The 51,197-nt window shown below is 68.1% G+C and carries 41 protein-coding genes, 2 tRNA genes and 1 rRNA gene (1 of these 44 only partly in view); 12 read left to right on the top strand and 32 right to left on the bottom strand.

The window, feature by feature from the left end; genetic code table 11:
* The 24 genes from CRP45_RS24675 to argS all read right to left on the bottom strand — a co-directional run.
* Window positions 1–139 (bottom strand): 16S ribosomal RNA (locus CRP45_RS24675); the annotation flags it as partial.
* A gap of 498 nt (window positions 140–637) precedes the next feature.
* A complete protein-coding gene (murA, locus tag CRP45_RS24670; protein WP_067787575.1) occupies window positions 638–1,918 on the bottom strand; it encodes a UDP-N-acetylglucosamine 1-carboxyvinyltransferase in 1,281 nt (426 codons plus the stop codon).
* 84 nt (window positions 1,919–2,002) lie between these two features.
* Window positions 2,003–2,584, bottom strand: coding sequence for a cob(I)yrinic acid a,c-diamide adenosyltransferase (locus CRP45_RS24665; protein ID WP_097247168.1), 582 nt, complete (start codon window positions 2,582–2,584; stop codon window positions 2,003–2,005).
* An 18-nt stretch (window positions 2,585–2,602) separates the two neighbouring features.
* On the bottom strand, window positions 2,603–3,025 hold the full coding sequence (locus tag CRP45_RS24660) for a DUF2550 domain-containing protein (protein WP_067787578.1): 423 nt from the start codon (window positions 3,023–3,025) through the stop codon (window positions 2,603–2,605).
* A gap of 186 nt (window positions 3,026–3,211) precedes the next feature.
* On the bottom strand, window positions 3,212–3,589 hold the full coding sequence (locus tag CRP45_RS24655) for a F0F1 ATP synthase subunit epsilon (RefSeq protein ID WP_067787579.1): 378 nt from the start codon (window positions 3,587–3,589) through the stop codon (window positions 3,212–3,214).
* Window positions 3,590–3,595: 6 nt separating this feature from the next.
* Window positions 3,596–5,044 carry a F0F1 ATP synthase subunit beta gene (atpD, locus tag CRP45_RS24650; RefSeq protein WP_067787581.1) on the bottom strand — a complete coding sequence of 483 codons (1,449 nt, stop codon included), beginning with the start codon at window positions 5,042–5,044 and terminating at the stop codon, window positions 3,596–3,598.
* Window positions 5,045–5,069: 25 nt separating this feature from the next.
* Complete coding sequence (locus CRP45_RS24645; RefSeq protein ID WP_067787583.1) at window positions 5,070–6,041, bottom strand: F0F1 ATP synthase subunit gamma; 972 nt, start codon at window positions 6,039–6,041, stop codon at window positions 5,070–5,072.
* A 54-nt stretch (window positions 6,042–6,095) separates the two neighbouring features.
* On the bottom strand, window positions 6,096–7,733 hold the full coding sequence (atpA, locus tag CRP45_RS24640) for a F0F1 ATP synthase subunit alpha (protein ID WP_097247167.1): 1,638 nt from the start codon (window positions 7,731–7,733) through the stop codon (window positions 6,096–6,098).
* A gap of 72 nt (window positions 7,734–7,805) precedes the next feature.
* Window positions 7,806–8,615, bottom strand: a complete 810-nt coding sequence (locus CRP45_RS24635; RefSeq protein WP_097247166.1) for a F0F1 ATP synthase subunit delta — start codon at window positions 8,613–8,615, stop codon at window positions 7,806–7,808.
* Window positions 8,616–8,634: 19 nt separating this feature from the next.
* Window positions 8,635–9,195: a F0F1 ATP synthase subunit B gene (locus tag CRP45_RS24630; protein WP_067787588.1), complete on the bottom strand. Its 561-nt coding sequence runs from the start codon at window positions 9,193–9,195 to the stop codon at window positions 8,635–8,637.
* A 5-nt stretch (window positions 9,196–9,200) separates the two neighbouring features.
* The gene (locus tag CRP45_RS24625; protein WP_011207590.1) at window positions 9,201–9,446 is read right to left on the bottom strand and encodes an ATP synthase F0 subunit C; all 246 of its coding nucleotides are present in this window, start codon (window positions 9,444–9,446) and stop codon (window positions 9,201–9,203) included.
* A 75-nt stretch (window positions 9,447–9,521) separates the two neighbouring features.
* The gene (gene atpB / locus CRP45_RS24620) at window positions 9,522–10,352 is read right to left on the bottom strand and encodes a F0F1 ATP synthase subunit A (RefSeq protein ID WP_097247165.1); all 831 of its coding nucleotides are present in this window, start codon (window positions 10,350–10,352) and stop codon (window positions 9,522–9,524) included.
* Between the two features lie 265 nt (window positions 10,353–10,617).
* On the bottom strand, window positions 10,618–11,076 hold the full coding sequence (locus tag CRP45_RS24615; protein ID WP_097247164.1) for a Cg1360 family ATP-synthase-associated protein: 459 nt from the start codon (window positions 11,074–11,076) through the stop codon (window positions 10,618–10,620).
* 10 nt (window positions 11,077–11,086) lie between these two features.
* Entirely contained in the window at window positions 11,087–12,244 is a 1,158-nt protein-coding gene (locus CRP45_RS24610) for a glycosyltransferase family 4 protein (protein WP_067787593.1), read from the bottom strand.
* A 16-nt stretch (window positions 12,245–12,260) separates the two neighbouring features.
* On the bottom strand, window positions 12,261–12,926 hold the full coding sequence (locus CRP45_RS24605) for an L-threonylcarbamoyladenylate synthase (protein ID WP_097247221.1): 666 nt from the start codon (window positions 12,924–12,926) through the stop codon (window positions 12,261–12,263).
* Window positions 12,927–12,960: 34 nt separating this feature from the next.
* Window positions 12,961–13,818 (bottom strand): peptide chain release factor N(5)-glutamine methyltransferase, encoded by an 858-nt coding sequence (prmC, locus tag CRP45_RS24600; RefSeq protein ID WP_425436965.1) that lies wholly within the window; start codon window positions 13,816–13,818, stop codon window positions 12,961–12,963.
* A 100-nt stretch (window positions 13,819–13,918) separates the two neighbouring features.
* A complete protein-coding gene (gene prfA / locus CRP45_RS24595) occupies window positions 13,919–14,989 on the bottom strand; it encodes a peptide chain release factor 1 (protein WP_097247162.1) in 1,071 nt (356 codons plus the stop codon).
* A gap of 138 nt (window positions 14,990–15,127) precedes the next feature.
* Window positions 15,128–15,364: a 50S ribosomal protein L31 gene (gene rpmE / locus CRP45_RS24590; RefSeq protein ID WP_067787595.1), complete on the bottom strand. Its 237-nt coding sequence runs from the start codon at window positions 15,362–15,364 to the stop codon at window positions 15,128–15,130.
* Window positions 15,365–16,036: 672 nt separating this feature from the next.
* Window positions 16,037–18,085 (bottom strand): transcription termination factor Rho, encoded by a 2,049-nt coding sequence (gene rho / locus CRP45_RS24585; RefSeq protein WP_179830998.1) that lies wholly within the window; start codon window positions 18,083–18,085, stop codon window positions 16,037–16,039.
* A gap of 308 nt (window positions 18,086–18,393) precedes the next feature.
* Entirely contained in the window at window positions 18,394–19,350 is a 957-nt protein-coding gene (gene thrB, locus CRP45_RS24580) for a homoserine kinase (RefSeq protein WP_097247160.1), read from the bottom strand.
* Window positions 19,351–19,375: 25 nt separating this feature from the next.
* The gene (thrC, locus tag CRP45_RS24575) at window positions 19,376–20,497 is read right to left on the bottom strand and encodes a threonine synthase (protein ID WP_097247220.1); all 1,122 of its coding nucleotides are present in this window, start codon (window positions 20,495–20,497) and stop codon (window positions 19,376–19,378) included.
* Between the two features lie 23 nt (window positions 20,498–20,520).
* Complete coding sequence (locus tag CRP45_RS24570; protein ID WP_097247159.1) at window positions 20,521–21,876, bottom strand: homoserine dehydrogenase; 1,356 nt, start codon at window positions 21,874–21,876, stop codon at window positions 20,521–20,523.
* On the bottom strand, window positions 21,873–23,294 hold the full coding sequence (lysA, locus tag CRP45_RS24565; protein WP_097247158.1) for a diaminopimelate decarboxylase: 1,422 nt from the start codon (window positions 23,292–23,294) through the stop codon (window positions 21,873–21,875). Before lysA ends, CRP45_RS24570 begins: the two co-directional genes overlap by 4 nt.
* 67 nt (window positions 23,295–23,361) lie before the next feature.
* Entirely contained in the window at window positions 23,362–25,020 is a 1,659-nt protein-coding gene (gene argS / locus CRP45_RS24560) for an arginine--tRNA ligase (RefSeq protein WP_097247157.1), read from the bottom strand.
* A 110-nt stretch (window positions 25,021–25,130) separates the two neighbouring features.
* Here argS and CRP45_RS24555 point away from each other — a divergent pair, with 110 nt between their 5' ends.
* The 6 genes from CRP45_RS24555 to CRP45_RS24530 all read left to right on the top strand — a co-directional run bounded on the left by CRP45_RS24555 (window position 25,131) and on the right by CRP45_RS24530 (window position 34,787).
* The gene (locus CRP45_RS24555; protein ID WP_097247156.1) at window positions 25,131–26,072 is read left to right on the top strand and encodes a DUF3105 domain-containing protein; all 942 of its coding nucleotides are present in this window, start codon (window positions 25,131–25,133) and stop codon (window positions 26,070–26,072) included.
* Window positions 26,073–26,789, top strand: a complete 717-nt coding sequence (locus tag CRP45_RS24550) for a DUF305 domain-containing protein (protein WP_097247155.1) — start codon at window positions 26,073–26,075, stop codon at window positions 26,787–26,789.
* A 121-nt stretch (window positions 26,790–26,910) separates the two neighbouring features.
* Window positions 26,911–26,983, top strand: a tRNA-Arg gene (locus CRP45_RS24545).
* A gap of 760 nt (window positions 26,984–27,743) precedes the next feature.
* On the top strand, window positions 27,744–28,853 hold the full coding sequence (locus CRP45_RS24540; protein WP_425436964.1) for a DUF7373 family lipoprotein: 1,110 nt from the start codon (window positions 27,744–27,746) through the stop codon (window positions 28,851–28,853).
* Window positions 28,854–29,162: 309 nt separating this feature from the next.
* Window positions 29,163–33,290, top strand: coding sequence for an SMI1/KNR4 family protein (locus CRP45_RS24535; RefSeq protein WP_179830997.1), 4,128 nt, complete (start codon window positions 29,163–29,165; stop codon window positions 33,288–33,290).
* Window positions 33,291–33,395: 105 nt separating this feature from the next.
* Window positions 33,396–34,787 carry a metallophosphoesterase gene (locus CRP45_RS24530; protein ID WP_097247219.1) on the top strand — a complete coding sequence of 464 codons (1,392 nt, stop codon included), beginning with the start codon at window positions 33,396–33,398 and terminating at the stop codon, window positions 34,785–34,787.
* Between the two features lie 84 nt (window positions 34,788–34,871).
* Here CRP45_RS24530 and CRP45_RS24525 read toward each other — a convergent pair.
* A tRNA-Cys gene (locus CRP45_RS24525) sits at window positions 34,872–34,946 on the bottom strand.
* A 145-nt stretch (window positions 34,947–35,091) separates the two neighbouring features.
* Here CRP45_RS24525 and CRP45_RS24520 point away from each other — a divergent pair.
* From CRP45_RS24520 to CRP45_RS24510, 3 genes are all read left to right on the top strand, one after another.
* Window positions 35,092–35,640 carry a MarR family winged helix-turn-helix transcriptional regulator gene (locus CRP45_RS24520; protein WP_067787877.1) on the top strand — a complete coding sequence of 183 codons (549 nt, stop codon included), beginning with the start codon at window positions 35,092–35,094 and terminating at the stop codon, window positions 35,638–35,640.
* A gap of 129 nt (window positions 35,641–35,769) precedes the next feature.
* Entirely contained in the window at window positions 35,770–36,828 is a 1,059-nt protein-coding gene (locus CRP45_RS24515; protein ID WP_097247152.1) for an Hsp70 family protein, read from the top strand.
* Window positions 36,829–36,901: 73 nt separating this feature from the next.
* Entirely contained in the window at window positions 36,902–37,726 is an 825-nt protein-coding gene (locus CRP45_RS24510) for a DUF6159 family protein (RefSeq protein ID WP_143861535.1), read from the top strand.
* 57 nt (window positions 37,727–37,783) lie between these two features.
* Here the strand turns inward: CRP45_RS24510 and CRP45_RS24505 are convergent, their stop codons facing one another.
* The 6 genes from CRP45_RS24505 to CRP45_RS24480 form a co-directional block, all read right to left on the bottom strand.
* A complete protein-coding gene (locus CRP45_RS24505; protein WP_097247150.1) occupies window positions 37,784–38,560 on the bottom strand; it encodes an enoyl-CoA hydratase in 777 nt (258 codons plus the stop codon).
* Window positions 38,557–39,477, bottom strand: coding sequence for a 3-hydroxyisobutyrate dehydrogenase (mmsB, locus tag CRP45_RS24500; RefSeq protein WP_067787617.1), 921 nt, complete (start codon window positions 39,475–39,477; stop codon window positions 38,557–38,559). Before mmsB ends, CRP45_RS24505 begins: the two co-directional genes overlap by 4 nt.
* Window positions 39,478–39,500: 23 nt before the next feature.
* The gene (locus tag CRP45_RS24495) at window positions 39,501–40,562 is read right to left on the bottom strand and encodes an enoyl-CoA hydratase/isomerase family protein (RefSeq protein WP_097247149.1); all 1,062 of its coding nucleotides are present in this window, start codon (window positions 40,560–40,562) and stop codon (window positions 39,501–39,503) included.
* A gap of 73 nt (window positions 40,563–40,635) precedes the next feature.
* On the bottom strand, window positions 40,636–41,775 hold the full coding sequence (locus tag CRP45_RS24490) for an acyl-CoA dehydrogenase family protein (RefSeq protein WP_097247148.1): 1,140 nt from the start codon (window positions 41,773–41,775) through the stop codon (window positions 40,636–40,638).
* Between the two features lie 5 nt (window positions 41,776–41,780).
* On the bottom strand, window positions 41,781–43,280 hold the full coding sequence (locus tag CRP45_RS24485; protein ID WP_097247147.1) for a CoA-acylating methylmalonate-semialdehyde dehydrogenase: 1,500 nt from the start codon (window positions 43,278–43,280) through the stop codon (window positions 41,781–41,783).
* A 220-nt stretch (window positions 43,281–43,500) separates the two neighbouring features.
* Window positions 43,501–44,457, bottom strand: coding sequence for a DUF2157 domain-containing protein (locus CRP45_RS24480; protein ID WP_097247146.1), 957 nt, complete (start codon window positions 44,455–44,457; stop codon window positions 43,501–43,503).
* A gap of 208 nt (window positions 44,458–44,665) precedes the next feature.
* On the opposite strand from CRP45_RS24480, the gene icmF reads away from it, so the two are divergent.
* The 3 genes from icmF (at window position 44,666) to CRP45_RS24465 (ending at window position 50,817) form a co-directional block, all read left to right on the top strand.
* Complete coding sequence (icmF, locus tag CRP45_RS24475) at window positions 44,666–47,884, top strand: fused isobutyryl-CoA mutase/GTPase IcmF (protein ID WP_097247145.1); 3,219 nt, start codon at window positions 44,666–44,668, stop codon at window positions 47,882–47,884.
* Between the two features lie 229 nt (window positions 47,885–48,113).
* Window positions 48,114–49,193, top strand: a complete 1,080-nt coding sequence (locus CRP45_RS24470; protein ID WP_097247144.1) for an amidohydrolase family protein — start codon at window positions 48,114–48,116, stop codon at window positions 49,191–49,193.
* 133 nt (window positions 49,194–49,326) lie between these two features.
* A complete protein-coding gene (locus CRP45_RS24465; protein WP_097247143.1) occupies window positions 49,327–50,817 on the top strand; it encodes a flavin-containing monooxygenase in 1,491 nt (496 codons plus the stop codon).
* A 48-nt stretch (window positions 50,818–50,865) separates the two neighbouring features.
* Here the strand turns inward: CRP45_RS24465 and CRP45_RS24460 are convergent, their stop codons facing one another.
* Window positions 50,866–51,197, bottom strand: the end of a protein-coding gene (locus CRP45_RS24460; RefSeq protein ID WP_253782488.1) for a helical backbone metal receptor. Its footprint extends 463 nt past the window's final position; 332 of the gene's 795 nt are visible here — the last part of the coding sequence; the start codon falls outside the window, past its right edge; the stop codon is at window positions 50,866–50,868.

Here is a 51,197-nt window from a genome sequence, read left to right as displayed (position 1 = left end):
CCCGAAGTGCGAGGCAGATCACCCACGTGTTACTCACCCGTTCGCCGCTCGTGTACCCCGAAGGGCCTTACCGCTCGACTTGCATGTGTTAAGCACGCCGCCAGCGTTCGTCCTGAGCCAGGATCAAACTCTCCGTTGAAGACTCACAATCACACCCAAAGGTGCAATCAGATCTAAACTAGAGTCCGAAAACCTAGCAAAACAATCGCCAGCCGGAAATTAGCTGACTTAAAATGTTCGACACCCACACGGGGGGTGAGCATCGAAACCAAAAAATATTTGGCACTGACATTCATCGACACACTATTGAGTTCTCAAAGAACACACGCACACACCATCTCCCGGGGATTCCCCCGATCAATCGGTGAGGCAACTTTTACAGCTTAGCGCGGCCAGTAACCCGAAACCAAATCGGGGTCCCAAACGAGCTAGTGTGACCGCCAGGCGCTCCTCGTACTACCTCGTTTCCCTGGCTCAGCGTCTCCGCTCGGCCCCGGGTCGGTGTCCGTGTCGCTCTGACTTGAATAAAGTTACGTGGCGGCTTGCACGATGTCAAATCGCCTGGTCAATACGGGTTTTGGACGACTCGAGATCAACATCCAGGACGGACAAGATCGATTCCGGCCCGCGGACAAGATCAATCAGGTGCCCCGACCCGCTCCACCAGACCGCCCAACGCCTGCAGCTGTTCGACGAAATTCGGGTAACCGCGGTCGATGTGGAAGACGTCGTGCACTTCGGTGGTTCCGTCGGCGACCAGACCCGCGAGCACCAGGCCCGCGCCGGCCCGGATGTCCGAGGACCACACCGGTGCACTGGACAGTCGCGGGATACCGCGCACCACCGCGTGGTGACCGTCGGTGCGGGCGTCGGCGCCCAGCCGGATCATCTCCTCCACGAAGCGGAACCTCGCCTCGAAGATGTTCTCGGTGATCATCGAGGTGCCGTCCGCGATCGCCGCGAGGCCGATGGCCATCGGCTGCAGATCGGTCGGGAAACCGGGGAACGGCAGAGTCGAGAAGTTCACCGCGCGCGGACGCTCCGGCTGCACCACACGGAAGCCGTCCAGCTCGAAGGAGATTCGCGCGCCCGCCGAACGCAGCTTGTCGAGCACCAACGAGAGGTGCTTCGGGTTCACGCCGGTGACGCGCACGTCGCCCATGGTCATGGACGCGGCGATCCCCCAGGTCGCGGCGACGATGCGGTCGCCGATCACGCGGTGATCGGTCGGACGCAGTCGCTTCACGCCCTGGATGGTGAGCACCGAGGTGCCCGCGCCACTGATCCGGGCGCCCATCTGCACCAGCATGTTGCACAGGTCGACGATGTCGGGCTCGCGCGCCGCGTTGTCGATGACCGTCTCGCCCTCGGCGAGCACCGCGGCCATCAGGATGTTCTCGGTCGCGCCGACCGACGGGAAGTCCAGCCGGATCCGAGCGCCCTGGAGTTCGTCGGCGCGCGCGACGACGCAGCCGTGCTCGATCTCGCTGGTCGCGCCGAGCAAGCGCAGGCCAGCCTGATGCATGTCGAGCGGACGGGAACCGATCGCGTCGCCGCCGGGCAGTGCGACGACAGCGCGCTTGCACCGCGCCATCAGCGGACCGAGCACGCACACCGAGGCGCGGAACTGCGTCACGGCGGGGAAGTCCGCGTGGTACTTCGGCTCGGCGGGCGTCGTGATGGTGACCACGGAACGGTCGCCGGGCGCGTCGTCGGAGATGACGACCTCACAACCCAGCCCGCGCAGTACCTCGGCCATCAGCGGCACATCGAGAATGTCGGGGCAGTTCGTGATCGTCGACGTGCCCTCGGCAAGCAGGGCAGCGGCCATCAGCTTGAGGACGCTGTTCTTAGCGCCTCCTACCGCGACCTCGCCGACGAGCCGATTGCCCCCGGTGACCAGAAACCGTTCGCTCACACTGGGTAGCTTATCCACCGTCGGCGGCGCGCACGCGCGTGTACGCGATCCCGGTGTGCTCCGACACGATCCGAACGGTCGGGATCACGATTCTTTCTTGCCGCCGCCGGGCTGCCACAGAATGTCGCCCGCGGGATTCGTGTACCGGCTCAGGATGAAGAGCAAGTCGGACAGCCGATTGAGGTACTTGGCCGGGAGAACGCTGGTGTCCTCGGGGTGGGCCTCGACCGCGGCCCATGCGGCGCGCTCGGCGCGGCGGACAACGGTGCGCGCGGTGTGCAGCAGCGCGGCCAGCGGGGTGCCTCCCGGCAGAATGAACGAATTCAGCGGCGCGAGTTCGGCATTGAACTCGTCGCACCAGCCTTCCAGCCGGTCGATGTAGTCCTGCGTGATGCGCAGCGGCGGGTACTTGGGTTCGTCGACCACGGGGGTGGACAGATCCGCGCCGGCGTCGAACAGGTCGTTCTGGACCTGGCGGAGCACCGCGAGCAGGTGCTCGTCCGGTGCGCCGAGCGCGATCGCGACCCCGATGGCCGCGTTGGCTTCGTCGCAATCCGCGTAGGCGACGAGGCGGGGATCGGTCTTGGAGACCCGGGAGAAATCGCTGAGCCCGGTGGTTCCGTCGTCACCGGTCCTGGTGTAGATCCGGGTCAGATGCACACTCATGCGAAACTCCTCCGCTCGCTACAGGCCGGGCATGCGGCGGGTGCGGTCCGACGGCCGCGATTCCACCCAGGACAGGAAGGCCGCGCGGGCGCCGCGGTCCAGTGCGAGTTCGTAATTGCCCTCGGTGTCGGCCACCTCGGTGACGATGATCTCGTCGGTCATGATGTCGTACTCGTCGCCGCGCGGACCGCGCCGGTCGCCGACCTCGATACCGCGGCGCCGAATCGTGGCGTCCGGACCGATCTTGAGACTGGTGAGCTTGAAGAAGACGAGGCGGTCCTCGTCATAGCGAATGAGACCGTGCCGCCAGCCCTGGCCGCCGTTCGCGGGCAGCACGCGCAGAATCGCGGCGGTCCCGCCGCGGCGCAGCATGATCAGTCGGTAGACGGAGATCAACGCCAATGCGACCAGCAGCAGCACCAGAATGATCAAGACAACCATCCCGGTTTGCAATGCTGTCCGTCCTTTCGCTCGGCATCCGCGTCACGAACCGCGGCGGATACCCATCCGTTGCGACATTCAAACACGAGTCTACAAACGGGTGAGCAACTGGGGCTGAATACCATTGTCGGCGGCGAAGATACCTTCGCCGCCGACAATGGGGATGTTCACGACCCGTCAGGGTCTTCAGGCGCTCGCGACCTGCTCGACCGCGCGCACCCGGGCCTGTGCCGCCCGCTGCTGTTCCTCGGTGGCGGACGTGTCGGCCAGCACCTTGCGTGCCGCCTCGACGTCCACCTCACCGGCGAACTCCGCGGACTCGGCCAGGACCCGCACCGTGTTGGCGGTGACCGAGAAGAAACCGCCGTGCACGGCGGCGACGATCCGCTCGCCATCGGTGGACACGATGTTCACCGTGCCGCCCTCGACCAGCTGGCCGAGGAGCGGCTCGTGGCCCGGCATGATGCCGATCTGGCCCTCGGTGGTCTGCGCGCTGACGAACGACGCCTGGCCGGACCAGAGCAGCCGTTCGACGGCGACCAGATCAACTGACATTTCCGCCATGGGTGACTACTTTCCGGCGATCTTCTTCGCGGCCGCCTCGACGTCGTCGAGACCACCGCAGGAGTTGAACGCCTGCTCCGGGAAGTGGTCGAACTCGCCCTTGCAGACCCGGTCGAAGTCGTCGATGGTCTGCTCCAGCGGCACGACCGAACCCACCTGGCCGGTGAACTTCTCGGCCACGATGAAGTTCTGGCCGAGGAACTTCTCCAGACGACGGGCGCGACCGACGAGGACCTTGTCCTCTTCGGAGAGCTCGTCCATGCCGAGGATGGCGATGATGTCCTGCAGCTCCTTGTACTTCTGCAGGATCCGCTTCACCTCGTTGGCAACGGCGAAGTGCCGGTCGCCGACGATCGAGGCCTCCAGGATTCGGGAGGTCGAGGTCAGCGGGTCGACGGCCGGGTAGATGCCCTTCTGCGAGATCGGGCGGGAGAGCTCGGTCGTCGCGTCGAGGTGGGCGAAGGTGGTCGCCGGGGCCGGGTCGGTGTAGTCGTCGGCGGGCACGTAGATGGCCTGCAGCGAGGTGATGGACCGACCACGGGTCGAGGTGATGCGCTCCTGCAGCTCACCCATCTCGTCGGCCAGCGTCGGCTGGTAACCGACGGCCGAGGGCATACGGCCGAGCAGGGTCGACACCTCGGAACCGGCCTGGGTGAACCGGAAGATGTTGTCGATGAACAGCAGCACGTCCTGGTGCTGCACGTCGCGGAAGTACTCGGCCATGGTGAGGGCCGAGAGGGCGACGCGCATACGGGTGCCCGGCGGCTCGTCCATCTGGCCGAAGACGAGGGCGGTGTCCTGGAGGACGCCCATCTCTTCCATCTCCAGGCGGAGGTCGGTGCCCTCACGGGTGCGCTCACCGACGCCCGCGAACACGGAGGTGCCGGAGAACTCACGCGCGATACGGGTGATCATCTCCTGGATCAGAACGGTCTTGCCGACACCGGCGCCACCGAACAGACCGATCTTGCCGCCCTTCACGTACGGGGTCAGCAGGTCGATGACCTTGATGCCGGTCTCGAGGATCTCGGTCTTGCCCTCGAGCTGGTCGAAGCTCGGCGGCTTGCGGTGGATGCCCCACTGCTCGCCGTCGCGGCCGGTGCCCGGCGCGTCGAGGCAGTCGCCCAGGGCGTTGAAGACGTGGCCCTTGACGACGTCACCGACGGGCACCGAGATCGGCTTGCCGGTGTCGGTGACGGTCGCGCCGCGGACCAGGCCGTCGGTCGGCTGCATCGAGATGGTGCGCACGATGTTGTCGCCGAGGTGCTGAGCGACCTCGAGGGTCAGGGTCTTGGCCACCGACGCCAGCTTGATGTCGGCGTTCAGAGCGTTGAAAAGCTCGGGGATCGCGCCACGCGGGAACTCGACGTCCACGACGGGGCCGATGACCCGGACGACGCGGCCTGCGGCGGCGCCGGTCCGGCTCGTGTTGTCTTGAGTGACAGCTGCGGTCATTTGGATAAGTTCTCTTCCTGCGCTTCTAGTCGCGGTCCGAGCTCGACGCCAGCGCGTTCACGCCGCCGACGATTTCGCTGATTTCCTGCGTGATCTGGGCCTGACGCACCGAGTTCGCCTCGCGCTGAAGAACACTCGCGAGTTCGTTGGCGTTGTCGGTGGCCGCCTTCATTGCGGTGCGCCGAGCCGCGGACTCGGATGCCGCTGCCTCGAGCAACGACGCGTAGATACGCGTGTTCACGTACTTCGGCAGCAGCGCCGCCAGCAGTACATCGGCGTCGGGCTCGAATTCGTACTGCGCCTGCGGTTCGGCGGTGGGCGAATCGGAGAACGAGTCCGCGCCCATGTCGAAGTTCTCGTCGACGAAGCTGACCTGGATCGGCGCAAGGCGGCGCACCTCCGGGGTCTGCGTCAACATCGACACGAACCGCGTGTACACGATGTGCAGCTCGTCGACGCCCTCGATATCGCCGGTGCCGTGCGGATGCGGCACCTGACCGTCGGAGCCCGCCATGAAGGCGTCCACCAGGTGGCCACAGGCCGCCGAGGCGTCGGTGTACTTCGGCTGCTGCGAGAAACCGGTCCACGCCGAGACCAGCGGGCGGTTACGGAAGGTGTAGTACGTGAGGCCCTTGTTGCCCATCACGTACAGCACCGGCTCCTTGCCCTCGCCGCGCAGGGTGGTCATCAGCTCTTCGGCGCGCTTGAGCACGTTGGAGTTGTAACCACCGCACATGCCGCTGTCACTGGTGATCACCAGGACGGCGGCGCGTCGCGGGTTGGCGCGTTCGGTCAGCAGCGGATGCGCCAGGTTCTTCGACGCGCTCGCGAGCTCGGCGAGGACCTTGGTGATCTCCTCCGCGTACGGCTTCGCGGCCGCGACCCTGGCCTGGGCCTTGGAGATTCGCGAGGTCGCGATCAGCTCTTGGGCCTTGGTGATCTTCTTGATCGAATTCACACCACGAATGCGGGAGCGCAATTCACGCAAGCTTGCCACGGTTGTTCACACTCCCTTCATTCGCCAGATTCCAATAGCGCATTGCTCGCCCGATTACTTCTCGACGTGCTTGCGGGTGACCGACAGCGACTCGACCTCTTCGTGGTCGAGCTCGCCCGCGTCCGCCTCGTTCACCACACGGCTGCCGTCGGAGGCGAGGAAGCCCTGCTTGAACTTGTCGGTGGCCGCCTTGATGGCGTCGCCGTTCTCGGCGTCGAGGACCTTGCCGCCCTCGATCGACTTGAACGCGTCGGCCGCGCTGCGGTGCAGGTCCTCGAGCAGCTCCGCGTTGAAGCGGCGGATGTCGGCGACCGGAACCGAGTCGTAGTAACCGGCGTCGACCAGGTAGATCGAGACGATCTGGTCCTCGACCGCGACCGGGGAGTACTGGTCCTGCTTGAGCAGCTCCACCCAGCGGGCGCCGCGCTCGAGCTGCGCCAGCGAGGCGGCGTCGAGGTCGGAGGCGAAGGCGGAGAACGCCTCCAGCTCGCGGTACTGCGCCATTTCCAGACGCAGCGAACCGGCGACCTTCTTCATGCCCTTGGTCTGGGCGGCGCCACCGACACGGGAGACCGAGGTACCGACGTTGATCGCCGGGCGGACGCCCTTGTTGAACAGGTCGGACTCGAGGAAGACCTGGCCGTCGGTGATGGAGATGACGTTGGTCGGGATGAACGCCGAGACGTCGTTGGCCTTGGTCTCGATGATCGGCAGACCGGTCATCGAGCCCGCGCCCATCTCGTCGGAGAGCTTGGCGCAGCGCTCGAGCAGACGCGAGTGCAGGTAGAAGACGTCACCCGGGTACGCCTCGCGGCCCGGCGGGCGACGCAGCAGCAGCGAGATGGCGCGGTAGGCCTCGGCCTGCTTGGTCAGGTCGTCGAACACGATCAGGACGTGCTTGCCCTGGTACATCCAGTGCTGGCCGATGGCCGAGCCGGTGTAGGGGGCCAGCCACTTGAAGCCGGCGGAGTCGGAGGCCGGGGCCGCGACGATGGTGGTGTACTCCATCGCGCCGTGCTCCTCCAGCGCGGCCTTCACGCCCGCGATGGTGGAACCCTTCTGGCCGATGGCGACGTAGATGCAGCGCATCTGCTTGGTGGGGTCGCCGGACTCCCAGTTGGCCTTCTGGTTCAGGATCGCGTCGATGCAGACGGCGGTCTTGCCGGTCTTGCGGTCGCCGATGATCAGCTGACGCTGGCCGCGGCCGATCGCGGTCAGCGCGTCGATGGCGGTGATGCCGGTGGCCATCGGCTCCTCGACCGGCTGGCGCTCCAGCACGGTCGCGGCCTGCAGCTCCAGCACGCGGCGCTCTTCGGACTCGATCTCGCCGAGGCCGTCGATCGGCTGACCGAGCGGGTTCACCACGCGGCCGAGGAACTTGTCGCCGACCGGCACCGAGAGCACGTCACCGGTGCGGCGAACCTGCTGACCCTCTTCGATCTCGGCGAACTCGCCGAGGATGACCGCACCGATCTCGCGGTCCTCGAGGTTCAGCGCCACGCCGAGCACGCCGCCCGGGAACTCGAGCAGCTCGTTGGCCATAGCCGAGGGCAGGCCGCTGACGTGCGCGATGCCGTCGCTGGTGTCGGTGACCACACCGACTTCTTCGATGGACGTCTGGGGGGTGTAGCTCTGGGTGTAGCTCTCGATCGCGCTACGGATCTCGTCGGAGGAGATCGTCAGCTCCGCCATGTTCTTCCTGCTCTCGCTGTAAGGGTCTCGAATGTCGGTGTTGGCGCCGGTGCCGGGGCCGGCAGAGCCGGACTACGCCAGCTCGCGGCGCAGCCGCTCCAGTCGGCCGGTGGCGCTGCCGTCGATCACGTCGTCGCCGACGCGCACGACCAGCCCGCTCAGCAGGCTCTGATCGACCTCGACGTGCACCGTGATCGGCTTGCCGTAGATGCGCTGCAGGGAGGCGGCGAGCCGCTCCCGCTGCTGCGGCGTCAGGGCGATCGCGGCACGCACGTGCGCGACGATCTGGTCACGCCGGGCGGCGGCCAGGTCGGACAACTCGTCGAAGGCCGGGCCGAGGCCGGTCCGCTGCCGTGCCACCGCCTGCTCCGCGAGGGTCACGGTGATGGTCTCGGCCTTGCCGGACAGCAGCCCGGCGATCAGCTCGCGCTTGGCCGAACCCGGCTTCCCGCGATCGGACAGCGCCTGCTCCAGCTCGGGGTTGTCGGCGATGATCCGGCCGAGCCGGAACAGCTCGTCCTCGACCGCGTCGAGCCTGCCGCTGTCCGCGGCCGACTCCAGCAGGGCCTCCTGGCCGAGCAGCACCAGCGTGTCGACCAGGTCGGAGGTGCGCGACCAGTCCTGGGCCACCGCGGTGGTCAGCACCGCCAGGGTGGCGGGGCTGACCTTGCCGCCGAAGACCCGCTCGCTCAGCTCGGCGCGCACCGAACCGGGCACCGACACGTCCGCGAGCGCAACACGCAGCGAACGCTGGTCGTCCAGCACGGCGACAGCGGCGAACAGTTCCGAGCCCGTCGTGGCGGCAACACTGTCGCTTCCGGTCAGAGCGGCCCGAAGCGCCTCCCGGGACCGGGAGCTGGCCTCGCGGCTCGCTGCGTACATGCTTCTCACTTTCGCGTCGTTACCTTCCGACCCCGATGCCGGCGTCGGTCTCGTCGAGTTCGCTGAGGAACTTCTCGATCGAGGCCGCCTGCTTGGCTTCGTCCGAAACCGACTGACCGATGATCTTCTCGGCCAGGTCGACGGCCGTGCGGCCGACTTCGGAGCGCAGTTCGGTGAGGATCTGCTGGCGCTGGGCTTCCAGCTGGGCGTGGCCAGAGGCCACGATGCGGTCGCTTTCGGCCTGGGCCTCCGAGCGCATCTGCGCAAGGATCTGCTGGCCCTGGGTGCGCGCGTCCTCACGGATGCGCGCGGCCTCGAGGCGGGCGTCCGCCAGCTGCTGCTGGTACTGCTGCAGCGTCTGCTGGGCTTCTTCCTGCGCGGCCTCGGCCTTGGCGATACCGCCTTCGATCTTGTCGGCACGCTCGTCCAGCACCTTGGTCAGGCGCGGGATGACGTACTTGTAGAACAGCACCGCGATGATCGCGACGCAGACCACCGACCAGACGATGTCGTACGTTTCGGGGACGAGAGGATTCACATCCTCTCCGCCCTCCGCTGCGAGTACTGCGAACTCGTACATCGGAATCAGAAGATGAAGCCGGCGACGAGGCCGATCAGGGCCAGCGCCTCGGTGAACGCGATACCGAGGAACATGTTGGTACGGATCGTGCCCTGCAGCTCGGGCTGACGGGCGATACCCTCGATCGCCTTACCGACGACGATACCGACGCCGATGCCCGGGCCGATGGCGGCCAGGCCGTAGCCGACGGCGCCGAGGCCCTTCAGCGTCGACTCGTTGGCAGCTTCCTGGGCCAGGTACGAGAGGCTCATGAGTCTTCTTTCCCTTTCTGTTGCTCACCCGCCGGGCGGCGCGGTGTAGCAGGTCTCCGGTGATGGGTAGTGCGGTCAGTGAGAATCGGCGTGCTCGGCGAGGCCGATGTACACGGCGGTCAGCAGCGCGAACACGTAGGCCTGCAGGAAGATGACCAGCATCTCGAACAGGGTGAACCCGAGTCCCGCGAGCAGCGAGAACGGCGAGAAGACCTTCATCCACGCGGCGGCGTCGAACAGGAAGAACCAGGTCGCGCTGAAGAACAGCACCAGCATGATGTGGCCGGCGAGCATGTTCGCCATGAGTCGGACTGTCAGCGTGAACGGGCGAAGGATGAAGGTCGAGACGAACTCGATCGGAATCAGCAGGACGTGTAGGGCGGGCGGCACGTTCGGCACCACGATGCTGCTGCGCATGTAGGTGAGGAAGCCGAACTTCTTGATGCCCACGTAGTTGAACGCGATGTAGGCGACCGCCGCGAGCACGATCGGCATACCGATTCGGGCGTTCGAGGAGATGTTCAAGCCCGGAACGATGCCGGAGAAGTTCAGAAAGAGGACCGTGAAGAAGATCGTCGCGATCAGCGGGAAGAACTTGCGGCCGGTTTCCTTACCGAGCACCTCTTCCGCAATCTGCTCCTTGACGAAGACCAGTCCGATTTCGGCGACATTCTGTAGGCCGCGCGGAATGATTCGGGGACTCCGGAAGGCCAGCAGCATGACGGCGACGAGCACGGCGGTCATGATCAGCCGGACCAGCATCAAACGATCGAGTTCGAACGGCGTTCCCTCGAACAGCAAAGCTGGAGGGAAGAAGTCGGTTAGCGACGGCGCGTGGAACTCACCCGCCGCCAAAGTGGTGACGCTCAGCGTTCTCTCCCGTGTTCGGGCCGCGGGTACGGTCATTCCCGCGGTTCGATCGGACATTGACGATCAATTTGGGTCGACTCAGGTCGGCTCGAAATTCGTCAGCAGCTGCGCGGCAATCCCGCTCGGGCGGCGTCTGTACGTGTGTCGGCGACATCGTCGACATGCAGAACCGGAACCCTCGGAGCCCGGCACGGCAGTAAGCATAGCGGTACTCGGAGGGATCGTGGGATCCCCCCTCGCTTGGTCGCTTGCTTACCAACACTTTACCAAGTTATCTACGACGCTGTGTAGGGGGGTGAAGTCATTCCTGTTCGGCGGCCGGGTCGGAGCCCCCCGCGGTGGTCGAGACATACGGAACCTTCTGTCGCAGAACGCCGTACGTCTCCGCGCCGAGCACGATGACGAGGGCGCCGATGACGGTCAGGAACAGCGCCACCCGGTTGTAGAAATCGAACTGGTTGAGCACCGCGATCGCGATGAGCACCAGCAGCACCTTGCCGACCCAGCTGGCCAGCATGACCAGGCCCGCTGTGCTCGGCGGCAGCTTCGCGCCGAAGAGCACGACCGCGGCCGTGGTGAGGATGAAGACGCCGCCGATGGCCGCACCGAGCAGCGCGCCCCACAGCCCGGGCAGCCCGGCGACGGCGGTCGCGATCGCGGCGCTCAGGACCACCAGGACCGCCAGCCCGATCAGGCCGTAGCGCAGCGCCGACTTCAGCGGCGCGTCGGGGCCGGGGATGGGGTTCGGAGTGAAGGTCACGGGTGCGACTTTACTCAGACGCCTGCTGCTCGGCCGCCGCCTCCCCGCGCCGCAGCCCTGGAACGGCGGTCACGACGAGGGCGAAGACGAGCCCCCCTGCCATCAGCAGCACCACGATTCGACGGTCCATCAACGAGGTACCGACCGCCCCGAATGCCAGTACACCGACCCACAAATAGATCAGCAGCACGACGCGTCGATGGGAATGGCCGATCTGCAGCAAACGGTGGTGCAAGTGCATTTTGTCCGGCGTGGAGAAACTCACACCCGCCCGCACCCTTCGCACGATCGCCAGCAGCAGATCCAGCACCGGAATGAACATCACGGCGCCGACCAACAGCAGTGGCGAAAGCAGACCGACGATGTCGCGCGGACCATAGCCTTGCAGCGGAATTCGACCCGAGGCGCCGGTCGAGACCGAGGCGAGCATCAGGCCGATCAGCATCGAACCCGAGTCGCCCATGAATATCCGGGCGGGCTGGAAATTGTGCGGCAAAAACCCCGCACACGCACCGGCGAGCGCCGCGGCGAGCAGCGCAGGCGGATAGGTGTTCACGTCACCGCCCTGCTCGTAGAGCAACCCCACGGAGAACACGAAAACGGCGGCGGCGCAGATGAAGCCGAGGCCGGCGGCCAGACCGTCCAGGCCGTCGACGAAGTTCATCGCGTTGATCAGCGTCACCGTCACGGCCACGGTCACCAGACCACCCTGCAGCGCGTCGAGCACCACGGTGGAATTGTTGAACGGGTCGTAGATGACGTACCAGCTCAGTCCCATGACGGCCATCACGCCACCCGCCGTCACCTGGCCCGCGAATTTGGTGAGCGCGTCGAGTCCCCAGCGATCGTCGACGATGCCGACGAGCACGATGATGGTCGCCGCCACCAGCACCGCGGGTATGTCGACCGCGTAGTCGAAACCGCGGCGCAGGGCGGGCAGCTGGTGCGCGAAGAGCACCGCGGCCACCACGCCGATGTACATGCCGACGCCACCCATCCGTGGGATCGGCTTGACGTGCACGTCGCGCTCACGCGGCACCGCGACGGCGCCGAACGAGATGGCGAGCAGCCGGATGCCGCCGGTGGCGAGGAAGGTCACCGTGGCCGAGATCAACAGGACGAGCAGGAGCTCGCGAAGCGGAACGACCGAGCCGGAGCCGGAAATCATGCGACCTTTCTCCCGCTCACCGCGCGGGGGAAATGGTCAGCTCGTCCGGTGACATGCCGAGCACCTCGGCGATCTCGGCCACCGGGACCGCGCCCTCGCGCAGCACGCGGGGCTGATCCGCGGTGAGATCCACGATGGTGGAGGCGACCGCGTGCGCGGCGGGACCGCCGTCGAGGTACACGCCGACCAGGCTGCCGAGCTGCTCGCGGGCCTCGGCGGCGGTCTTGGCGGGCGGCTGGCCCGAGATGTTGGCGCTGGACACCGCCAGCGGGCCCACCTCGCGCAGCAGATCGAGCGCCACCGGGTGCAGCGGCATCCGCAGCATCACGGTGCCGCGCGTGTCACCGAGGTCCCACGCCAGCGAAGGCGCTTGCTGCACAACAAGACTCAGACCACCCGGCCAGAAGGCGCGGATCAGCTCGCGCGCCTGCGGGCGCACCGAGAAGACCAGTCCGTCGATCGTGTGCCACGAACCGACCAGCACCGGCACCGGCATGTCCCTGCCGCGGCGCTTGGCCGCGAGCAGCTCGCTCACCGCGGTGGAATCGAAGGCGTCGGCCGCCAAGCCGTACAACGTGTCTGTGGGCATCACCACCAGTCGCCCGGACTTCAGGGCGCTGGTCGCTGCGGACAGTCCGGCGGCGCGCGAATCGGGATCCGCGCAGTCGTAGACGGTACTCACGGCCCCCATCCTGGCACATGGTGCTGGTGGGGCGTCAGGTGCGGGTGGCGACGACGAAGCGGGGTTTGCCTGCGAGGTCGGGGTGTTCGACGACATCGGTGAAATCGCCGGTCTCGATGAGGAGGGCGGCGAGGGCCGAGCCGTTGGTGTCGTCGTGCTCGATGGCGGTCGCGCCGCCCGGACGCAGCAGGCGGGCGATGTTGGGCACCATCCGGCGGATGACGTCCAATCCGTCCGGCCCGCCGAACAGCGCCAGGTGCGGGTCGTGGTCGGCGACCTCGGGGTCGAGCACCGCACCATCGGGGATGTAGGGCGGGTTGGACAGCAGCAGGTCGACCTTGCCGTTCAACTCGGTGAGCAGATTCGGATCTGTGACGTCGTCGGCGTACAGGGTGATCGGAGTGTCGCCGTCGGCGATGCGGTCGTCGGCGTTACGGCGGGCCCATTTCAGGGCGGCAGGATCGATCTCTATGGCGTGCACCTGGGCGTCGGGCCGCGCGTGCGCGACAGCGAGCGCGAGCGCGCCAGAACCGGTGCAGAAATCGATGACGATCGGCTGGTGATCGTGTGGCAGCGTCTCCAAATAGGCCAGCGCCCAAGCGAAGAGCAGTTCGGTCTCCGGTCGCGGCACGAAGACGCCCGGCCCGACCGCGAGATCGATCTGCCCCATCGGGGCGACGCCGGTCAGATGCTGCAACGGAATGCGCTCGGCGCGCCGGTCGACCAGGGCGCGGTAGTCCGCGACGAGCACCGGATCAACCAGCGGCACCAGCGCCAAACGAGTCCGCTCGACACCGAGTACATGCGCCGCGAGCTGCTCGGCGTCCGCGCGCGGACTCGGCACGCCCGCGGCCTGCAATCGTTCCGCGGCTTCGTTGATCACCGCACGCATAGACACTCGACCCACCACCCCACTCTCGCCGATTTCCGTCGCGCCCATCGTTCACTTCCCGGAATTGGGACGCCCAGCCACGCGGACGCCGCGCCGGGACCTATTCGGCCGCCATGCGGGCCTCGCGGTCGGCCTTGCCGAGCGCGTCGAGGAGCGCGTCGAGATCGCCGTCCAGCACGGAGTCGAGGTTGTGCGCCTTGAACCCGATGCGGTGATCGGTGATCCGGTTCTCCGGGAAGTTGTAGGTGCGGATGCGCTCGGAACGGTCCACCGTGCGGATCTGGCTGGCGCGACCGGCCGCGGCCTCCTGCTCGGCCTGCTCCTCGGCAAGCGCTTGCAGGCGCGCCGCGAGGACCTGCATGGCTCGGGCCTTGTTCTGTAGCTGCGAGCGTTCGTTCTGGCAGGTCACGACGATGCCGGAGGGCAGGTGCGTGATGCGGACGGCGGAGTCGGTGGTGTTGACGCCCTGGCCGCCCTTGCCGGACGAGCGGTAGACGTCGATGCGCAGATCGGATTCATCGATCTGCACCTCCTCGACCTCGTCGGGCTCGGGGTAGATGAGCACGCCCGCCGCGGAGGTGTGGATGCGGCCCTGCGATTCGGTCACCGGAACGCGCTGCACGCGGTGCACGCCGCCCTCGAACTTGAATCGCGACCACACGCCGTCGCGCACCGCGTCGCGGCTCTTGATGGACAGCGTCGCGTCTTTGTAACCGCCGAGATCGGAGAAGGTCGCGCCGAGGACTTCGACCTTCCAGCCGTGCCGTTCGGCGTAGCGGATGTACATGCGGGCCAGGTCGGCGGCGAACAGCGCCGATTCCTCGCCGCCCTCGCCGGACTTCACTTCGAGCACCACGTCGTCGCCGTCGTGCGGGTCGCGGGGGGCGAGCAGGTCGGCGAGCGCCTGCTCCAGCTCCTCCACCTGACGCCGCAGATCCGGGATCTCGGCGGCGAAGGCCGGATCGTCGTCGGCCAGTTCCTGCGCGGCGGCCAGATCGTCGTGCGCGCTCTTCAGCTTGTTGTAGGTGGCCATGATCGGGGCGAGCTCGGCGAACCGCTTGCCGACGCGACGCGCGGCGCCCGGATCGTTGTGCAGCGCCGGATCGGACAGCTGCGTTTCCAGTCCCGCGTGCTCGGCCAGGATGTCGTCGATCGCGGACGGCTGCGTCATGATGCTTCCTTCTCTCGGTTCCCGGCCTGTGCCGGGTCGGCATTTCTCGTCATCCGGCGCCGGGCATGGCCTGGGCACCGGGCCAACAAATGCGCCGACGCCCGGCCTGCAGTGCAGAACCGGGCGTCGGCGAGGAAGCTACTTGGCGTCGGCGTCGGCCTTCTTGCCCGCGCGCTTGCCGTAGCGAGCCTCGAAGCGGGCCACGCGGCCACCGGTGTCCAGGATCTTCTGCTTGCCGGTGTAGAACGGGTGGCACTGCGAGCAGACCTCGACGGTGATGTGTCCCGACTCCTTGGTGCTGCGAGTCTGGAAGGTGTTGCCGCAACCACAGACCACCGTGGTGTCGACATACGTCGGGTGGATTCCTGCCTTCATGGATGGTGTCCTCTCGATAGTGGTCGCCGGGTCGCCACGAGGGGCGTGAACCGGAACCGCTGGTTCCAAACTCTGCGTCGCAGAGGTCGGCGGGATTGTCTGCGGGACGCAGACGCACAGCGGTCCAGTATGCCAGAACCGCTACTACGCACCCAAAACACACCGGGCAACCATTTTGTTCCCTGCTTCGTGTATCTAAGGCAACCTCCGCAAACGCAGCACCCCAGAAAGTGAGGGCACGCGGTTTCTCCGCACCTACGGAACCCTTAAGTCGAGTAGTCCGCTACTCGGGAAGGCGAACAGCACTGTTCATAGAGTTCGTAGGTGTCGAGTTCCCCCTGCACATCGGCGTGCCGAGACAGAAAGGAGAACGCTATGAACAGCCGAATCGCCCTCGCGGTGTTCGTCCTGTTGATTCTCACTGTCGCGGTGGGCTGGTTTGCGATCCCCGAGACCACATCGTCCGCCGCCTACACGACCGCGGATACGGCCGCGTACTACGAGCGGCGCTCCGCCGAGGCGGACGACGACGTCGCGGTGTCGGCTACGACGAGGTTGCTCGCCTGCATGATCGCGGGCGCGGCCGCGATCGGCCTGATCTTCTTCCGGCCGTACACGCCGAAGGGGCCCCGCGATCGCGAAGCCCCTTCGGTGGCACGGCAATTCGTACCGTTACTCGTCCAACGCGCCCGGCGCGGTCTTGCTGACCTGCATCAGGAACTCGAGGTTGTTCTTGGACTTCTTCAAGCGATCGATCAGCAGGTCGATCGCCTGGTGCGAGTCCAGGCCGGAAAGCACGCGGCGCAGCTTGTGCAGCACCGCCGCCTCGTCTGGGCTCAGCAGTAGCTCGTCCTTGCGGGTGCCGGACGGGTTGACGTCCACCGCCGGGAACACACGCCGTTCCGCGATCTTGCGGTCCAGCTTGAGCTCGGCGTTACCGGTGCCCTTGAACTCCTCGAAGATCACCGTGTCACCGGTCGAGCCGGTCTCCACCATGGCCGTGGCGATGATCGTCAGCGAGCCGCCGTTCTCGATGTTGCGCGCCGCGCCGAGGAACCGCTTGGGCGGGTACAGCGCGGTCGAGTCGACACCACCGGAGAGGATGCGGCCAGAGGCAGGCGAGGAGTTGTTGTACGCGCGGCCCAATCGGGTGATCGAGTCCAGCAGCACCACAACGTCTTTGCCCATTTCGACGAGTCGCTTGGCGCGCTCGATGGCCAGCTCGGCGACCGAGGTGTGATCGCTCGGCGGACGGTCGAAGGTCGAGGCGATGACCTCGCCCTTCACCGAACGCTGCATGTCGGTGACCTCCTCGGGACGCTCGTCGACCAGCACCACCATCAGGTAGCACTCGGGGTTGTTGGTCGCGATCGCGTTCGCGATGTCCTGCATGATCGTGGTCTTACCGGCCTTCGGCGGGGACACGATCAGGGCGCGCTGGCCCTTGCCGATCGGCATGATCAGGTCGATCACGCGGGTCGTCAGCTTGTTGGGCTGGGTCTCCAGCCGTAGCCGCTGGTTCGGGTAGAGCGGGGTCAGCTTGCTGAACTCGGGACGCCGCTTGGCCGCCTCGACGTCGCCGCCGTTGACCGTGTCCAGCCGCACCAGCGGATCGAACTTCTGCCGCTGGTTGGCCTGCTCGCCGTCGCGCGGAGCCCGCACGGCGCCGGTGATCGCGTCACCGCGACGCAGGCCGTTCTTGCGGACCAGGTTCATCGAGACGTAGACGTCGTTCGGTCCGGCGAGGTAGCCCGAGGTGCGGACGAACGCGTAGTTGTCCAGCACGTCGAGGATGCCCGCGACCGGCTGTAGGACGTCGTCCTCGCGGATCTCGAGCTCGCGGCTCTCACCGCCGCCGGTCTCACGGTCACGCCCCCGACGACGCTCACGGAACCGGCGACCACGGCGACCGCGACCGCCTTCCTCGTCGTCACCACCGCGACCGCCCTCGCCGCGACCACCGTCGCCGCGACCGCCCTGGGCGCGCTGCTCACCGTTCTGACCACGCTCGCCCTGACCACGCTCGCCGCGCTCGCCCTGACCACGCTCGCCGCGCTCGCCCTGGCCACGCTCGCCGCGCTCGCCCTGGCCACGCTCGCGGCGCCGTTCGCCCTGCTCGGCTTCCGGCTTCTGCTCGTCACCACGCGCCTCGGCGGTCTCACCGCCGCCGGAACGCGCCTGGTCACGGCCGCGACGCTGCCGACCACGGCCGCGCTGACCACCTTCGCGGCCGGACTCTTCGCTGGTCTCGGCGGCGGGGGCGGAATCGGTCTGCGACGACTCGGCGGGCGCGGACTTCGAAGGAGCGGGATCGGCGGGAGCCTCGGGCGCGGGCGCGGCGGCCTTCTCGGCGGGCGCGGCTTCCTTCGCCGTGGCCTCCTTGGCAGGGGCCTTCTCCTTCGCCGGCGCGGGCGTCACGTCGAGGGCCGCCTGCTCGGCCTTCTCGCCGCGCGCGGGCTTCTCCGACTTGGCGGACTTACCGGCCTGGTTCTCCTTGATGGCGGCGATCAGATCACCCTTGCGCATACCGGAGGTGCCTCGGATACCGAGTTCCCCCGCCAGCGCGCGCAACTGCGGCAACAACATTCCAGTCAGCCCCGATCGTGCGACGTCGGTTTGTTCGCTCATCTTCGAAATCTGTCCGGATTCACTTTCGCGGCCGCCCGAGGAACTTGGGTTGGATTCCACCCCGGGTGTCGCGAGCAGGTCCGTATCTGTCACGGAAATCCTTTCCTTCCCTCGACCGCCGTGTGCTGTTTCGAGGGTTCGTCCCGCAGTCCGGGCACTCTGCCGGACTCGGTATTGCCGTATCGCCTGCCCCGCCGGACCGGAGGCTTCGCCACCGGTTGTGAAAGGTGGGAGAGATCATTCCAGTTGCGCAGCTACGCAGTACCCCCATGGCCTGGAGGCTCGAGCCTGGAGCCTGCTGGAGCGATTGCCCTGATGAAGCACCGGCGTCTGATGCGCACGATGTACGGACTTGCTCAGAATAGCTGGCAACTGTGAACCTCGGCAAGGCAGACGCGCCGTCAGTCGACCTGGACGCCCTCGGCGAGTCCTGGCTCGACCACCCGGAGGCCGTCGGCGGCCGCGAGTTCGCGGAGTTCCGCTGGGAATTCGCTGGTACCGAGAGCCAACACGGTCGGACCCGCGCCCGAGACCGTCGCCGGAATGCCTGCCGCGCGCAACCGCTCGATCCACGCCGTGGTGAGCGGTAGCGCGGGAGCACGCTGGCCCTGGTGCAGCCGGTCGGCCGTAGCGGGCATGAGCAGGTCGGGACGCTGGGTCAGCGCGACGACGGCCAGCGCGGCCCTGCTGACATTGAAGGCGGCGTCGCCGTGCGGCACGGTCTCGGGAAGCAGACCCCTTGTGTGCGCGGTGGACGAGCGGACCTCGGGAATCAGCACCACCGGACGCAGCGTCGGGTGCGGGTCGAGCCGGACCGCGCGGTACACCCGGCCGTGCTCGGGGATGTCCGCGCTCGCCTCGGTCGCGTCGGCGGCGGTCTCGGTCCAGGACACCACGATCCCGCCGAGCACGCTGGCCGCCGCATTGTCCGGGTGGCCTTCGAATTCGGAGGCCAGCTGCACCAATCGTGCGGCGCCGACGGCCAACTCGGGATCCAGCTTCGCGGCGAGCGCACAGCCGGCGGCCAGGCCACCGACCACTGCCGAGGCCGAGGAGCCGAGCCCGCGCGAATGCGGAATCACGTTGCGGCACACCACATCGAGGCCGTCGGCCCACACACCGGCGGACTCCAGGCCGCGTTCGATGGCGCGCACGACGAGATGCGAAGGGCCCCACGGGACATCGTCGGCGCCCTCACCCTCGACCCGGATCGTCAAGCCGGAATCGGTGGTGCGCACCTCGATCTCGTCGTAGATGCCCAAAGCCATACCGAGGGAGTCGAATCCGGGCCCGAGGTTGGCGCTCGACGCGGGCACCCGCGCCGTCACGGAAAGTCCGGCGGGCAGGGTCCGCGACATCAACTGGCTTTCGCGGGAACTCAACTCAGGCCAGCTCGAGTCGGGCGGCGACCGCGACGGGGTCGACCGCGATCGGCTGCACCTGCGGCATGCCGAGCAGCGCGGTGTCGGGGTCCTTGAGGCCGTTGCCGGTGACGGTGCAGACCACCGTCAGGCCCGCGTCGAGCCAGCCTTCCTCGCGGGCCGCGAGCACACCGGCCACGCTGGCCGCGGACGCCGGTTCGACGAAGACGCCTTCCTTGGCCGCGACCAGGCGGTACGCCGCGAGGATCTCCTCGTCGGTGGCCGCGCGGAACGCGCCGCCGGACTGCTCCTTGGCCTCCACCGCGCCGTTCCAGGAGGCGGGGGCGCCGATCCGGATGGCGGTGGCGATGGTCTCCGGGTCCTTCACCGGGGCGCCGTTGACCAGCGGAGCCGCACCGGCGGCCTGCACGCCGAGCATGCGGGGCAGGCCGTTGGTGATGCCGTCGGCGTAGTACTCGCGGTAACCGCGCCAGTACGCGGTGATGTTGCCCGCGTTGCCCACCGGGAGCGCGTGCACATCCGGCGCCTTGCCGAGCACGTCGCAGATCTCGAACGAGGCGGTCTTCTGACCCTCGATACGCGCCGGGTTCACCGAGTTCACCAGGCCGACGGCCGGGAAGTCGGCGGTCACCTTGCGTGCCAGCTCGAGGCAGTCGTCGAAGTTGCCCTCGACCTGGATGATCTGCGCGCCGAGCATGACGGCCTGGGCCAGCTTGCCCATCGCGATCTTGCCCTGCGGGATGAGCACCGCGCAGCTCATGCCCGCCCTGGTGGCGTACGCCGCGGCCGACGCCGAGGTGTTGCCGGTGGACGCGCAGAGCACCGCCTTCTGACCGCGGTACTTGGCGTCGGTCATGGCCATGGTCATGCCACGGTCCTTGAACGAGCCGGTCGGGTTGGCGCCCTCGACCTTGAGGTACACCTCGCAGCCGGTCAGCTCGGACAGGTACGGCGCGGGCACCAGCGGGGTGCCGCCCTCGAACAGCGTGACCGGCTCCCAGTCGGCCGCACCCGCGAGCCGATCACGGTAGGCCGCGATCAGACCCGGCCAGCGGGAGTGCACCCCCGCCTGCGGAGCGACGCCTGTGGTGTGCCCACCCGTCTCCCGGCCGCCACCCCTCATGGAGTCGCTGCGCGACGCTGTCGTCATTCTTCCGTGCCTTCCAATCTCAAAACGCTGGTCACTGATGTGACGGACGCCATCTCCGCCAAGGCCGACACGGTGTCCGCGAGCGCCGACTCCACCGCGTGGTGGGTCACCACGACCAGGCGCGCACCCTCGCCGTGCCCTTCCTGACGGACGGTCGAAATGCTCACCCCGTGCTTGGCGAATTCGCCCGCAACCTTGGCAAGGACGCCTGGGACGTCTTCGACCTGCAGGTTCACGTGGTAGCGGGTGGGCGTATCGCCGATCGGCGCGATCGGTAGCTCAGCATAAACCGATTCACCCGGTGCGCGGCCACCGAAGAACTTGTTGCGTGCGGCCATCACCAGGTCGCCGAGCACCGCGGAGGCGGTCGGAGCGCCGCCCGCGCCCTGCCCGTAGAACATCAGCCTGCCCGCGTTCTCGGCCTCGACGACCACGGCGTTGAACGCGCCGCTGACCGCCGCCAGCGGGTGCTTGCGCGGGATCAGCGCCGGGTAGACCCGCACCGAGACGCGCTCCTTTCCGCCCTCGGCCAGGCTCGGCTCGCCGGGGCCCGCGTCCACGCGCTCGCAGATCGCAAGCAGCTTGACCGTGCAGTTCACCGCGGACGCGGTCTCCAGGTCCTCCGCGGTGATCTTGGAGATGCCCTCGCGGTACACATCGGCCGCGGTCACGCGGGTGTGGAAGGCCAGCGACGCCAGGATCGCGGCCTTGGCCGCCGCGTCGTAGCCCTCGACGTCGGCGGTCGGGTCGGCCTCCGCGTAACCGAGGCGGGTGGCCTCGGCGAGGGTCGCGGAGTAGTCCGCGCCGGTCTCGTCCATGGCCGAGAGGATGAAGTTCGTGGTGCCGTTGACGATGCCGACGACGCGGTTCACCCGGTCGCCGGACAGCGACTGGATCAGCGGGCGCACCACCGGGATGGCGCCCGCGACGGCGGCCTCGAAGTACAGGTCGGCGCGGTTGCGTTCGGCGGCCGCGGCGAGTTCGCCGGTGTAGTCGGCCAGCAGCGCCTTGTTGGCGGTCACCACGGATTTGCCCGCGTTCAGCGCGGCCAGGATCAGGCGGCGCGCGGGATCGATGCCGCCGATGACCTCGACGACCAGGTCGACGTCCGGGCGGTCGACCAGCGCGTCCGCGTCGGTGGTCAGCAGTTCGGCGGGCAGGCCGCGATCCTTGTCCAGGCTGCGCACCGCGACGCCGCGAAGCACGACGGGCGCGCCGACGCGCGAACGCAGGTCGTCGGCGTGCTCGCGCAGAATCCGCACGACCTCGGTGCCGACATTGCCCATGCCGAGGACCGCGACGCCGATCGGGCGATCGGTCCCCCAGGTTCCGTTCTTGGCCACTTCGGTCATGCGTCAACCTCCAGACTCAACAGATCTGCCACCGTTTCCCGGCGCAGCACCAGTCGCGGCTGACCGTCGCGGACGGCGACGACCGCCGGACGGGTCAACTGGTTGTATCGACTGGACATCGAATAGCAATACGCTCCGGTCGCGGCCACCGCTACCAGATCGCCGGGGCCGACGTCGGCGGGCATCCAGGTGTCGCGGATGACGATATCGCCACTCTCGCAATGCTTTCCGACGACGCGCGCGACGACGGGCTGCGCGTCCGATGAGCGCGAGACCAAGCGGCAGTCGTAGTCGGCCTGGTAGAGCGCGGGACGGATGTTGTCGCTCATGCCGCCGTCGACGCTCACGTAGCGGCGGCGCAGGCCTGCGTCCAGCGAGACGTCCTTGGTGGTGCCGACCTCGTAGAGGGTGACGGTGCCGGGTCCGGCGATGGCGCGGCCCGGCTCGACCGCGATGGTCGGCTCGGGCAGACCCGCGCGGGCCGCCTCCTCGGCGACCAGGCGGCGCAGGTTCGCCGCGAACTCGCCCAGCGGCGGCGGGTCGTCGTTCGGCAAGTACGAAATACCCAGTCCGCCACCGAGATCCAGCGTCGAGATCTGCGCGGTGCGCTCCACGCCGAACTTGTCGATGGCCTCGCGCAGCAGGCCGAGCATGCGGCGCGCGGCGATCTCGAAACCGTCGATCTCGAAGATCTGCGAGCCGATGTGCGAGTGCAGGCCGACCAGCCGCAGGTTGCTCGCCTCGAAGACGCGGGCGAGCGCTTCCATGGCGTCGCCGCCCGCGATCGAGAAGCCGAACTTCTGGTCCTCGTGCGCGGTCGAAATGTATTCGTGGGTATGGGCTTCCACGCCGACGGTGACGCGGACCAGCACGTCCTGCACCACGCCGGCGCGCCCGGCGACCGCCTCGAGCCGATCGATCTCGATCAGCGAGTCGACCACCACGTGGCCGACACCGGCCTGCACCGCGGCCTCCAGCTCGGTGACGGATTTGTTGTTGCCGTGCAACGCGATTCGCTCGGCGGGGAAACCGGCGTGCAGCGCGATGGCGAGCTCGCCGCCGGAGCAGACGTCCAGCGAGAGGCCCTCGTCGCGGATCCAGCGGGCGATCTCGCCGCAGAGGAACGCCTTGGACGCGTAGTGCACCCTGGCGTTGGGGCCGAAGGCCTGCACCATGTCGCGGCAGCGGGAACGGAAGTCGTCCTCGTCGACGACGAACAGCGGGGTGCCGAACTGCGCGGCGAGGTCGTGCACCGGCACACCGGCCAGTCGCACCACGCCGTCGGCGTCGCGAGAGGCGTTGCGCGGCCAGACATTCGCGGGCAGGTCGATCATCTGCTTCGGATCGGTGGGCCGTTCCGGCAAGCTGGGGGCGTGCGGGATGTCCGCGTGGCGTGGCCCGGCCGGGTGCGCGCTCATAGTTGTTCCTTCCTTACCGCACGCGCCGAGCACGTGGACAGATACGAATTCCCGAGTTGCCCGCGCACTACATGCGCTCCGGTGCGCTGACGCCGAGCAGGCCGAGGCCGTTGGCCAGCACCTGACGGGTGGCCTTCACCAGCTCGAGGCGGGCGGACTTGAGCGGCGTGACCGGCTCGTCGCCCTTGGGCAGCACCCGCATGTCGTCGTCGGACTGGAACGGGTGGTAGGCGCCCGCGAGCTCCTCCAGGTACCGCACCACGCGGTGCGGTTCGCGCATCTCCGCCGCCGTCGCGACCACCCGGGGGTACTCGCCGAGGGTGCGGATCAGCTCGCCCTCGCGGTCGGAGGTCATCAGACCGAAATCCGGTGCCACCGAAGCGAAGTCGAACGCGGCCGAGTTGTCGATGATGCGGCACGAGCGGGCGTGCGCGTACTGCACGTAGTAGATGGGGTTCACGCTGTCCTGCTTGGTCCACAGGTCCAGATCGATATCGATGCTGGAGTTCACCGAGGACCGCACCAGCGAGTAGCGGGCGGCGTCGACGCCGATCGCCTCGACCAGGTCGTCGAGCGTGACCACGGTGCCCGCGCGCTTGCTCATGCGAACGGCCGCACCGTCTTTCACCAGATTCACCATCTGGCCGATCAGTACCTCGACGGTGTCCGGGTCGTCGCCGAACGCGGCGGCCGCGGCCTTGAGGCGGCCGATGTAGCCGTGGTGGTCGGCGCCGAGCATGTAGATGCACAGGTCGAAGCCGCGGGCGCGCTTGTCGTGGAAGTAGGCGATGTCACCGGCGATGTAGGCGGACTTGCCGTCGCTCTTGATGACAACGCGGTCCTTGTCGTCGCCGTACTCGGAGCTGGCGATCCACCAGGCGCCGTCCTTCTCGTACAGCTTGCCGGAGGACTTGAGCTCCTCGACGGCCTTGTCCACCGCGCCGGAGGCGAACAGCGAGCTCTCGTTGAAGTAGACGTCGAAGTCGGTGCCGAACTCGTGCAGGGTCTGCTTGATGTGGGCGAACATCAGCTCGACGCCCTCGCGGCGGAACACCTCGTGCCGCTCGTCCTCGGGCAGGTCGACGACGCCGGGGTTGCCCGCGACGACCTGGTCGGCGATCTCGCCGATGTAGGCGCCCGCGTACCCGTCCTGGGGGGTCGGCGCGCCGGTTGCGGCGGCCACCAGGGAGTTGGCGAACCGGTCGATCTGCGCGCCGTGGTCGTTGAAGTAGTACTCGCGGGTGACGTCGGCGCCCTGCGCGGCCAGAATGCGGCCGAGCGCGTCGCCGACCGAGGCCCAGCGAGTCCCGCCGAGGTGGATCGGGCCGGTCGGGTTCGCCGAGACGAACTCCAGGTTGATCCGGCGGCCCGCGAGCGCGTCGGCGGTGCCGTAGGACACGCCCGCCGCGAGCACCTTTTGCACGATCGCGCCCTGCGCGGCGGCGGCGAGGCGGATGTTCAGGAAGCCGGGGCCAGCGACCTCCGCCGAGGAAACGCCCTCGGTGGCGCTCAGCGCGTCGGCCAGCCAGGTGGCCAACTCGCGGGGATTCGTTCCGGCCTTCTTGGCCACCTGCATCGCCACATTCGTGGCATAGTCACCGTGTTCCGGATTGCGGGGGCGCTCCACGTTGACCTCGTCGGGCAGGACCGCGGGGTCCAGTCCACGTTCGACAAGCACCTTCGCCGCGGTGGAGCGAAGGAGATCTGCAAGGTCAGCTGGAGTCACGAGTCTCTATCCTATGGTCTGGGCAGGTGTACGCCGTCGGGCGGGCACTGCCCCGGATCCGTCCGCAATGAACAGCACAGCGGTTCATCACATCGAGAGAGCAACGAGCAATGCCGAGTAGCAACAGCGCCTCGAAGTCGGCCAAGGCCGTACGAGCCGCGGGGAAGGTGTCGCCTTCCCGCAAGGGGGGCGGCGGCAAGGGCCAACTTCCGAAGAAGCGCCAGGTCCCGTGGTTGGCCATCGGCGCGGCCGCAGTAATCATCGCATTGATCGGTGCGCTCGCCTACAACCTGGTCCCCAAATACCGCGAACAGGCCGAACTGGACAAGTACACGCCCAGTGCGCAGAAGAAGGATCCCTCGGATCAGATCGCGGGCGTGGTGAAGAAGGACTACGCGCAGGGTGCGGGTAAGCACGTCGACCCGACGCAGCGGGTGGCCTACGACCAGACACCGCCGTTCGGCGGTCCGCACGACCAGGCGTGGGCCGACTGCACCGGCGTCGCGTACGCGAAGCCGATCCGCACCGAGAACGCGGTGCACTCGCTCGAGCACGGTGCGGTGTGGATCACCTACAACCCGGACAAGGTGGACGCCGCGGGCATCGACACGCTGAAGAAGAAGGTCGAAGGCAAGCAGTACACCTTGATGTCGCCCTTCCCCGGGCAGGACAGCGCGATCTCGTTGCAGTCGTGGGGGCACCAGTTGAAGCTGGACGACCCGCAGGACAAGCGGATCAACCAGTTCATCACCGCGCTGCGGCAGAACCAGTACACCTACCCCGAGGTCGGCGCGGCCTGCTCCAACCCGTACTTCGACCGGGAGAACCCGGAGCCGTTCGATCCCACGCCGCCCGGCCCCGGTGCGGTGCCGATGGACGGTGCGGGCATTCCGACCGATCCGTCCGAGCTCGGTGGAGGACTGCCGCCCGGTATTCCGGGTGTGCCGGGCCTTCCCGGTGTTCCCGGCGCACCTGGTCTTCCCGGGGCGCCTGGTCTTCCCGGGGCGCCCGGTCTGCCTGGCGCGCCGGGCGCACCCACAGCGGGTCCCTAGATGCGGGCCGAGACAGATGTCGATGAGCCTGGCGCGGAGACCGGGTTCAAGGCGCAGGTGCGCAGGCAGGGTGTGGCGCTGCTGATTCTCGGCGCGATCGGCGCGATCCTGCTCGGGTTCGCGATCGGGACGCTGGTGCGTCTTCCGCTGGACGGCGGCTCCGGTGAACCCGACCCCAACGCGGTCGACATCGGGTTTCTCCAGGACATGTCCGCCCACCACGCGCAGGCCGTGGAGATGGCGGGCATCGCCCTGCTTCGCTCGACCGACAACGACGTGCGCAGGCTGGCCTACGACATCATGACGACCCAGCAGAACCAGGTCGGGCGGATGCAGGGTTGGTTGCAACTGTGGAACAAGCCCGCCCAGGGCGCCGACGGTTTCATGGGCTGGATGAGCGAACCGAACTCCGGACACGGGCACGGCGGCGAGCATCAGATGTCCGGGTCGATGGCGAGCATGCCGGGCATGGCGACCCAGGAGGAACTCGCCGCGCTGCGGCAAGCGCCCGCGCCCGAGGCCGACGCCATGTTCCTGCGGCTCATGCTGCGGCACCACCAGGGCGGCATGCCGATGATGGAGTACGCGGCCAAGCACGCCGCGACCACCGCCGTGCGCACCCTCGCCGCCAGCATGGTCGAAACCCAGCAGGCCGAATCCCGCCTGCTCACCACCATGCTGACCGCCCGAGGCGGCACCCCGCTCCCCCTCAACTGACCCCGCGTCGGGCCGGACCGTGTGAAAGCGCCCGGCCCGACGCCCTTTTTGGCGTCCAGCGCGCGATGCGATACGCTTGCCCCGCCCGATCGGACCACCCGGCCCGACCGAGATCTATCCCGCCCTCGTAGCTCAGGGGATAGAGCGTCTGCCTCCGGAGCAGAAGGCCGCAGGTTCGAATCCTGCCGAGGGCACTCCACTCGCTGCACGGCCCATGCCCACGGAGGGCGTGGGCCTTTGCTCGTTTCGTCGTGTTTTGTGGGGGTGCAACCCCCACGCCCCGCCCGGAGGGCTTCGCCCCCGGACCCCCGTGGAGCGGGCTGAGTTTTGCGGGGATGTTTCGGTTCGGCGGCAGGCGGCTCTACGGCTGGCGCTCATTTGTGCGGATTGGGTATCGGCAACGCTTGCCGCGGCAAGGCAGATGCAGCCGTGGAATGGGGTCGGCACGTTATCGAGTCGGTACCGCGGCTGTTTTGTGTCAAGTAGAGTTGGGGGGTCACGTGAGTGATGCCGAGAGGGCGGAGCGCCGCTGGCACGACGCCCCGCCCGGTGGGTCAGCTGATCCACACTCGGCGGACCAGAACGAACGCCCCGGCGATTACAGCAGCGAGAGTCAACACGATGCCGTAGTCGACCGGGGCGTTGTTCTTGCCTCGGCGATGTTTGGCCATCCCCACCACCTCCTTTCTCGGCACGGTGCGGCCTGGACCGATGCCGCACCGCCCCTGGAGTAGGAGGTGGGGATACCCTACTCGGTCCCGCTGACCAGTCCCTTTGCGTCACAGTGGGTTACATGAACGGGGCTTTGCCGACGTCGAAGTTCCTGGGGCGATCGATGTTGCCTCGGCTCGACGGGGCGGCGGTTCGGCGAGGTGGGCGGTGCGCGACGGAATCAATCTTTGGCAGGATGGGGCCGTGCGTTCTGTGGTGCGGGTGGGGGCCGTTGTGGTCGCGATGATCGCCCTGAGTTCTTGTTATCCCGAGGATGTTCCGACTTCGGCACCGACGACGAGCGCGTCGGCGCAGACGAGTTCGGCGGCGTCGACGAGTACCCTCTCGCCGGATCAGCGGCATCGGCAGGGTGCGTTGGCGGAGGGGGCGCGGATGGCGGAAGTGCTTGCGCTGCCGACGGATATCGATCCGGACGTCACGGTGTACGGGCGGGCGGGGGTGTTGACTCCGGCGCTTCTACTGGTGATGGCGGGGCACAACGACGCGATCAAGGAAGCGGCCGAGCGCAACGGGCTGCTGACCGGCTTCATCACGCACCGCACGAACAACGACCGTGAGCGGCGAAAAGACCTGACACACGGCGTGATGCGCTTCCCGGACGATGCGACGGCACGGCAGGCGGCCGCCGACCTCGCCGACGCCGCGGTGCACTCGCGGGGGATGCTCGAGTCGGTGACACGCACGCCCGCACCACTTCCCGGCGCCCCGGAGTCGAGGTTCAGCCACAAGGAAGAGCGAGGACGCTCGGAGGGAATGGCCTTCACTCCCTTTCGCGAGTACGTGATCTATACGTCGGCGCGGGCCGGGACACTCGACGAGGTGCGGCAAACCACGCTGCGCGCCATCGAATTGCAGGGCCCGCTGCTCGACGGCTTCATCCCGACGCGACTGGTCGACTACCCCGACCTCCCCTACGACCCGGACGGCGTCTTCGCCCTCACCATCGGCGACGGCGACGCGCAACAGGGCGCGTATCGGCAGCGTGGCGCGGTGCTCTTCGCGCAGGACCAACCGCGCGCGGCGTCCCTGTTCCGTCAGGTCGGTGTGAACGCCATGGCCAACAAGGGCACCACGGTCTACCGCACCGACGAACCCTCGGGAGCACAACGCCTGAGCACAGGGCTGGTCGAGATGCAGCGGGAGCATCAGCCCGCGCCGACCGCGCCCGGCGTCCCGTCCTCGTCCTGCGTTTCGGATCCGAAAGGCGGCGTGAATTCGTGGTTCTGCGTGGTCGCCGCGGGCCGGTATGTCGGCGAGATCTGGGCGAAGACTCAGGACGACGCCCACCGCCTGCTCGAAGAGCAGTACCGGGTGCTGCGCGACGCGAAGTAGATCGGACGGCGGTCGCCGAGGCCGCGTTGTGCGCGAGCAAGAATCAGGGTGTCTTCGAGTGCTGAGATGACGAGGCGCCTTCGATGCGAGGTCACCAGCCGAGTGAAGCGCCTCGCCGACGTGATCGCCGCTGCCACAGCCGAAATCCGTGTCCGTCGTTCTTGTCTCACCTGTGCAGTACCGTCCCGGACGAAACGATCGTTCGCCTGGACGGTGTGTGCCGCGCTCGCAGCTGACGAGCGCCGATCCGCCTCGGAGCACGACCGTCTTTCTCACCGGCACAGCGCATTTCGATACCAGAGAGAACTCATGGACCTGCACCAGTCCGCCAGCCGCTACTTCGGCGTACCCGTACCCACTCGCGTGGCCGACGCCGTCGACGATCGCCTGCTCGAGTATTGGGCGGGCGATCGCGGCCCGCTCGTGGACGCCCACTTGGCGATCAACTACCCGTACTTCGGAGCGATCGACAAATCGCTGAGCGGCTTCGTCGTCCTCGACGACGAGGGTGACAACTACACGCTGCTGGATCTGCGGGGCGGCGGCGCGGTGTGGTGGCAGGATCACGAAACCCGGGAACTGGCACTGTGGTTCGACTCTTTCGACGACTGGTTGGCCTACCGAGACGAGCTCGCGCGGGCCGACGCGAACGACGAGGACGAGCGGTCGACGTCCGATATTCGCGACTCCTTCCGTCCGCCGTCGCCCACCGCGGACTCCGGCCCCACGCCGACCAGCGCCGAACTGGCAGAGCGCTACCAGTGGCTGGTGTGGCTACTGGCGCAACCGTTGCTGCGCGATGGAAAGCCCACGCAGTCCGCCGAAAGTCTGGCCTCAAGCGCCGCAGGGCACTTCACGCACCTGTGGAGCGTCACCGACGTCCGGAAGGTGCTCGAGGCCGAATTGCCGCTGTTGCATCGGGATCCGCATCTGGCCATCTATTGGCTGCTGCACACCGCCCTGCTCACGCGGGACGACGACCGCGCCCGCGTACTCGCCGAGATCGAGCGTGCTCCCGAGCGCCCCGACCTGCTGAACGCCTTCACCGAGGTCTTCGGCACGCTGGCGATCGACGGCGACGTGGCGTCCGTGCGGGAGTTCCGCGTCCGCCGCTCGCTGCTCCAGCAGTACGTCGCTGCCGATGACGAGGCGCGAACGCGGGCCGCGCTCACCGCCATGGAGATGGCGCCGGAACACCTGCCGCTGGCTCGGGCGAGCTGGATAAAGCACGGCTTGGGCGACGGAACGCTCACCACCGAACAGGTGAGTGCCGCCCTGGATCGGATGACCGTCACGACAGGAACGGCACTGCTGCGCGCCGAAACGGATCGGCGAGCGGGACGCGAGCACAGCCCGTCCGCGGACACCCTCGTGCGTTTGCTGCCCGCATCCACCTGCACCTGGTCGCTCCGCGTGTGGGCGCTGTCCGTGGTGACGCCGCTGGTGCGCGACGGCGCGGCCCTCGCGGCGGCGGCCGGAGACCTCCTCGGCAAAGACCCGTACAGCAGGCCGTGCCTGATCGCCCTGCGGCGGGCCCACGAACTGTGCGAGACCGAACCGGTGCTGACCCGTACCGAGCTCGAGCTGCGCTGGGCCGACGCGCAGATATCGTCTTCCTACCTGGAGCGACTCGGCACGGGCGACCATGCCACCGTCGTGGCGGAGATCGACGCCGCAGGACTGAGCGAGCTTGTCGCACAACGCGTTCTGCTGCGCGCGGACATCGACGAATCGTCCGCCGAAGTCATCGAATGGGCGCTGAACGCCATGCTCGGCAGCGCGCACCCCGATCGAGCCACGCTGGCCGCCACCGGTATCGAGCACCTGCCCGCCGAGGTGCGCACCCGCGTGGTGCAGGGGCTGCGGGTGGACGCACCGGACAGCGCGCTCGTTCCGGTGCTGATCCGGCTGCTCGAGCACACGCCGGAGCCGGATGCCTCCGACATCGTCGCCGAGATGAACAACGACGAACTGAAGAAGGCCGTCTGTCTCGCGCTGGCCCCCGTGGCACACCACCCGCCGGTGTTCGACGAACTGATGAGGCTGGCGGCCCTGCCGGCACCGGCCAGTACGGTCGAAGCACTGTGGGAGCAGCTGTTCCGGCCGAGCGCGGAGCAGTGTGTGCTGCCACGGACGTCGGCCGAGCAAGCCGTGCGGGCCGCCGCCGCCATGATCGACACCATCCTGGCCCATCCCGGAATTGGCGCTCGCAATACCGCGGGTCACCAGCTGTACCGCTTCCGGCACCCCGGTGCGCAGGACTTTCTCATCGCGGCGCTCGACGACTACGGCCGTCGCTACGCCGATTCCGACCCGGCGCACGGCGCGGTCCTCAGCCACGGGCAGACGGTGGACGATCAGCTCGAGACAGTGGTCGCCGACCTGTATTCGGCGGTACGGAACCTGAACACCGGCACCGCGCGCACGGCGTTGATCGAGCGTCTGTTCGTTGAACGGCGCAGCGTCTGGCGCATGGGAAACGCACTCGCCGAGATCTTCTCGGCCGAGGTGCACCGGGATGTCCTGCGGCGGTTGCGGGATCGGCGCGACCATCGTGCCGCCGCGCACTACGCCAATGCCGTCACCGATCACGTGAAGCAGCGATGGCCCCTTGTCGAACTGCTGCGGGAGATCAGCGATTGGACCGCACCGCAGGAGGAGACCGAACAGCGGGTGTTCAAGTACGCGCTGGTCGTCGGCATCCTTGCCGCGTTGGAAGCCGACGAGTACGACCTGGTCCGAACCGCCTACGCCAGTTGGGAATCCCTCGCGGTCGATGCCGTCGAGCCCGACAGCCTGTCTCGCGGACGGGAATGGTTCGATCCGCTCACCTCGGACGACATGCGCGCCCGACTCGCCGACGTGCTGTCCGGAGAGGCGGATTCGGCACGGCGCGCCCTCCTCGACGCGGGCGAGCGAGCACGGGCGGCGGGGCGGCCGCTGGCTCGGATCGGTGACGACGACCTCGGTACCTTGGCGGGCACCACCGTGCGGCGACGCCTGCTCACCGACCGAGGCACGGGCGAGGTGTGGTTCCTCGACTCGGACGGCGAAATCTACGCCTTCGACGGATTCGGCATCTCGGACGACCTGCCCTTCCAGGCGAGCATGATCGGCTATCACGGGATGCGGGAGTTTCTCGGCGAGGTAAGCGAACAATCGGAGCGCGGGTTGCTGTGGACGGCTTCGGGCAACGAATTCGTCGAATTGGTGCGCTATCTGGACCGAGTCGTCTATCGGTGGGGTGTCAACAACGGCCGCTTCGACACGGTCGGTCTCACCTTTCCCGACCCGGCTGCCGCCGAAAACGCCTGCACGCGAATGAAGGCCACCTGCGCGGCGGCGAAATACACCGAATCCGATCCGTGGTACCTGCCCGGCCGCGCGGCGCTCATGCGCACCTTCTACCGGCCCGACGCCAACAGCGAACGACTGATGGCCTTCGACCGGCCCCAGTTCGCGGTGGACGCGGAGCTCGCGGTGGCTCACGAACGCCGGGAGCTGGAGCTGTACCGCGACGGTGCGGCGCTGTCGAAACTGGAGTGGGTGACCTGGAACGGCTATCGGGTACGCGAGGAACTGACCGTCGCCGAATGGGTTCGCGCTCGCATCCGCGACGACACTCGCGATCCGGCCTGGCATGTCGCCGCCCTCGCCGAGTTCGCCGAATACCTTGTTGCGCAAGGGTTCACCGAGCATTCGCCCGGTCTGCACGGATTCAGTGCCGAAGTCGGCCCGCCCGCCTCTGCTGCGGACATCGACGCCCTCGAAGCCGAGCTCACGGCACCGCTGCCCGCCGTTCTGCGCACACTGTGGCAGCACATCGGTCACGCCGAGTGGCGAATCGGCGAGACTGGTCTGCGGCTCCTGCGCCCCACCGAGGTACGGCAGGAACGGGCCCGTATGCGCAAACTCGGGGCGAAGTACGCGGCCGCGCTCCACGGTGAGCAGCAACTCGAATGGGACCCTGTGCTGTCGACCATGAACGCGCTGGTTGTCGGTCTCGACGGCACCGTCGACACCGTATTCTCGGATGTGTCACCGAGCTCCGACGACCGGGTCTTCATGTACCTAGATCAGCATCCGGCCGAGGCGTGGTGGGAAAGGTCGCTTTCGTGGATTCTCGCGTCCTCGTTCCTGAGCCGATTCGCCTTCCACCTCGAACTGGCAGCGCCCGAAACCATGATGCTCTTCGGCGGCCAGCGGCGCGGCCCCGAACTCACCCGCCGGTACTTCGAGTCCACCGGGCCGAGCGGTACCAGGTTCTGGGAGATCGTCACCGATCCCGGCCTCGATACCGTCGCCACCCGGCACGGCAGAGAAGGCGGTGTGGGCACCCGCAACACCAAACGCTACGGCGACCCGGCCAAGGCCGCCGCCAAGGCCGCGAAACTGATTGCCGCCAAACAGAAGAGCGGGTATCAGGAGGTCGACTGACGCGCTGGAGCTGTCCTCGCACCTCGTTGTTCGGTGTTCGTCGCGGCGGGCGGTACGACCTCGAGCGAGTCGGGTCGCGGCCGGGATTGGCGTACTCTCGCGTTCATGAGCTGCTGCGGACCGTCGCGACGGACACTGCTCGGCGCGATCGCCTCCGCGGCACTGCTTTCCGCTCTGCCGCCGAGTCGTGCGCGGGCGCAGGCGGCGACGGTGGTGGCGACGGATTTGGAAGTGGTCACGGTCACCGACAGTTCGGTGGTGCTCACCTGGACGACCGTAGCGGCGGACGAGGCGGGGCGCCTGGTTCCGGTTCCGTCCGACACCGAAGTACGGTTGGGCGCAGCTGATTCCACGAGCACACCGGTGCCCGTCTTCGCCGATCCCGAGCGAACCCCGTTCCACTACGCGGAGATCGGCGGCTTGGAGCCGGGCCGACGCTACCGTTTCGAAGCCTGGTCGCAGGGTGCACGGGCGACGCCAGCTCTCTCGCTGACGACACTCGCGCACGGAACACCGGAAACCACCGGCGAATTCACCACTTTGGTGCCACCGCAGGGCCGCCTGTTGCGCACCATCGCGCTGGCCAACGACGTGCACTACGGCGAGACGGTGAGCGGTCTGGTGGTCGGCGGGTTCCCGCCCGGCTTCCGCCAGCTCGCGGGTCTCCCGCCCTACCCCGAAGTCATGCTGGACGCGTTGCTCGACGACCTACGGGCCAGGGAAGTGGACCGGCTGGTCGTCGCGGGCGACCTGACCAGCGAGGCGACACCGGACGAATCGCGGGCCGTCCGCGCCCGGCTGGACACCTGGGGCGCGCTCGGCGGCGACTACCTGGTGACACGCGGCAACCACGACCGTCCGCACGTCGGCTACCAGGGCTGCACGCACCTTGGCGAACATCGCGACTGCTGGGGCGACAACTTCCTACCCCGGCAGCAGCTGGTCGAACACGAGGTCGGCGGCCTGCGCCTGCTCGGCGTGGACACCAGCGAACTCGACGGCTCGGGCGGCCGCATCGAACGACGGCAGTTCGATCGCCTCGCCGAGGTGCTGCGCGCCGATCCGGACCGCCCGACCCTGGTCTTCGGCCACCACCCGGTGACCCGCGAGTCCGGGCTGACCAACACCGCGGGCCCCGGATTCGTCCTCAACGGTCCGGACAGCGCCGAGCTACAGCGCCTATACGAGCGCGCGCCCGGCATCTTCCTGCACCACAGCGGCCACACCCATCGCAACCGGCGGACCCGTCCGGACGCCGACATCGCGGTGGAATTCCTCGAGGTGGCGGCGGTGAAGGAGTATCCGGGCGGCTACAGCCTGCTCCGCGTGTACGAGGGCGGGTACATGGTGAACTTCTACAAGACGCGCACCGAGGGCGCCCGCCGCTGGAGCAGCACGACCCGGGGCGAATACTTCGGCCTGTTGCCCGACTACACCTTCGGTACCTTCGCCGATCGCAATCACGTTGTGGTACGCGACTTTTCCGGGCTCTCCTGAAGCGGACGACGAACGTCGACGCCCCCGGTCCGGCGGTGGCGTAACACCGAACCGGGGGCGTCGACGACCGGCGCACCCTTTGCCTGGAGCGAGCGGCGGGAATCGAACCCGCGTAAACGGCTTTGCAGACCGTTGCCTCAACCTCTCAGCCACGCCCGCCTCGCCTTAGAGAATGCCGGGCCGGACAGCGCGTCACCAGACTTCGGCTCGAGCTGATCCGAAAGCGGGCCCGCGCCCGACGCGGGTGATAGCGCCGTCGGCGCACGACGCGGAAACGGCCGCTCGGCATGGAATGATCGGGGACATGTCTCGGCCACGCCCGCTCCCAGTCGACCCGATCGAGGAGGCCCACCGCCAGTGGGTCGGCCACGGCTGGGGCGATGTCGCCGACGGCATGGCGGCGGTGACGTCGCTGGTCCGCGCCCAGCAAATCGTGATGGCGCGGGTGGACGAAGCACTGAAACCGACCGGTCTGACCTTCTCCCGGTACGAACTGCTGATGCTGCTCAGCTTCAGCAAGACCGGCGCGCTGCCGATGGCGAAGGCCAGCGCGCGCCTGCAAGTGCACCCGACCAGCGTCACCAACACCGTCGATCGCCTGGAGGCGGCACGGCTCGTGGAACGGGTTCCGCACCCGAGCGACCGCCGCGCTACCCTGATCGAGATCACCGACGCCGGAAGGGAATTGGTCGCCGAGGCGACCAAGGAACTGAACGCGAAGGTGTTCGCCCAGCCCGGTCTGCCCCCGCAGCGACTGCACACGCTGTTGCAGCTGCTCGCGGAATTCCGGCACGCCGCGGGCGACTTCGACACCGGGGACGCGCCCGCGCGCTGGAACACCCGCGATCGCTGAACTTCGGTCCGTACCTACCGGTCTCGTACACCACGGAAACGACCGCCGCGTAACGTTCCGGCATCCAACTAGCGAATCAGCGGCGGTGTTGCCTTGGCAGCGGACGGGAAAAGGTCCACCATGTAATCCATGGTGCTGGTCTTGGGGGTATCGGCGGGCGCTGGTGGCGCGCGCGCGATGTCGACACATTCCGACCAACCGCATCTGCCTCCGATCGACCGCTGCCACGTACCGCGGCGCGCGGGCGCAGGCGTCGAGGAGGCCGTGTTCGAGGCGATCCGCCAAATGCGCCGTTCAGCCCAGCTTCGGGACGAGCTGATCACCGCGACCGCGGTCACCTGCCGCTGCCCGCTGCACGCCGACGCCATCCGTTCCGCGGCGGGCAGCAGCCGGCTCACCATCGTCGACGAGCCGCTCGCCCAGCTGCGGTACCTGCGCTTCACCGGAAGACTGCCGGAGTCGGGCACGGTGATCCTCTACGACCTCGGCAGCTCCGGGCTGACGGTCACGCACGCCGACTGCCGCACCGACACCATCCTCTCCAGCAAACGCAGCACGGTGCTCGGCGGCGACGGCTACGACGCGCTGCTGCGCTGGCAACTGGCTCGCGGCGGCGTGCTCACCGATCGGCTCACCAGCCGACGCCATCGGGAGGCGCTCAGCAGCGCGCGGGTGGTCACCGCGACCGATGCCGGATCCGGCGGCCGCGCCGTGGTGACCCGCAGCGACCTGGCCGAACTGTGCGCGGCCAGCATCCATCACTCGGCGTCGTTCGTGCGCCAGCTCGTCGAGGAAAGCGGGGTGCGCCCCGACGCGCTTGTGCTGCTCGGCGGCTGCACCCGCAGCCCGAGCGTGCGCGCCGAGCTGGCCGAACTCGTCGATCTGCCGGTGATCTACGACCCGGAACCGGAATACGTCTCGGCCCGCGGCGCCCTGCTGCTCGCCGCCGAACGCCCGTCCGGTGACGTGCGGATGGCTCGGCTGCGGGCGGGCGCGACGCTGTATCGGCCCGCCACCGCGGGCGTCGACCGCCGGAAGGTCATCGCGGCCGTGGCGGTCACCGCGGCGCTGGGGGCGACGATCGCCGGTCTGCTCGCGGTGGAACGGAATTCGGCGCGAGCGCCGCACGGCGGAACCGCGCCGACGCAGATCGAACTGCGCATGACCCCTGGGCTGCCTGGCAACTGAGACCGGAGCCCGCCGCATCCCGTTGGCTACCATGGCGCGAGAACCACAAATGCACGACAACGGGGGTGTACCCATGGCATTCGCCGCGGCGAGAACCATGCTTTCGACCGGATTCGGCGTGCTGACCTCGCATCACGCCCTTCGCGCGTTTCCGGCGCGGTCGTCCGTCATCGCGGCGGTGGTGATGGGCGTGCCGATGCTGCTGGTCGGTGCGGACGTCACCGACGGAACCTCGGCGACACCGTGGTTGCTGGCGGGCGCCGCCTATCTGCTGACCATGGTCGTCACCACATTCGGCAATGCCGCGCTCATCGCGCAAACCGACATCGTGCTGCGCGGCGGATACCCCAGCGCGGCGGCGGGCAGACGGGCGGCGCGGGCTCGGTGGGCCGCGATCATACTGTGGGCGCTGGCTGCGGCGACCGTGCTGCCGGTGCTGCGGCTGGTCGAGCACGACTGGCGCGATATGCGCGCGATGCGCGGCCGCACCCGAACGGCGTGGGCGGACGTCGCCAACCTCGCGCTGCCGAAGATCGTCCTCGAACATCGCAATCCGATTGACGCACTGCGCGATTCACGAGCCGCCCTGGAGCGCGGGTGGGGCGCCGACGTGGCGAGCAGCGCGCGCCTCGGCATCGTCGGCTACATCCTGGTGCTCGTCGGAATAGTGCTGAGCGTGTCGGTCGGTGCGGCGTTGGGCGCGCAGGCACAGGCCGGGACCGGCCTGCCGTACGGTGCGGCGGTCGGCGGCTGGCTCGGTTTGTCCGTCTTCACCACCGCGCTGATCTTCGTTTCGGCCGCGACCGCGGTGTACCAGACCGCGCTCTACCGCTACTCGGTCGACGGACGCACGCCGCCCGCGTTCGCCGCGGATCTCACGCGCTCGTTCCAGCCGTGAAACAGCGACGGCTCGCGCGAACGCCACGGAAGGCGGACGCGCGAGCCGTCACCGAACTCAGCGGTTGGTGAACTTCGCCGGACGCTTCTCGACGAAGGCGGTCATGCCTTCCTTCTGGTCCTCGATCGCGAACAGCGAGTGGAACACGCGGCGCTCGAAGCGCAGGCCCTCGGCGAGTGTGGTCTCGAAGGAGCGGTTGACCGCCTCCTTCGCGATCATGGCGACCGGCAGCGACATCGCCGCGATGGTCTCGGCCACCTCGAGCGCGGTGTCGAGCAGCTCGGCAGCGGGCACGATGCGCGAGACGAGTCCGGCGCGCTCGGCCTCCTCGACATCCATATTGCGGCCGGTCAGCACCAGGTCCATGGCCTTGGCCTTGCCGATCGCCCTGGTCAGGCGCTGCGAGCCGCCGATGCCGGGGATGACGCCCAGCTTGATCTCCGGCTGCCCGAACTTGGCCGTGTCGGCGGCGATCAGGATGTCGCAGATCATCGCCAGCTCACAGCCGCCGCCGAGCGCGTAACCCGCGACCGCCGCGATGGTGGGCTTGCGGAAGTTCGCCAGCCGGTCCCACCGGGCGAAGAAATCGTCCATGAACATGTCCATGTACGACTTGGGCTGCATCTCCTTGATGTCGGCGCCTGCCGCGAAGGCCCGCTCCGAGCCGGTGATGACCACGGCGCCGATCGCGTCGTCGCGCTCGAGCTCGTCCAGCGCGGCGATCACGTCGTCGAGGACCTGCGCGTTCAAAGCGTTGAGCGCCTTCGGACGGTTCAGCGTGATCCAGCCGACCCGGCCCTTGCGCTCCAGCAGAATCGTCTCGAAGTCGCTCACTCGGTCACCTCTTGCTCGGATCGGTTACGGATATCCGTGACGATAGCCGAGAAGTCCTTGCCCCCGTCCGTCTGGTTGAACCGGGTGTAGATCTCCGCGGCGAGCGCGCCGAGCTGCCCGTCGATGCCGTTGGCGCGCAAGGCGTTCGCGGCGAGACCGAGGTCTTTCGTCATCAGCGCGGTGGCGAATCCCGGCTGGTAGTCGTTGTTCGCCGGGCTGGTCGGGACCGGGCCGGGGACCGGGCAGTAGCTGGTCAGCGCCCAGCTCTGGCCCGACGCGGTGGAGACGACGTCGAAGAACGACTGGTGGCTCAGGCCAAGCTTCTCGCCGAGCACCAGCGCCTCGGACAGACCGATCATCGAGATACCGAGCAGCATGTTGTTGCAGATCTTGGCGGCCTGGCCGACGCCCGCGTCGCCGCAGTGCACCACCTTGCCGCCCATCACCTCGAGCACCGGGAGCGCGTCCGCGAAATCGGCCGCCGCGCCGCCGACCATGAAGGTCAGGGTGCCCGCCGCCGCGCCCGCGACACCGCCCGAGACCGGTGCGTCGAGCGCGCGGTGCCCGGCCGCGACGGTCCGCGCGGCGGCCTCCTTGGCGTCGGCGACGTCGATGGTGGAGCAGTCGATGAACAGGGTGCCGGGGTTCGCGGCGGGCAGCAGGTCGGCGTAGACGTCGAGCACCAGCTTGCCGTTGGGCAGCATGGTGATCACCACGTCGCGGTCCGTGGCGGCCGCGACGGCCGTCTCCACCACGGTCGCGCCGTCCTTGCGGGCCTGCTCTTGGGCCGCGGGCACCGGGTCGAACGCGAGCACGTCATAGCCCGCCCGGACGAGGTTGGCCGCCATGGGCGCGCCCATGTGACCGAGGCCGAGAAAGCCGATTTGCCCACCCGTCGCCCGGCCGCCACCCCTCATCGAATCGCTACGCGATGCTGTGCTCACTGCTGCGCCTCCGGTGTCGCCAAACCCAGTTCCTTGTCGCCCAATTCGGCGAAATACGCCGCCACCTGTTCGTCGGTGACCTCGGCGAGGGTCGCCGGTCGCCACTGCGGGTTGCGGTCCTTGTCGATCACCTGCGCGCGGATGCCCTCGACCAGATCGTGCGATCCGAGCGAGGCGATGGAGACCCGGTACTCCTCGTTCAGCACCGCGTCCAGGCTCGGCAGGTCGCGCGCCGCGCGCAACGAGCGCAGCGTGACCTTCAGCGCGACAGGCGATTTGGCGAGCAGATCGGACGCCGCCTTGCTCGCCTCTGGCGCGTCGTGAGCTTGCAGCCGCGCCACGATCTCCTCGACGGTGTCCGCGCTGTAGCAGGCGTCGATCCAGTCCCGCTGCCCGAGCAGTTCGGATTCCGGTGCTGGCTCGGCGAACTCGGCGATGGCGGCGTCGGCTGTCGCGGTGCGCAGGGCGTCGAGCAGCGCCGGGATGCGGTCCGAAGGCACGTAGTAGTCGGCGAATCCGGCCGCGATGGCGTCGCCCGCGCCCATCCGCGCGGTGGTCAACGCGACGTGCGTCCCGATCTCGCCCGGCGTGCGGGCGAGCAGGTAGGTGCCACCGACATCGGGGATGAAGCCGATGCCCACTTCGGGCATGCCGACCTTGGACCGCTCGGTGACGATGCGGTGGCTGCCGTGGCCGGAAAGTCCGACGCCGCCGCCCATCACGATGCCGTCCATGATCACCACGTACGGCTTCGAGTAGCGACCGATCAGCGCGTTGAGGATGTACTCGTCGCGCCAGAACACACCGGTCGGCGAATCCGCGCCCGCGTCACCACTTCTCGCGTCGGCGTGGATCGCGACGATGTCGCCGCCCGCGCACAGCCCGCGCTCCCCCGCGCCGGTGACCACGACGGTGCGCACCTCGTCATCCTCGGCCCACGCGCGCAAAGCATCGGTGATGGCCAGCGCCATCGGGTGATTCAGCGCGTTGATGGCCTTGGGCCGGTTCAGCGTGATCAGCCCGAGGCCGTCCCGCTTCTCGATGACTACTTCGCTCATGCCTGCGCCTCGCTGACGCTCGGCTCCGGCATGCGCGAGGCACGCCGGCACATGATTCGCTCACTTCGTTCGCTCATGCTGCTCCTATGACCGAGCGGGCGACGACCACCCGCATGATTTCGTTGGTGCCCTCGAGGATCTGGTGGACGCGCAGATCCCTGACGATCTTCTCCAGGCCGTATTCGTGCAGATAGCCGTAGCCGCCGTGCAATTGGAGGGCCTTGTTGGCCACCTCGAAGCCGACATCGGTGGCGAATCGCTTTGCCATCGCGCACAGTTCGACCTTGTCGGGCGCGTCCGCGTCGAGGGCGGCGGCCGCGCGCCACAGCAGCGTCCGCGCGGCCTCCAATTCGGTACGCATATCGGCCAGTTCGAATTGCAGCGCCTGGTTCTTGTTGAGCGGCTTGCCGAAGGCTTGGCGGTCGGCGAGATACGGCACCGCCTTGTCCAGCGCCGCCTGCCCACCGCCGACCGAGCACGCCGCGATGTTCAGCCGCCCGCCGTTGAGCCCGTTCATCGCGATGCGGAAGCCATCGCCCTCCGCGCCGAGCCGGTTGGCGACCGGGACGCGGGCGTCTTCCAATACGACCTGGCGGGTCGGCTGAGCGTTCCAGCCCATCTTCCGCTCGTTCGGCCCGACCGAGAGGCCAGGGGTGTCTGCGGGCACGATCAGCGCCGAAATGCCGCGCGCCCCTTCGTCACCCGTGCGGACCATCAGCACGTAGACGTCGTTGGCGCCCGCGCCGGAGATGAACTGCTTCGCGCCGTTGAGGATGTAGTCGTCACCGTCGCGAACGGCCTTGGTACTCAACGCCGCCGCGTCGGAACCGACGCCGGGTTCGGTCAGCGCGTAGCTGCCGAGCAACTCCATCGAAGTGAGCCCCGGCAGCCAGCGTTGACGCTGCTCCTCCGTGCCGTAGGCATCGATCATCCAGGCGGCCATGTTGTGGATGGAGATGTAGGCCGCCACCGCCGGGCATCCGGTGGCCAGCTGCTCGAAGATGCGCACGGCGTCGAGTCTGCGCAGCCCCGAGCCGCCCACGTCCTCGCGGACGTAGATGCCGCCGAGACCGAGCGGGCCCGCCTTGCGCAGCACGTCCACCGGAAAGTGTTTCTGCTCGTCCCATTCCAGCGCGTTGGGCGCGAGGAATTCGTCGGCGAACTGACGCGCGGTCTCGCCGATCGCGCGCTCGTCCTCGTTCAAGGTGAACATCCGGCTCAGTCCATCGTCGGGATGACGAACGCGTTGGACTCCTTCAGACCGGAGGGCCAGCGCTGGGTCACCGTCTTGGTCTTGGTGTAGAAGCGGATCGAGTCCGGGCCGTGCTGGTTCAGATCACCGAAGCCGGAGCGCTTCCAGCCGCCGAAGGTGTAGTACGCGATCGGCACCGGGATCGGCACGTTGATGCCGACCATGCCGACCTCCACCCGGGACGCGAAGTCGCGGGCGGTGTCGCCGTCGCGGGTGAAGATGGCAACGCCGTTGCCGTACTCGTGCTCGTTGGCCAGGCGCAGGCCCTCCTCGTAGTCCTTGGCGCGCACGACGCTGACCACCGGACCGAAGATCTCCTCCTTGTAGATCCGCATGTCGGCGGTGACCTTGTCGAACAGGGTCGCGCCGACGAAGTAGCCGTCCTCGCCGCCCTCGACGGTCAGGCCGCGACCGTCCACGACCAGCTCGGCCCCCTCATCGATGCCGATCTGGACGTAGTTGTTCACCCGGTCCACGCCGTCCTTGCCGACCAGCGGGCCGAAGTCGGCGCCCGGATCGTCCGAGCGGCCGATGTTGAGCTTGTGCACGCGCTCGGTCAGCTTGGCGACCAGGCGGTTCGCGGTCTCCTCGCCGACCGGCACGGCCACCGAGATGGCCATGCAGCGCTCGCCCGCCGAACCGTAGCCCGCGCCGATCAGCTGGTCGGCGACGTCGTCGAGATCGGCGTCCGGCATCACGATCGCGTGGTTCTTGGCGCCGCCGAAGCACTGGGCGCGCTTGCCGTTCGCGGTCGCGGTCTCGTAGATGTACTGCGCGATCGGGGTGGAGCCGACGAAGCCGACGGCCTTGATCCGCGGATCGTGCAGCAGGGTGTCGACGGCTTCCTTGTCGCCGTTGACCACGTTGAACACGCCCGCGGGCAGACCCGCCTCCAGGAACAGCTCGGCCAACCGCAGCGGCACCGAGGGATCGCGCTCGGACGGCTTGAGCACGAACGCGTTACCGCACGCGAGGGCCGGGCCCGCCTTCCACAGCGGGATCATGGCCGGGAAGTTGAACGGGGTGATGCCCGCGACGACGCCGAGCGGCTGGCGCATGGAGTAGACGTCGATGCCGGTGCCCGCGCTCTCGGTGTACTCGCCCTTGAGCAGGTGCGGGATGCCGGTGGCGAACTCGATGACCTCGAGTCCGCGCTGAATGTCGCCCTTGGCGTCGGCGATGGTCTTGCCGTGCTCGGCCGACAGCAGCGCCGCGAGGCTGTCCATCTCGTCCTGCACCAGGGTCAGGAACTTCATCAGGACCCTTGCCCGCTTCTGCGGATTGAACGCCGCCCACTCCGGCTGGGCCGCCGCCGCGTTCGCGATGACCGCCTCGACCTCGGACTTGCTCGCCAGCGGCACCCGCGCCTGCACCTGACCGATGTTCGGGTCGAAGACGTCGCCGAAGTTGCCGGAGGTGCCCGGGACGTGCTGCCCGCCGATGAAATGAGTGAGTTCGCGAACCATGCCAGTCCTTGTCTGTCGTCGTCGACGCGCGAAGGCGCGATCAGCGGTCATCCTATAGTTGGATGTCCAAGTAATGACCCGACGGTTGCCGAATGTGATTCATCCCACCCGTCCTGACGCGAGCCCGCACGTGACCTCACGCCCGATCGCCCCAGCAGCAGTCTCGGCCCGCGTCAGCAGGTGGGTCTGCGCCGAGGCCGGATCGCCTCGACCTGCGAACTCACCCGGACTTTCTCGGAGAACGCGTCAGGGCGATGGCACCTGCCGCCAGCAACACCGCGCCCACGATCAGCACGAACCCGGCCGCGCCGAGCCCGCCCGACAGCTCCGTCACCGCGTCGGCTATCGCGAGCGCGACCGCACCCGCGCCGCCGATCATCAGCACTGCGGATCGTCGCGTCGGGTACAACGCGAAGCACAGGAACGCGACGAGCGCGGTCAGCACGGCGGACCAGAGTTCGCGCCCGAAGTCGATCAAGTGCGCGCCGAGCAAGGCTATGGCGATCCCGAGCAGATACCCGGCCCATGCCTCGACGAATGCCCCCATCGCGGTCAGCAGCAGCCACGCCAGCCCGAGCGCGAAAAGGCCCAACCCGACCCAGAAGTCGTCGACGTCCAACAGTTCGCCGAGCACACCGACGACGACGGGAGCGCTGAACGCCGCGCACGCGAGCATGCCGACGACCGAGGGCAGCGCCAGATAACCGACCACCGAGACGACGAGTCCCGCGCTCAACGCGAGCACCCACGCCTCGTCGGAGCCCGAATCATCGATGCCCGAGCCGACCGCCCCGGTGACCGCGGCCGCCGACGACGCGAACAGCACGGCGGCGAGCCGGACACGCGCGGTCGGTGTCGGCGCTCGGAACAGCGCCGAACGGCCGGCCAGCGCCACACCGCCGAGCGCGAGCCCGATCGCCACGACAGCCAGAGCCGCCACCCGGCCGACCCGCGCCAGATCATCCCAGGCTGCGCCGATGAACAGCACAACACCGCCGAGCAGCAGACCCGCCCCGGCATACGCCGCCACCTCCGCGAGCAGCTTGCCACCCGACGGTCGAGCCGCGTCCTCCTCGGCGGCCACCGCCGCCAAGACGGCGTCGCGCTGTTCCGCACTCAACACACCGCCGTCGACCAGCCGCCGCAAGGCGGCCCCCACCCGTTGCTCGTACGACATCGGCTCAGTATGTCCGAGCCCATCCGCCAGCTGCTACGGCCGCGAACAAGCTCGCACACACTCTCCACACGCCGCACACAGGCACCGCCTGTGTGCGGCGTACGAAACCTCTGTGGTACGGCCGCGAATCCTGGCGGTGTGATCGCGGTCACCGTAGAATTACTTTGACGTCCTAGTATCGGACGTCAGGACTCGCCGGAGGACTCCCGTGGCCGACAGCAGCGCGCTCCACACGCCCACCCATCCCGTGCGTTTCGTGACGTCGGCCGCCCTGTTCGACGGGCACGACGCCGCGATCAACATCATGCGCCGCATCCTGCAATCCCAGGGCGCGGAGGTGATCCATCTCGGCCACAACCGCGCCGTGCACGAGGTGGTCGCCGCCGCGATCGAGGAGGACGTGCAGGGCGTCGCGGTCAGCTCCTATCAGGGCGGCCACATCGAGTACTTCGAATACCTCGCGGCCGCGCTGAAAGAGGCCGGGGCAGGCCACGTTCGGGTCTTCGGAGGTGGCGGCGGGGTGATCGTGGCCGAGGAGATCGAGCGGCTGGCCGCCGCGGGCGTGCGGATCTTCTCCCCCGAGGACGGTCAGCGGCTCGGCTTGCCCGGCATGATCAACGAATTGGTGCGGACCTGCGATGTCGATCTCGCCGAGGAGTTTCCCGCGACCGAGGCGGTGCTCGCGGGCGAGCGGCCCGCGCTGGCCCGCGCAATCACCTGCCTCCAGCAGGACACGCTGCCCACCGCCGCCCGCGAGGCGCTGCTCGCCGCAGCCGACGCGCGCGCCGTGCCGGTGCTCGGCATCACCGGTACCGGCGGATCTGGAAAGTCTTCGCTCACCGACGAATTGGTGCGTCGGCTGCGTTCGGACCAGCAGGACAAGCCGCGCGTCGCGATCCTCGCGGTCGACCCGACCCGACGCCGCGGCGGCGGCGCACTGCTCGGCGACCGGATCCGGATGAACGCGCTCGACGGCGCGCACCTGTTCTTCCGTTCGCTGGCCACCCGCGGCAATCACGAACTGCCGCGCAATATCGACACCATCATCGCGGCGTGCAAGGCGGCCGGGTACGACCTGGTCGTGTTGGAGACGCCGGGCATCGGCCAGGGCGACACGGCCATCGTCGACCACGTCGACGTGTCGATGTACGTCATGACGCCCGAGTTCGGCGCCGCCTCCCAGCTCGAGAAGATCGACATGCTCGATTACGCCGATGTGGTGGCGATCAACAAGTTCGAGCGCCGAGGCGCGGCCGACGCGGTGCGCGACGTGTCGCGCCAATTGCTGCGCAACCGTGAGGCGTTCGGCGCGCGCCCGGAGGACATGCCCGTCTTCGGAACCAGCGCGGCGACCTTCAACGACGACGGTGTGACCGCGCTCTACCAGCATCTGACCGGCCTGCTGAGCGAACACGGCCTGCGGCTCGAGCCCGGCACGCTGCCTCGGGTGGACACCAAGGTCTCCACCCGCTTCGCGCAGCTCATTCCGCCCGCCAGGGTGCGGTATCTGGCCGAGATCGCCGAGGCGGTGCGCGGATACCACGCCGAGACAGCCCGGCAGGTCGCTGCGGCGCAGCGCGTCCAGCGGCTCGAGCAAGTGCTCGCCGAACTGCCCGGGGACAGCGCGGTCGCCGACCTGCTCGACACCGCCCGCGATGAACTGAGCGACCACAACGCCGCGCTGCTGGCCGAATGGCCTTCGGTGGCCGAGAGTTACCGCGGCGAGGAGCAGGTGGTGCGGGTGCGCGACCGCGAGCTGCACACGCCGCTGCGGCGGGAATCGTTGTCGGGCAGCAGCATCGCGCGCGTCGCTCTGCCTCGCTTCACCGATCACGGTGAGCTGCTGCGGTTTCTGCGGTCGGAGAACCTGCCGGGGCGCTTCCCGTTCACGGCGGGCGTGTTCGCGTTCAAGCGGGACAACGAGGATCCGGCGCGGATGTTCGCCGGCGAAGGCGATCCGTTCCGTACCAACCGGCGGTTCAAGGTGCTCTCCGAACATGCTGAGGCCAAGCGTCTTTCGACGGCCTTCGACTCGGTGACGCTCTACGGCCGCGATCCCGACGAGCGACCCGACATCTACGGCAAGGTCGGCACGTCGGGCGTCTCCATCGCCTCGCTCGACGACATGAAGGCGCTCTACGACGGCTTCGACCTGACCGCGCCGACCACCTCGGTCTCCATGACGATCAACGGCCCGGCTCCGACCATCCTCGCCTACTTCCTCAACACGGCCATCGATCAAGCGCTGGAACGCTTTTCGGCGAGCGCGGGCCGTGCACCGACGCCGGACGAGGCCGCCGACATCCGGGCGCGCACGCTGTCCACCGTGCGGGGGACCGTGCAGGCCGACATTCTCAAGGAGGATCAGGGCCAGAACACCTGCATCTTCTCCACCGAGTTCAGCCTGCGGATGATGGCCGACATCCAGGAATGGTTCGTGCGCAACAAGGTTCGCAACTTCTACTCGGTGTCCATCTCGGGCTATCACATCGCCGAGGCCGGCGCGAACCCGATCAGTCAGCTGGCCTTCACCCTCGCCAACGGATTCACCTACGTGGAGGCCTATCTGGCGCGCGGCATGGACATCGACGACTTCGCACCCAACCTGTCGTTCTTCTTCTCCAACGGCATGGACCCCGAGTATTCGGTGATCGGCCGGGTCGCGCGGCGCATCTGGGCGATCGCCATGCGCGACCGCTACGGCGCCAACGAGCGCTCGCAGAAGCTGAAGTACCACATCCAGACCTCGGGCCGTTCGCTGCACGCCCAGGAGATGAACTTCAACGACATTCGCACCACATTGCAGGCGCTGATCGCCGTCTACGACAACTGCAACAGCCTGCACACCAACGCCTACGACGAGGCGGTGACCACCCCGACCGAGGAATCGGTGCGCCGCGCGCTGGCCATCCAGCTGATCATCAACCGCGAGTGGGGGCTTGCGATGAACGAGAACCCGATGCAGGGCAGCTTCATCGTCGACGAGCTCACCGATCTGGTCGAGGAGGCGGTGCTCAGCGAGTTCGAGCGGATCAGCGAGCGCGGCGGCGTGCTCGGCGCCATGGAGACCGGCTACCAGCGCGGCAAGATCCAGGACGAATCCATGCTCTACGAGCGGCGCAAGCACGACGGGTCGCTGCCGATCATCGGGGTCAACGCGTTCCGCAACCCCAACGGCGAGCAGCACCGGGTGATGGAACTGGCCCGCGCCACCGAAGCGGAGAAGAAGTCCCAGCTCGACCGGGTGCGCGAGTTCCAGCAGCGCCACCGCGACGCGGCGCACGCGGCGCTGGCCCGCCTGGACGCGGTGGCCCGCACCGACGAGAACATCTTCGAGGTGCTGATGGACGCCGCGCGGGTCTGCACGCTGGAGCAGATCACCGACGCCTTCTTCACCGTCGGCGGGCAGTACCGCCGAAATGTGTGAGGAGCGAAGGCGGAGGTTCGCACAGGCGGCGCTGCCGGACGAAGTCCGTCGACAGACCGCGCATGGCCGGAGCGAAGGCGGAGTACGCACAGACGGCGCTGCCGGACGAAGTCCGTCGACAGACCGCGCATGGCCGGAGCGAAGGCGGAGGTTCGCATTTCCCGCAGGCCCGGCACCGGGCGTGTGACAATCGCCGGGCCGGGAAATCCGCCACGACAGGAGGGACACGATGGACCTCGCCGGTCTACGCGTGATCGACGCCCACATCCACCAGTGGGATCCGTTGACCACGCCGCGCGATTTCAGCAATCTCGCCCGGCTGTTCAAATACCTGCCGGTGCCGATCGATCTGGCCAGCCGGTTGGCTCCGCGACGTGACCGCGAATTCGTCGGCGACCCAACGCCATACGTGCATCCCTACCTGCCCGCCGACTACCGGACCGACACCGCGGGCGTTCCGGTCGAATCGATCGTGCACATCGAGGTGGAATGGACCGGGACGGGTCCGACCGCGAAGGCCGACGAGACCCGCTGGGTCGCCAGCCTGCCCTTCGGCGTCGACACCCCGCGCCTCGGCGCCGTCATCGGATCGGCCGACCCGGCCGCCGACGGCTTCGCGGCCCTGCTCGACGCGCACCAGACCGCGTCGCCGCTGTTCCGCGGCATCCGCACGATGGTCGCGCACCACCCCGACACCGCCATCCGCTCCTTCACCGGCGCCGCGGGCGCGCTCACCACGAGCCGTTTCCTGGACGGGTTCGCCGAGCTCGCCGCACGCGGACTGTCCTTCGAGGCGTGGGTGTACTCGCACCAGCTGCCCGAAGTGACCGCGCTGGCCGAGCGCTATCCCGAGGTCACCATCGTGCTCAACCACCTCGGTACGCCGGCGGGGCTGTTCGGCAAGGTCGGCAAGCGCACCGGGGCCAACCCGGGGGAACGCAGGAAGCTGCTGCTGGCCTGGCGCGACGATCTGAGCGCGCTGGCCGCGAGGACCAACGTGGTCGCGAAGGTCAGCGGGTTGATGATGCCGATCCTCGGCCACCCGGTGCCGCCGCGCGGCAGCGCGACGCCGGTGCCGACGCTAGTCGAGCGGATCGGTCCGCTTGTCACGCACGCGATGGACGTCTTCGGGCCCGACCGCCTGCTGTGGGGCTCGAACTTCCCGGTGGACAAGCCCATCACCAGCATCGATCACAGCGCCCGCGCCATCGCCGAGATCGTGACCGGCCACGGCGGCGGCCCCGCCGACCTGGCCCAGATCTTCCGCGGCACCGCGGAACGCGTCTACCGCGTCGAGGCTCCCGAATAAGTTCGCGGGCCGCGGGCCCGTTGACAAAGATGGCGGGCGCGCGCCTAATGAGGTGGCAGGTGCGGACAATGATGTCGCCCGACATCACATGGGTTCGTACGACGGCGGCCGGACTCATGGAGCGAGCGGTGCGATGAACGAGACGACCATCGACCACGAAGTGATCATCGTCGGAGCCGGGTTCTCCGGCATCGGCGCTGCGATCAAGTTGCGCGAGGCTGGATTCGAGGACTTCCTCATCGTCGACGACGCGGACGGGGTCGGCGGCACTTGGCACTGGAACACCTATCCCGGTGTGGCCGTGGACATTCCGTCGTTCAGTTATCAGTTCTCGTTCGATCAGCGGGCGGACTGGAGCCGGGTCTACGCGCCGGGTCGCGAGCTCAAGGCCTACGCCGAATCGTGCGTCGACAAGTACGAATTGCGCCCGCGCATCCGCTTCGGCACCACCATCACCGCCGCGGAATTCGATGAAGAGCGGCATCTTTGGCGGCTGCGTACCGATTCCGGAGAGGAGTTGCGCGCCCGCTACGTGATCAGCGCGACCGGTGTGCTGACCCGGCCGAAGATGCCGGAGATCCCGGGCGTCGGCGATTTCCGCGGCGTCACCATGCATACCTCGCGCTGGGACCACGGGCAGAGCCTGCGCGGCAAGCGGGTCGCGATCATCGGCACCGGAGCTTCCGCGGTGCAGGTCATCCCGGAGATCGCGCCCGAGGTGTCGCACCTCGTCGTCTTCCAGCGCACGCCTATCTGGTGCCTGCCGCGGCCGGACCTGCCGCTGCCCGCGCCGCTGCGGATGGCGCTGCGACTGCCCGGCGGGCGGTCGCTGACCAGGATGATCAGCCAGACCTACGTCGAGCTGACCTTCCCGATCGCCGCGCACTACTACCGCTCGCTGCCGACCGCGGCGATGGCCGAGCGCGCCGGGCTCGCGCACCTGCGCCGCCAGGTCCACGACCCGGTGATCCGCGAAAAGCTCACGCCCCGTTACGCACTCGGCTGCAAGCGCCCCAGCTTCTCCAACGACTACCTGGCCGCCTTCAACCGCGACAGCGTGCTGCTGGAGACCGATCCGATCCGGGAGATCACCGCGACCGGCGTGCGGACCGACGCGACCGAGCATCGGGCGGACGTGCTGATCCTGGCGACCGGATTCAAGGTGATGGAGTCGGGCAACATGCCGACCTACGATCTGCGCGGCGTCGGCGGCCGTGACCTGGAGAAGTGGTGGGACGAGCACCGGCTCCAGGCCTACGAGGGCGTCAGCGTCCCCGGCTTCCCGAACTTCTTCTCGGTGATCGGGCCGTACGGCTACAACGGTTCGTCGTATTTCGCGCTGATCGAGAACCAGGTCCGCCACATCCTGCGCTGTCTGCGGCATGCCCGCGCGACCGGCTCGACCCTGGTCGAGGTCACCGAGGAAGCCAACGACCGCTTCTTCCGGGAGATGCTGTCCCGGCGCGGCGGGCAGGTGTTCTGGCAGGAGTCGTGTTCGGTGGCCAACAGCTACTACTTCGACAAGCACGGTGATGTGCCGCTGCGGCCGTCCACCACGGTGGAGGCGGCCTGGCGCAGTGGGCACTTCGATCTGACGGATTACCGGTTCGCCTCGGCGTCCTGAAAGACACAGGACGTCTCCAGCCCGCGCATGGCCGGAGCGAAGGACACACTAGGCGCGGGCGGTCGCGGCGGCGATCTGCTGGGTCAGAGTTTCGCGGGCGGTGACCAGCGAGGGCCCGTACCAGGTGAGGCTGCGGCCCTCGACCAGCGCGACCGGAATTCCTGGAAAGGCTTCGGGCCCATCGGTTTCGGTGAAGACGTACGGCTCGTCGGGCAGGATAGCGAGTTCGACGCCGCGGGTGAGTTCCTCTTCCGTGACGCGCGGGTAGCGCTCGGGGCGGTCGGCGTGGACGAGTCGCAAGCCGAGGCGGTGTGCCAGGTCACCGGTGAAAGTGTCGCGGCCGACGACCATCCAGGGCTTGCGCCAGACCGGGATCACCG

The organism is Nocardia amikacinitolerans (genome assembly GCF_900215415.1).
GTDB lineage: Bacteria > Actinomycetota > Actinomycetes > Mycobacteriales > Mycobacteriaceae > Nocardia > Nocardia amikacinitolerans.
This window is presented reverse-complemented; position numbering and strand designations above follow the sequence as displayed.

Coding starts and splice junctions, on each gene's coding strand:
- CRP45_RS24625 (WP_011207590.1), bottom strand. CDS start 9,446: ATGAGCCTCTCGTACCTGGCCCAGGAAGCTGCCAACGAGTCGACGCTG.
- CRP45_RS24630 (WP_067787588.1), bottom strand. CDS start 9,195: ATGTACGAGTTCGCAGTACTCGCAGCGGAGGGCGGAGAGGATGTGAAT.
- prfA (WP_097247162.1), bottom strand. CDS start 14,989: ATGACGCAGCCGTCCGCGATCGACGACATCCTGGCCGAGCACGCGGGA.
- CRP45_RS24515 (WP_097247152.1), top strand. CDS start 35,770: ATGGTGCTGGTCTTGGGGGTATCGGCGGGCGCTGGTGGCGCGCGCGCG.
- CRP45_RS24535 (WP_179830997.1), top strand. CDS start 29,163: ATGGACCTGCACCAGTCCGCCAGCCGCTACTTCGGCGTACCCGTACCC.
- rpmE (WP_067787595.1), bottom strand. CDS start 15,364: ATGAAGGCAGGAATCCACCCGACGTATGTCGACACCACGGTGGTCTGT.
- CRP45_RS24465 (WP_097247143.1), top strand. CDS start 49,327: ATGAACGAGACGACCATCGACCACGAAGTGATCATCGTCGGAGCCGGG.
- CRP45_RS24470 (WP_097247144.1), top strand. CDS start 48,114: ATGGACCTCGCCGGTCTACGCGTGATCGACGCCCACATCCACCAGTGG.
- atpA (WP_097247167.1), bottom strand. CDS start 7,733: ATGGCGGAGCTGACGATCTCCTCCGACGAGATCCGTAGCGCGATCGAG.
- CRP45_RS24490 (WP_097247148.1), bottom strand. CDS start 41,775: ATGTTCACCTTGAACGAGGACGAGCGCGCGATCGGCGAGACCGCGCGT.
- CRP45_RS24655 (WP_067787579.1), bottom strand. CDS start 3,589: ATGGCGGAAATGTCAGTTGATCTGGTCGCCGTCGAACGGCTGCTCTGG.
- thrC (WP_097247220.1), bottom strand. CDS start 20,497: ATGAGGGGTGGCGGCCGGGAGACGGGTGGGCACACCACAGGCGTCGCT.
- CRP45_RS24520 (WP_067787877.1), top strand. CDS start 35,092: ATGTCTCGGCCACGCCCGCTCCCAGTCGACCCGATCGAGGAGGCCCAC.
- lysA (WP_097247158.1), bottom strand. CDS start 23,294: ATGAGCGCGCACCCGGCCGGGCCACGCCACGCGGACATCCCGCACGCC.
- mmsB (WP_067787617.1), bottom strand. CDS start 39,477: ATGAGGGGTGGCGGCCGGGCGACGGGTGGGCAAATCGGCTTTCTCGGC.
- CRP45_RS24570 (WP_097247159.1), bottom strand. CDS start 21,876: ATGACCGAAGTGGCCAAGAACGGAACCTGGGGGACCGATCGCCCGATC.
- thrB (WP_097247160.1), bottom strand. CDS start 19,350: ATGTCGCGGACCCTGCCCGCCGGACTTTCCGTGACGGCGCGGGTGCCC.
- CRP45_RS24665 (WP_097247168.1), bottom strand. CDS start 2,584: ATGAGTGTGCATCTGACCCGGATCTACACCAGGACCGGTGACGACGGA.
- CRP45_RS24555 (WP_097247156.1), top strand. CDS start 25,131: ATGCCGAGTAGCAACAGCGCCTCGAAGTCGGCCAAGGCCGTACGAGCC.
- CRP45_RS24530 (WP_097247219.1), top strand. CDS start 33,396: ATGAGCTGCTGCGGACCGTCGCGACGGACACTGCTCGGCGCGATCGCC.
- CRP45_RS24610 (WP_067787593.1), bottom strand. CDS start 12,244: ATGATTTCCGGCTCCGGCTCGGTCGTTCCGCTTCGCGAGCTCCTGCTC.
- CRP45_RS24550 (WP_097247155.1), top strand. CDS start 26,073: ATGCGGGCCGAGACAGATGTCGATGAGCCTGGCGCGGAGACCGGGTTC.
- atpD (WP_067787581.1), bottom strand. CDS start 5,044: ATGACCGCAGCTGTCACTCAAGACAACACGAGCCGGACCGGCGCCGCC.
- prmC (WP_425436965.1), bottom strand. CDS start 13,818: ATGCGTGCGGTGATCAACGAAGCCGCGGAACGATTGCAGGCCGCGGGC.
- CRP45_RS24485 (WP_097247147.1), bottom strand. CDS start 43,280: ATGGTTCGCGAACTCACTCATTTCATCGGCGGGCAGCACGTCCCGGGC.
- CRP45_RS24510 (WP_143861535.1), top strand. CDS start 36,902: ATGGCATTCGCCGCGGCGAGAACCATGCTTTCGACCGGATTCGGCGTG.
- atpB (WP_097247165.1), bottom strand. CDS start 10,352: ATGACCGTACCCGCGGCCCGAACACGGGAGAGAACGCTGAGCGTCACC.
- CRP45_RS24480 (WP_097247146.1), bottom strand. CDS start 44,457: ATGTCGTACGAGCAACGGGTGGGGGCCGCCTTGCGGCGGCTGGTCGAC.
- CRP45_RS24635 (WP_097247166.1), bottom strand. CDS start 8,615: ATGTACGCAGCGAGCCGCGAGGCCAGCTCCCGGTCCCGGGAGGCGCTT.
- CRP45_RS24540 (WP_425436964.1), top strand. CDS start 27,744: ATGATCGCCCTGAGTTCTTGTTATCCCGAGGATGTTCCGACTTCGGCA.
- CRP45_RS24660 (WP_067787578.1), bottom strand. CDS start 3,025: ATGGTTGTCTTGATCATTCTGGTGCTGCTGCTGGTCGCATTGGCGTTG.
- CRP45_RS24495 (WP_097247149.1), bottom strand. CDS start 40,562: ATGAGCGAAGTAGTCATCGAGAAGCGGGACGGCCTCGGGCTGATCACG.